The following is a 57671-nucleotide window of genomic DNA, read 5'->3' on the forward strand; positions in this document are numbered from 1 at the left end:
TGCCGGCGGCGATCAGGCTGAAGCCGTCGGCGGCAGGCAGGCCGGACAGGCGGAAGTCGCTGCCGTAACTGGCGGCGAGCGTGGCGGCGGGCCCGGACAAGGCGTGGACGCCGATGGTGACCAGCAGCCAGGCGAGGATGCCGCCGAACAGGCCGTGCCAGAAACCGGCGTAGAGAAACGGCCTGCGGATGAAGCTGTCCGGTGCGCCGATCAGTTTCATCACTTCGATTTCGTCGCGGCGTGCCTCGATGTCGAGACGCACGGTGTTGCCGATCACGACCATCACCGCGAGGCCGAGCAGCACGGCGATCATGCCGACCGCGCGGCGTGCGATATCGAGCAGGGCGTAGAGCCGCTCCAGCCATTTCTGGTCGAGTTTGGCGATGTCGACTTCCGGCAGGCGGCCGAGTTCGGCATCGAGTTCCTGCACGCCGGCCTTGCCCACGCTGCGTGCCGGCGTCACCGCGATCACGGCCGGCAGCGGGTTCTCGTCGAGGATGCCGAGCGCGTCGCCGAAGCCGGACTGCGCCTTGAAGTCGGTGAGCGATTGGTCGCGCGAGATGTACTGCGTTTTCGCTACGTCCTGACGCGCGCCGATTTCGTGCGCGAGCGCGGCGCCGCGTTCGGCACTGACGCTGTCCTTGAGAAACAGCGAGATCTGCAGCGACTCGCGCCAGCTATAGCCGACGGTTTCAACATTGCGCGTCAGTACGTAGAGCGCCGCCGGCAGGGCCAGGGCGATGCCGATGACCAGCGCGGTCAACGCCGCGGCGACCGGTGTCTGGCGCAGCTTGCCGAGCGAGAAGAAGAACACGCGAAGATGCTCTTGCGCGAAGCGGGCGAAAAAGCCCGGACGTTCGAGGCCGGCTTCAGCGAACGCCATGGGTCTCTCCAAGGCGCGATGCGGCGGTCGGCAGGCGGTCGCTGATGTGGCCGCGCTCGAGGTGGATGATGCGCTTTGGCACGGCTTCGATCAGGTCGATGGCGTGCGTGGCGATCATCACCGTGACGCCGGCTTCGTTGAAGCGCGCGAAGCCGCGCATGACGTCCATCGCCATTTTCGGATCGAGGTTGCCGGTCGGCTCATCGGCCAGGATCAGCGCCGGTTTGGTGACGATGGCGCGGGCGATGCCGACGCGCTGTTGCTCGCCGCCGGACAGCGTCAGCGGCAGCGATTTTTCGTAGCGCAGTAAACCCAGCGCATCGAGCGCGGCACGCGTGCGGCGCGCAATGTCGGCGTAAGCGTAGCCGCGCACGACCAGCGGCAGCGCGACGTTGTCGAACACCGTGCGGTCGGCGAGCAGGTTGAAGTTCTGGAAGACCAGCCCGATGTGCTGGCGAAACGCCGGCACGCGGCGCGGCTTGAGCACCGACAGGTTCTGGCCCATGACCACGATCTGTCCACGCTGCGCGCGGCACAGCGCAGCGATCAGGCGCAGCAGCGTGCTCTTGCCGGCGCCGCTGGGGCCGGTGACATAGACCATCTCGCCCTGCGCGATCGAGAAGCTGACGTCGCCGAGCACGTCCTGACCGCCGGGATAGCGGTAGGAAACCTGATCGAAGCGGATGAGCTCGGTCATGGGCGCGGGCGGAGGGAGGCGGGCGGCAGGAGGGGGGAAATGCGGAGCCGCAGCTGCGGATCGCCTGCCCCTGGCTCCGGCAACGCCTCTCGCCTCACGCCTTGCCCCTCACGTCGTTTCATTCCCCGATCAGTGCGTCGACATAGGCTTCGGCGTCGAACGGCTGCAGATCGTCGACGGCCTCGCCGAGCCCGATGAAGCGAACCGGCAGCGACAGCCGGCGGGCGATGGCCAGCAGGATACCGCCCTTGGCGGTGCCGTCCAACTTGGTGATGACCAAGCCGGTGAGACCGATCGCTTCGTGGAACTGCACGGCCTGGATCAGCGCGTTGCCGCCGGTGGTCGCATCGACCACCAGCAGCACCTCGTGCGGCGCGTACGGATCGTGCTTTTGCACCACGCGTTTGATCTTGCGCAGCTCTTCCATCAGATGGCCTTGCGTGTGCAGGCGGCCGGCGGTGTCGGCGATGACCAGATCGAAGTCACGCGCCTTGGCCGACTGCACGGCGTCGTAGATGACGCTGGCCGCGTCGGCGCCTTCGCCCTGCTCGAGCAGCGGTACGCCGGTGCGGTCGGCCCAGGTCTGCAACTGCTGCACGGCGGCGGCGCGGAAGGTATCGCCGGCCGCCAACAGCACGCGTTTGCCCTCACCCTTGTAGCGCGCGGCGAGCTTGCCGATCGTGGTGGTCTTGCCGACGCCGTTGACGCCGGCCACGAACAAGATGAACGGCTTGATGAAGGCCGGCATCTTCAACGGCTGTGCGATCGGCGCCAGCAGTTCGAGCAGCGCTGCCTTCAGCACTGCACGCAGCTGCTGCGGACTCTTGACGCGGCCGGCGTTGACTTCGTTGCGCAGCCGCTCCATCAGCCATTCGGTGGCGTCGACGCCGGCGTCGGCGAGCAGCAAGCGCGTCTCGATTTCGTCGAGCGCGTCCGGCGTCAGCTTGTCGGCGGTGAAGAAGGTCGAGATGTCGCGGGTCAGCCACGAGTCGCCCTTGTTCAGGCGCGCGCGCAGCTTGCTCATCATGCTCGGCGAGGAAGTGGGAGTGTCGGACATGTTCGGCATTACCAGAGCAGCCAGACCGGGCCGATGACCCGGTGCTGCGTATCGGGGAGGTCGGCCAGCAGCGGTTGCAGCGGCGGATTGAAGTCGGTGGCCACCGGGTAGCGCAGCACGCGGTGGAAGCTGCGCGCCTCCTGGCGCATGACGCTGCCGACCCAGATGGTGCGGCCGTCCATCAGGCGGAAGCTCGACGGCCAGAGGCGAAGATAATACTGATGGTCGTCATCGACCGGGCGGCGCAGTACCAGCGACGGATGCTTGCCGAAATTGACCTGTGGCATCACCGGCAACTGGTCGATCGGCGCGCTGCTGGTCAGCCAGTGCAGCATCTGCCGCGGCGTCAGCGGTGCCGGCTCTTGCCAGCCCGAGGCCAGCAGATGTGCGCGAATCGTCGGTAGTTCGCCGGCCCATTGCACGGTGAACGGCTGACGGGCGCGGCCGGTGGCGTCCTGGCGCTGCAGCGGCAGGCGCTGCACGGTGCGCGGCTGCTGCCAGTGCTGCAGGCTGATCGCCTGCTTGGCGACCGGCGGCTGTGCTTCCGGCGGCGGCATGCGATGCCATTGCAGGCTCAGGGCGATGAAGAACGTCAGCGCGATCGGCGTGATCAGCCGCACGGCGGGCAGGCGTTCGGGGTTGTGCCAGCGGTAGCCCAGGCCCAGCAGCGCCGTCCACGCCAGCCCGAACAACACCAGCAGCAGGGCGACGCTGAACCACAACACGCCGAGATAAAGCTGTGCGAAGACCACCAGCAGCAGGATCAGCGCGCTGGTGGCGTAGAGCGTGGTGCGCGCCCAGGACGCGGCGGCGGTGCTCAGCAGCACCGGCAGGAAGCTGTAGGTGACGGTGGCCAGGACCAGATCGCGACCATGTGCGGCGTCCGGCAAGGTCGTCGCGAAGTAGTGGAACGGCGGCGGCAACAGCGGGATCGCGTAGAGGCCCAGCGCGATTGCCCCGCCGAAGGCCAGCGCCGCCGCCCAATGCGCGGCCGCATGCGGTTTGCGCAGGATCACCAGCATCACGAAGGTGATGGCGCCGATCGGCATGTAGACCGGCCACTCGCCGATTTGCAGCAGGCGTTGTGCGAGTGTGAAGCCGACCGGTGTATGAACGTCGCGCAGCCATTGGAAGATGGCCGCGTCGAGCCGTGTCGGATAGTGATGCAGATGATGGCCGGCGACCAGGTAAAGCAGGACCGCGGCGATGATCAGCAGCAGCACCGCCAGCACCAGCAATGCCGGGGTCTCCGGCAGTTCGTCGTCGATCAGTGCCAGGCCATGGCGGCTGAAGTGCTGCTGGTCGCGGCTCCAGCCGAGCAGGCGCGGCAGCCACTGTGATGCCAGGCGGCCGACGACGCGCGTCACCGCCGTTGCCAGCCAGAACGTCAGCCACATCGCCACCATCAGGCCGAGCAGCAAACTCGCGAGGCGGCCGGCGACCTCGGCGGCCAGGCCCAGTGAGGCGCCGAACGCAACGCCCGGCATGATGAAGGCGCAGGCCCAGATGAAGGCGCCAACGACATCGGCGCACAAAAACAGCCAGAAGCGCATGCCGGAGGCCGCGGCCAGCGCCGGCGTGATCGCGCGCAGGGGGCCGAGAAAGCGCGCCAGCAGAATGCTGTACGGGCCGTGCTTCTGGAAGAAACGGCGGCCATTGGTGACGATGTCCGGATGGCGCTGGAAGAAGCGCGCATTGAACAGGCGGTCGCCGTAGCGTCGGCCCAGCCAGAAGCTGAAGATGTCGCCGATCAACGCGCCGGCGCAGGCGATCAGCAGCGTCGGCCACAGCTCCAGGGCGCCAAGGGCAACCAGTGCGCCGATCGCGAACAGCGGCAGCGCCGCCGGAATGAAGGCGCCGACGACGAACAGCGAGTCGAGCAGCGTGATCGCGAACAGCAGCCATAGTGCCCAGTTCGGGTGGGCATTGATCCACGTCAGAAGCGTGTGCAGCGCTTCCGTCATCGGCTTTCTGCGAAGGCCTCTGCCGCGGCGTCCAGGGTCTGTTCGATCTCGGCGGCGCCGTGCCGGGTCGAGACGAAGCCGGCTTCGAAGGCCGACGGCGCGAGATAGACGCCACGCTGCAGCATGGCGTGGAAGAAGCGCTTGAAGCGCTCCGCGTCACAGCGCATCACATCGGCGAAGCCGGTGATCTGCCGCGCGTCGGTGAAGAACAGGCCGAACATGCTGCCGACCTGCGTCGTCGTGAACGGCACGCTGGCGGCCGTGGCCCGTTCGCGCAGGCCGGTGAGCAGGGTCGTGGTCGCGCGTTCCAGTTCATCGTACAGCGCGGCATTGTCGAGCTTGCGCAGGATGGCCAGACCCGCGGCCATTGCCAGCGGATTGCCGGATAGCGTGCCGGCTTGGTAGACCGGGCCGATCGGCGCCAGTTTTTCCATCACTTCGCGCTTGCCGCCGAAGGCGCCGACCGGCAGGCCACCACCGATGATCTTGCCGAGCGTGACCAGATCGGCCTCGATGCCGTAGCGGCCGCAGGCGCCGGCCGGGCCGACGCGAAAGCCGGTCATCACCTCGTCGACCACCATCAGCGCGCCTTCGCGCGTGCACAGGCTGCGCAGGCCTTCGAGAAAGCCCGGCTGCGGCGGCACGCAGTTCATGTTGCCGGCCACCGGTTCGAGGATCACGGCGGCGATCGCGTCCGGGTGGTCGCGGAACAGCGCTTCGACCGAGGCCAGGTCGTTGTACTGCGCGGTCAGGGTGTACTTGGCCAGATCGGCCGGCACGCCCGGCGAGGTCGGCACGCCGAAGGTCAGCAGGCCGGAGCCGGCCTTGACCAGCAGCGCGTCGCCGTGGCCGTGATAGCAGCCTTCGAACTTGAGGATGTAGTCGCGGCCGGTGGCGCCGCGCGCCAGACGCAGCGCCGACATCGTCGCCTCGGTACCGCTGTTGCACATGCGCACCATGTCCAGGCCCGGCACGCGCGCGCAGAGCAGCTCGGCCATGTCGATCTCGGCCTCGGTCGGCGCACCGTAGGACACGCCGATCTCGAGCTGGGCGCGGATCGCGGCAAGCACGTCCGGGTCCTGGTGGCCGGTGATCATGGGGCCCCAGGAGCCGACGTAATCGATGTAGCGACGACCGTCCGCATCGACCATCCAGGCGCCTTCGGCGGCGCTGATGAAGCGTGGCGTGCCACCGACCGCGCGAAATGCGCGCACCGGCGAGTTGACGCCGCCAGGGATGGTCCTCTGCGCGCGCGCGAACAGCTCGTCCGAACGACTCATGAGTGTGCTCCGTCGCGGCGTGGGGCGGCGCCAACTGGGCGGCCTGTGCCGCCAGCGCAAATGCTGGCCGGGACACCGCCGGGGATCGTCTTCTGCGCGCGCTCGAACAGCTCGTCGGACCGACTCAAGATTCAGGCTCCTTCGGGGCGGAGCGGCCTGCGCGTGCCCCGGACAATATTCAGGTAGGCGATTCTAAGGGATGCGCGCTGTCTGTCCGCCGATCGCGGCGACATAGGCGCGTGCCGCCGCCTCGATGTCGGCGGCGCCGAACACGCCGTCGATCGCGGCGATCAGCGTGGCGCCCGACCTGGCGACCGGCCCGAGGTTGTCCGGCGTCAGGCCGCCGATCGCGCAGATCGGCGCGTCCAGTGCCGCGTGTGCGGCGGCCAGCGTCGCCAGCTCGGCCGGCGGTGCGTCGGGCTTGGTCTTCGACGCAAAGAAGCGGCCGAACGCAACATAGCTGGCGCCGGCCGCGACGGCGGCGCGTGCCCGCTCCAGCGAATTGCCGCAGGTGGCGCCGATCACCGCGTCGGGGCCGAGTTGTGCCCGCGCGGCCGCCAGCGAACCGTCGCTGGCGCCGAGATGGACGCCGGCGGCGCCGACCGCGGCGGCCAGCGCGGTGTCGTCGTTGATGACCAGCAGCGCGCCGGCCTCGCGGCACAGCGCATTGAGCGCGGCTGCGTTGGCGTGCCGCCGTGCGGCGTCGCTGCGCTTGTCGCGGTACTGGATCAGGCTTGCGCCGCCGCGCAGCGCGGCGGCGACGGCCGTCATCAAGCGCGCGTCGTCGTCGACCAGAGCGTCGGGGGTGATCGCGTAAAGACCGGAGGGAACTGTCATGTCAGGTGGCGCTTCGGAATCAGGCGGCCCTGGCCGGCCGCATAGGCAGCTGCAAGGGTGCCATGGGTGTAATCCTGCGCCCGCGCGATGGCCTGGCCCCAGTCGTCGCCGACGGCGATGCGGCCGGCGATCGCCGCCGCCAGGGTGCAGCCGGCGCCGTGAAAGCGCGCGTCGATGCGCGGGCTGCGCAGCGTGTGCAGCGTGCCGGCGCCGTCACGCCATAGATTTTGGATGTCGAGCCCCGGTTCGTCACCGCCGGTGATCAACACCTGACGGCAGCCGGCAGCGGCCAGCCGTGCGGCGGCGGCCGGCAGGTCGGGGGCGTCCGGCATCAGGCGCCGTGCTTCGGCGGCGTTCGGCGTCAGCAGCGCCAGTTGCGGCAGCAGTTGCTCGATGAGTCCGGCGCGCAGGTTGGCGTCGCTGAGATCAGTGCCGCCGCCGGCACGCAGCACCGGATCGCAGATCGCCGGCACGCCGGCGCGGCGAATGACGTCGACCAGTACCGGCAACAGCGCGGCGTCGCCGATCAGGCCGATCTTGACGGCGGCGACCGGGCCATCGGCGAGCAGCAGCTCGACCTGCTCGGCGACCTGTGCCGGTGGCTGCGGCAGGACGCGGCGGACGTTACCGCTGTCCTGCACCGTCAGCGCGGTGATGACCGTCAGTGCATGCGCGCCCTGTGCGGCGATCGCTTCAAGGTCGGCGTGGATGCCTGCGCCGCCCGACGGGTCATGGCCCGACAGACACAGGACCCGCGGCCGTGACGTCAGCATCGGTGGGGGGATCCCGCACTTGACAACCGCCGCACACCTTTGCCGCGCTGCAGCAGTTTATGCACAGTAACGGTGCCCGCACTGCGCATAGGCCCGTGCTTGCGACATTTTTTTGTCAAAATGCAGTAGAAAATATGCAAGTTCATGTTTTGAAATGGGAAAGTTCGATGAACAGAAACTATCCCCGAAGCAGAAATCAACGAAGTTACGGCCACTTAAGGACTTGGTCGACGCATTGTGCACAAAGATATCCACAGAGTTTGTGGGCAACTTCGAGTTTTTCCATTGATAGCTTACATTTATCGTAAAAACCTAAAGTTAATCTTGCTTATGGGCTATCGATATGCATGGGCCTTGGCGTGGGGCGGCGTCCTCTCATGCGGCACTGCGATGGGGGGCGCGACCGGACTGCCGGCGGTGCACGATCCGGCAATTCCCGAGCTGTCCGGCTGCGCCAGCGACGGCCGGCAACCCGAGCGACTGTGGGTGCACAACGACAGCAGCAATCCACCGCTGCTGTTCGCGATCAACCCGCAGGGCCAGGTCCTGCAGCGGGTGCGCGTCGACGGCGCCGACAATGTCGATTGGGAGGACATCGCCCACTTCGTCTGGCATGGGCAGTCCTATCTGGCGCTGGCCGATACCGGCGACAACTTCGCCTGGCGCGACGGCGTGGCGGTGCTGCTGATGCCGGAGCCGGTACCCGGCATGCGCGAGCTGCGCCCGGCGCGCACGATTCGTGTGCACTACCCGGACGGTGCACATGATGTCGAGGCGCTGGCGGTCGATGCTGCGGCTGGCGACATCCTGCTACTGACCAAGCGCCGGCCGCCGGCGCGCCTCTATCGGCTGCGGCTCGACGGCCCCGACGTCCAGCAGGCCGAGCCGATCGCGACGCTGCCGGACTGGTGGCCGGAACGACAGACGCCGGTCGAGACCATCAGCGAGTGGCATTACCGCGGCGCGGTCAGCGCCATGGACTTGTCGCCGGACGGCCGGCGTCTGGCGATGCTGACCGGTACGCACTGGATGGTCTTTGATCGTGATGGCGGCGAGCCCTGGGCGCAGGTGCTGCAGCGCCAGCCGCGCATCGCACGGATTCCGCGGCCGTCCGACGGGCCGGACACGATTTACGAGGCGCTATGCTGGGCCGCCGACGGCGGCTTGTGGATCAACGGCGAGCGTCTGCCGGCACCGCTGCTGCATCTTGCGCCGGGAGTGCCGTCAGGGCCCTGACGGCGGCGGCGCGGAGTCGCCGTTGGCGTCGTTGCTCGGTTCGGACGATGGCGGGCTGTCGGCATTCGGTGGCGGTTCGAACGCCGGCGGCGGGCTGTCACTGGCCGGTGGCGGTAGTTCGGTCGGCGGCGGCAGCGGCTCATCGTCGGGTTCCAGCTGCGCGGCTGGCGCCGGTGTCGGTGCGGCCGCCGGGGCGCTGGCCGTAGTGCCGTTTTCGTCGTCGTCGATCTGCTGCTGCAGGTCGTCCGGAATTTCCGGTTCCGGCTCGCTGTCCGGTTTGTGCCCGCCGTAGCCCATCTGGTCGAGGATCCAGTTCACCCGGCGCTGCACATAGCTGCCCGGATGCGTGACGCTCCAGTGCCGTGGGCTGGGCAGCACCGAGGTCAGGTGCGCGGCCTCGGTGGCGCTGAGCGTCGCCGCCGAATGATGGAAATAGTGCTGCGAGGCTGCCTCGACGCCGTAGATGCCGGGCCCGAACTCGGCAATGTTCAGATACATCTCAAGGATGCGCTGCTTGCTCCACAGCGCTTCAAGCAGCACGGTGTAGCCGGCCTCGACGCCCTTGCGGAAATACCCGCCGCCACCCCAAAGGAACAGATTCTTGGCGGTCTGCTGGCTGATCGTCGACGCGCCACGGATGTGCTTCGAGTGCTTGTTGTGCTCGCGCGCCTTCTCGATCGCGTCGATATCGAAGCCGTGGTGCTGGTAGAACTTCTGGTCCTCCGAGGCGACCACCGCCTTGCGCATGGTGCCGGCGATCTTGCTGCGCGGCACCCAGTGGTACTGCACCGGCTTGACCGGGCTGCGCAGCATGTAAGACGTGATCGGTGGCGGAATCCAGCGCAACAGGCCGACCGGCAGCACGGTCACGGCGAGGATCAGCACGACCAGCCACAGCAGAAGACGCGGGCCGCGGCGACGGCGCTTGCTCATGGGCGATTCCGATGGCGTTCGAGATCGAACACCGGCAGGGTGAGGTTCCAGTAGATCGCCGCGATACGCAGCGAAGCGACCACCGCCATGCCGCTGAACGAGGCGTAGATGCGCGGGATGCCGAGTCGCTGCAGGATCAGATAGCAGATCGAGCCGGCGATCACGGCAGTCGCGTAGAAATGACCGCGGCCGAGGATGAATGGCACCTCGTTGCACAACACATCGCGCAGCAGGCCGCCGAAGGTGCAAGTGATGACGGCGATGACCACCACCATCAGTGCCGGCAGCTGCGCGGTTTCGGCGATCTGCGAGCCGGTCATCGCGAACAGCGCCAAGCCCAGCGCGTCGGCGATTTCCAGCTCGCGTTCCGGCGGTCGGCGGTAGCGCACGTAAAGAATCGTCAGCGCCGAGGCGACGAAGATCGTGATCAGGTAGGCGGTGTCGGTCAGCCAGAAGATCGGCCGCCGCATCAGCAGGTCGCGGATCGTGCCACCGCCGAGCGCGGTGACGACGGCGATCACGCCGACGCCGACCGGATCGAGGCGTTTGCGGCCGGCGGCCAGCGTGCCGGACACGGCGAACACGCCGACACCGACCAGATCGAGAATGCGGACGAGCGTCATGCCCGCGATTGTACGGTGGCGCGCCCGGCCACCCGCAAACGCCGCGCCGAGCAAGCGCTCAGCGTGCGAGCAAACGCCGCGCGCCGAGTACCGCGAAGCCGACCACCAGTCCCCAGAAGGCCGAACCGATGCCGAGCAGGCTCAGGCCGGATGCCGTCGCCAGAAAGCACAGCACGGCGGCTTCGCGCTCGCGCGGCGCGGCGAGCATGCCGGCCATCGCGCCGCTCAGCGGTGCAATCAGTGCCAGGCCGGCGATGGTGGCGATGGCGTCGCCCGGCAGCTGCCTGAACAACTCGACCAATGGCGTCGAGAACAAGGCCAGCAGCAGATAGAAGCCGGAGTAAACGACGCCGGCGCGCCAGCGTCGCGCGCGGTCCGGATGGGTGTCGTCGCCGGTGCAGATCGCCGCGGTGATCGCCGCCAGATTGATGCTGAACGCGCCGAACGGTGCCAGCAGCAGGGTCGTCAGTCCGGTGTAGAGCAGCACCGGCCGCGGCGGCGTGTCGTAGCCGGCGCTGCGCATCACCGCGAGACCCGGCAGGTTCTGCGAAGCCAGCGTCACCAGGAACAGCGGAATGCCGAGGCTGACCAGCGCTTTGGCGTCGAGGACCGGCGCGGTGGCGCCGAGCGTGCCGAACAGGCCGCCGCCAACGTGGCCGATCTGTCCGCGCACCAGCACGGTGGCGATCACCAGCAGCAGCGCGGCGAGCAGGGCGTACGTCGGCCAGCGCTGACGGATGACGATGAACACGATCAGTGCCGGCAGCGCCATCAGCAGGCTGTGCTCGACGCTGCGAAACAGCGCAATGCAGAACGACAGCAGAATGCCGCCGAGCATGGCGCTGGCGATCGCCGGCGGAATCCGCGCCGCCAGCCGGCCGAGGGCCGGCACCAGTCCGAGCAGCATCATCAACGCCGCCGCGAACAGGAACGCGCCGACCGCCGGCCCATAGGCGACGCCGCTGGCGCCGGCGATCAACGCCGCGCCCGGCGTCGACCACGCCAGCACGATGGGCATGCGCAGCGCGATGCTCAGGGCCGCGCCGGCGATGCCGATGCCGAGGCACAAGGCGGTGACCGCCGAGCCGATCTGTGTGGCGCTGGCGCCGAGGTGCTGACCCATGCTGACGATCAGCGCGATCGTGCCGCCGAAGCCGACGACTGCGGCAATGAAGGCATTGGTGAAGACGGACAGCGGCCAGTTGCGGGCGGTGGGGCTGGGGATCATGGACGTGGGGCGAGACAGCGGGAACTAAGGCCTTAACGGATCGGCCCGGGCACCCGGAAATCATCGCCGATCCGCGCCCGTCGAAACGAAAGTGTCACCTGATCGCAACTCTAACGTTACGCCCCGGCCATACGGTGGACCGGGTTGGGAGGCATCGCGACCGTGCGAAACAGACAGAGCCGGGGGACGGCTCGGCACGGGACGCGATAGCGGACAGGCCGTTTCGAGACGCCTGAGCAGCGGCGCGAGGCGCCGGCATTTTCCGAATCTCCTCCAGCTACGGCGGGTGCCGACGCGCACAGTCGTGGTCTGTGGATCAGGTGCGATGAATCCGGTGGGTGCCGCGAGCCGGCACCGCCTGCCTGAACTCCCGACGCCATTCGATCGCGGTGGCGCGTCGCGCTGCCGCGGGTTCGCGCATGCAGCCGATAGGGGTTTCAATGAGAAGGTTCGCAGTTCAGCACATCGCGGCTGCCGCACTGTCGTGCTACGCCGTCGCGGCCCACGCCGACGACGAACTGGTGGTCTATGTCTTTCAGGACGGCGCGCCGGCGGCGGGCCTGACGGCCGCGCTCGACGGTGGTGCGCCGCAGATCGTCGGCAACGACGGTTCTGTGGTCTTCGACCTCGGCGAGGGCGCGCACCGTCTGGTGTTGTCGCGCGACGACGAAACGCTGCATGTGCTGCGCTTCAATGCAGCGAGTGGCCAGTACGTCGATGTCAACGTGGCGCTGAGCGCGCACGGTCAGCCACGTGATTCGATCGAGCGCTACTTCGATGCCGAGTCGGCGGTCGAACGCGCCGAGGCGCCGAAAGGCTCGGTCAGCGGTCTGGTCACGCAGGACGGCGCGCCGTTGGCTGGCGCCACGGTCGGCGTGCGCGGCGCAGCAGCCGCGGTGCAGACCGATGCCAGCGGTCGTTACGCACTACGGCTGCCGCGCGGTCACTACACGCTGGTGATCCAGCACGACGGCAACGGCGCCGCGGCGACCAGCGACGTGCGCATCGTCGGCAATATCGACAAGCACGAAAACTTCGCGATCGGCGGTAGCGCCGGCGACGACGGTATCGCCGAGATCGTCGTCAGCTCGTCGCTGCAGCCGCGCGCGTTCGAGGAAAACGAGCGCTTCGCGACCAATGTCATCGACACGCTCGGCATCGAGGAGCTGGCGCGCTACGGCGACAGCGAAGTCAGCGCCTCGGTGCTGCGCGTGCCCAGCGTCACCGTGCAAGACGATCGCTACGTCTTCATCCGCGGTCTCGGCGGCCGCTATGTGACGACCACGCTCAACGGCGCGACGCTGCCGAGCACCGATCCGTCGAAGCGCACGGTGCCGCTCGATCTGTTCCCGAGCAACATCGTCAGCCAGCTCGACGTGCGCAAGACCTTCATCGCCAGCATGCCGGGCGAGTCGACCGGCGGCAATCTGGTCATCAATACGCGCAGCTTTCCGCAGGCGGCGGCCGGCAAACTGTCGCTGACGCTCGGCTACATCCCCGGCCTGACCGGCGACGACGTGGCGTCCGATCCGAGCCGCAACTTCACCTCCGATCTGCTCGGTTGGGATCACGGCAATCGTGATGTGCCCGGCGGTGTCGAAGGCATCGCGGCGGCGCTCGAATACAGCGACGAATATTCGGACAACGTGCAGCAAGAATTGCGTCGCGTCGGTGGCATCCTGCTCAAGGATCATCTCGATCTCGATCGCACCACGGCGACGCCGAAGCTCTCGTTCGGCGCCAACTACGGCGACGTCTACGGCTTCGGCGGCGGCGAGTTCGGCTTCTTCGTCGCCGGCAACTACAAGAACGGCTGGTCGCAGCGCGACAAGGGCGTGGCACGCACGTACTCGGCGGGCGGCAGTGGCAATGCCTACGACGACTTCGACTTCGTCGAAAGCAGCAACGACATCGATGCCAGCGGTCTGCTGTCGCTGGGTCTCAACCTCGGCGCCAACACCTTCCAGGCCAACACCGTGGTGTCGCGCGTCACCGAGAACCGGGTGCGCGTCTCGCAGGGCCTGGACGGCGATTCGGCCTTCCAGTCGTACCGCTACACGATCGACTGGATAGAGCGCCAGTTCCTGTCGCAACAGCTGCTTGGCGAGCATGTGCTCGGCGCCGGTGGCCGCTTCACCGTCAACTGGCAGCTGACCGGCAGCCAGGCGCGGCGCTATGCGCCCGATCGTCGCGAGGTCCGTTTCGACCTGCGAGAAGGCGACGATGTCTACAACCTGCAGGTGCCGAATCTGCTGCGTCGCTATGACGATCTGACCGACAACAACGTCGACGGTGCGCTCGACTTCGCCTACAAGTTCGAGCCCACCGACTTCGGCGTGGCGACGCTGTCGTTCGGCGCGCAGGCCATCCATCGCAAGCGTGATGCCGACTCGCAGAGCTACGGCTACGACGGCGGCCTGCAATCCGGCGTCGACGACAACGCGCCGAACCGCCTGGTCAGCGACGTGCTCACCGTCGACAACATCACCGGCGATCCGGGCACCGGTTTCGCGTTCCAGGACAAGACCCAGCCCAGCGACAGCTACGAGGCCGAACTCGATCTCGACAGTGCCTGGCTGTCGTACGACCTGATGTTCCTCGAGCGTTACCAGATCGTGCTCGGCGGCCGCTATGAGCACTATCGGCAGACCACCGATACCTTTCAGTTGGCTGGCGACCAGAGCGCGGTGCGCTCGGTGATCGACGAGAACACGTTCCTGCCGACACTGAGCTTCAACTGGTTCATCGACGACGTTCAGCAGCTGCGCTTCGCAGCGACGCGCACGGTGTCCCGGCCGGACTTCAAGGAAACCTCGAACGCGGTCTTCTACGATCAGGAATTCAACTTCCGTGTTCGCGGCAATCCGAATCTGAAGATTTCCAAGGTGACCAACCTGGACCTGCGCTGGGAGCGCTACTGGTCGGAGAACGAAAGCCTCAGCGTCGCGCTGTTCTACAAGGACTTCACCGATCCGATCGAGCGCGTCGTGCAGGCGGCGTCCGGCACCGCCGGCAATTCACGCACGTTCCAGAACGCCGATTCGGCCTATCTGTACGGCGTCGAAGTCGATACGCGCCGCAACCTCGCGTTCGGCGACGCCGGCCGCAACGCCTTCGTCGCGTTCAACGGCAGCTATATCGATTCGAAGGTAAAGCTCGACGGCGGTGACGCGCGCAAGCTGCAGGGGCAACCGGACTACACCGTCAATCTGGTGCTCGGTTACGACGACGTGCCGACCGCGCAGCAGCTCACGCTGCTCCTTAACCAGAACGGCAAGAACATCGTCGATGTCGGCGTGTCCGGGCGTCCGGACGTGATCGAAGAGCCACGGCTCAAGCTCGACCTCAACTACAAGATCAACGTTGTCGAGAACTTCGCGTTCAAGGCGAAGGTGGGAAATCTGCTGAATTCGAAAATCGAGTTTACGCAGGGTGGCAAGGTGTTCCAGCGCTACGAGACGGGTGTCGAGCTGGAAGCCGGTATCGACTGGAAGTTCTGAAGCTTCGCTAACGCCTTTTCAGTCGCAGACGAATCCATGGACACACAGAACGGAGTGCTTATGACTTTCAAGAAACTGATGCTGGCGTCGGTGATGGCGGCGGCTTTCGGCGGGTTGTACGGTTGCACCGAGGGCGACAAGACCTCGGTGTTGATCGAAGGCGACACGACCACCAACAACGGCGGCAGCGGCAGCGACTCGGGCGGCACGACGACCGTGTCCGAAAACTGCCCGGACTGGGCGTCGGCCAAGAACAAGGATGCCAGCGGCAATGACGTTTGCGCGCTGCCGTCGACGATCATGGAAGATCGCACGCTGACCCGCGATATCGTCTGGTATCTGCAGGACCGCGTCACGGTCGGCAACGGCAACGGCGAGATGTCGGCGACCGAGGGCGAGCTGGCCAACGGCGGGGCGGTGCAGAACGTGACGCTGACGATCGAGTCGGGTACCCAGATCAAGGGCAAGAAAGGCACCTTCGCCAACCTGCTGATCACGCGCGGCTCGAAGATCACGGCGGTCGGCACGGCCGCTGCGCCGATCGTGTTCAGCTCCGACGACGACGACTACACCGGCTCGGGTGAGTGGGGTGGCCTGATCATCGGCGGCTACGGGCGGCACAACGAATGCGATGATGCGGCCACGGCCTGCAACGTCGACGGCGAAGGCGAATCGGGCTTTGCCGGCGGCTACAGCGCCGACGACAACAGCGGCTCGCTCGAATACGTGATCGTCACCGAAGGCGGCTACGAATTCGCGCCCGGCGACGAGATCAACGGCATCTCGCTGGTCGCCGTCGGCTCCGGCACGACCATGGATCACGTGCAAGTCAACGCCAACTCCGACGACGGTATCGAGTTCTTCGGCGGCGCGATTCACGCCAAGCATCTGGTACTGACCGGCAACCTCGACGACTCGCTGGACTGGGACGAAGGCTTCCAGGGCAATATCCAGTACGTCATCGTCAAGCAGTCGGCGGACACCTTCGGCACCACCATCGAGGCCGACACCTTCGGCACCGACGCGTTCCTGTCGAAGCCGGTCGTTGCCAACGCGACCTTCATCGGCGGCGCCGGCGCGTCGGACCCGAACTTCATTCACAACATGAAGGAAGGCACCGGCGGCTTCATCGTCAACTCCATCCTCAGCGTCGACAGCAGCAGCACGACCGACCCGGCCTGCATTCGCGTGTCGGACGACGCCAAGGCCAACATCAGCGCGCAGACGCTGGTCTACCACAACGTCATCCTCGACTGCAGCTATGACAGCACGCTGGGCTTCGACTCGAGCTCGCTGTTCATGGTGTCGGCCGATCTGAACGCCAGCTACGCCTCCGGCGCCGCCGAAGCGCAGCTGTCGTCGCCGATCGACTGGACGGCGTTCAACGGCACCTACCCGGAAAGCACCGCCGATGCGAGCTTCCTCGACGCGACCGACTACATCGGCGCCGTCGATCCGAACGCCAGCTCGGCCTGGTACTCGGGCTGGATCCTCGACGGCTCGCTGTAAGCGCCTACACGAGGCATCAAAAAAGGCGCGGCTGCGATGGCAGCCGCGCCTTTTTCCGTTTTGCCGTGTTCGACGAAGTTGCGAACGATCGCGCCGCGTCCGCGGCTACGGGCCGACGTCGTCGGCAGGCAGGCCCAGCGCTTTCCAGAGCCGCAGGGTCGGATCGGCCTGGTTGATCGTGTAGAAATGCAATCCGGGTGCGCCGCCCTTCATCAGCGTCTCGCCGAGCCGGGCGACGACGTCGGTGCCGAAGTCGAGCAGCGCCGGCTTGTCGTCCTGCAGCGCTTCGAGTTTGAGGCGGACCCAGCGCGGCAGGTCGGCGCCGCAGTTGCCGCAGAAGCGCACGACATTCTGAAAGCCGGTGATCGGCATGATGCCGGGCACGATCGGCAGCGTCATGCCGGCGGCCGCGCAGCGGTCGCGAAAATAGAAATAGGCATCCGGGTTGTAGAACAGCTGTGTCAGCGCGCTCGACGCGCCGGCATCCGCCTTGCGGCGGAAGTGCTCGAAGTCCTCGTCGATGCTGCGCGCCTGCGGATGCATTTCCGGATAGGCGGCGACCTCGATGCTGAAGTGCGTGCCATGCGTTTCGCGGATGAACGAAACCAGCTCGTTGGCAAAGCGGAACTCGCCCGGTGCTTCGGGCGACATGGCCGTCGCCGGCAGGTCGCCGCGCAGGGCGACGATGCGCGTCACGCCGGCCGCCTTGTAGCGTTCCAGCAGCGCCGCGACCTTGGCGCGGGTCGAGCCGATGCAGGTCAGATGCGGGGCGGTGGCGATGCCGGTCTGCGTGACCACGTCGACGACGGTGTCGTAGGTGCCGTCCTGGTCGGAGCCGCCGGCGCCGTAGGTGACCGAAAAGAACGCCGGGTTCAGCGCCGCAAGGCGCGCGACCGTAGTCGGCAGCTTGGCCTTGCCTTCGGACGTGCGCGGCGGGAACAGCTCGAACGAAAAGTGGATGCCGTCAGGCGGGAGGCGGGAGGCGGGAGGCGTCGAGGGCGTCATGGATGGGATGATTTGATCGCGTTCAGAAAGCCGCCGAGCTTTGCGAAGACACGATCGAGCTGCTCGTCGAGTGCTTCATCTTCGCCGAGCAGATCGAGTCGGCGGGCAATCTGAATTTGGGTTTCGATTTCGGCGAGCGAGCCGCGTGCAATGTGCAGAAAGTGCAATAGCTCCGCACGACCGCTGCGCGCCATGCCTTCGGCGATATTGGATGGAACGCTGACGGCGGCTCGGCGAAGCTGGGAAGTCAGTCCGAAACGTTCATCGGCAGGGAATGAGGCGGTGGCACGATAAACGGCAGCAACGAGATCGAGCGCATCGCGCCAGACCTCCAGATCGTGATGCCGCCGCTTTTCACGCCTCACGCCTCACTCCTCTCGCCTCACGGGATCAGTAGCGGTAATGCTCGGGCTTGTACGGGCCTTCGACCGGCACGCCGAGATATTCGGCCTGGTCGGCGGTGAGCTTGGTCAGCTTCACGCCGATCTGCTCGAGGTGCAGGCGCGCGACTTCCTCGTCGAGCTTCTTCGGCAGGCGGTAGACGTCCTTTGCGTAGGTCTCCTTGTGCGCCCACAGGTCGATCTGCGCCAGCGTCTGGTTCGAGAACGAGTTGCTCATGACGAAGCTCGGATGACCGTGCGCGCAGCCGAGATTGACCAGGCGACCTTCGGCGAGCACGTACAGCGAACGGCCGGTGTCGGGGAAGGTGTAGCGGTCGACCTGCGGCTTGATGGTGTCGCGCACCGCGTCCGACGCGTTGAGGCGATCCATCTGGATCTCGTTGTCGAAGTGGCCGATGTTGCAGACCAGCGCATTCGACTTCATCGCGCGCATGTGCTCGAAGGTGATGATGTCCTTGTTACCGGTGGTCGTGACGTAGATGTCGGCGATGCCCAGCGTGTCCTCGACGGTCTTGACCTCGAAGCCTTCCATCGCCGCCTGCAGGGCATTGATCGGGTCGATCTCGGTGACGATGACGCGCGCGCCGAGGCCGCGCAGCGAGTGCGCGCTGCCCTTGCCGACGTCACCGTAACCGCAGATGCAGGCGACCTTGCCGGCGACCATCAGGTCGGTGGCGCGCTTGATGCCGTCGGCCAGCGATTCGCGGCAGCCGTAGAGGTTGTCGAATTTGCTCTTGGTCACCGAGTCGTTGACGTTGATCGCCGGCACCAGCAGCTTGCCGGCTTCCTTCATCTGATAGAGGCGATGCACGCCGGTGGTGGTCTCTTCGGAGACGCCCTTCCAGTCGGCGACGACGCGGGTCCAGAAGCCCGGGCGCTCGGCGGCAGTGCGCTTGAGCAGGTCCTTGATGACCTTGACCTCATGGTTGTCGGACGGCGTGTCGACCCAGCGGTCGCCCTGCTCCATCTCGTAACCCTTGTGGATCAGCAGCGTCACGTCGCCGCCGTCGTCGACCACCAGCTCCGGGCCGGTCAGCGTGCCGTCGGCCAGCTTGTGGGTGACGGCGTCGAGCGTGCAGTCCCAATACTCTTCCAGGGTCTCGCCCTTCCACGCGAACACCGGCGTGCCGGCGGCGGCGACCGCGGCGGCGGCGTCGTCCTGCGTCGAGAAAATGTTGCAGGACGCCCAGCGGACCGTCGCGCCGAGCGCGCCCAGTGTCTCCAGCAGCACCGCGGTTTCCTTGGTCATGTGCAGCGAGCCGGTCAGGCGCACGCCGGCCAGCGGCTGCTGCGGCGCGTACTTGGCGCGGATCGACATCAGGCCGGGCATTTCCTCCTCGGCCATGCGGACACGCTTGCGGCCGAGTTCGGCCAGCGACAGGTCGCGGACCTTGAAGTCGCCGTCGGCCAGGGCGGCGGGTTTGAGTTGTGCGTTCATGCGTGCGCTCCTCGAAAGTTAGCGAAAGATCGGATCGGAACGGGCGCCGTTGCGTCGTCTCCGGGACGCAGGGCGCCCCGAGCCCGCCGAGCCTGGTCCGCCTCCTAAAAGGCGGATCGCAACGCCCCTCGGCGGGAACGCGGACGCCGATTGTATCCGCTTATGCGGATCAAGAGATATAGGATCGGTCGATCGGCTTTCGGAAGACCCGCACTGTCACGTTGTTTGCTAGCGTTAGTGGCATGGACACGCGTGAAATTACGATCCCGACCCTCGGCCAGCGCGACGTGCAGGCCAATGACGCGGCACTGCGCGAGGATGTGCGCCACCTTGGTGCCACCGTCGGCGAGATGCTCGCCGAGCAGGTCAGCGAGGCCTTTCTGACGCGCGTCGAGACCTTGCGCACGGCCGCCATTACCCGCCGCCAGCAGGGCCAGTCGGTCGAGGCGCTGGCCGGTCAGGTCGTCGACCTGCCGGTCGAGCTGGCGCTGGACCTGACGCGCGCGTTCTCGACGTACTTCCAGGCCGTCAACATCGGCGAACGTGTGCACCGCATCCGCCGTCGCCGCGAATACCAGCACGCCAGCGAGCAACCGCAGCCGGATGGCCTGCTCGACGTGCTGCGCAAGCTCAAGGCCAGCGGCGTGTCGGCCGACGAGCTGATCGGCTGGATCGAGCGCCTCAATGTCGAGCCGGTGTTCACCGCGCACCCGACCGAGGCGCAGCGCCGTGCGCTGCTCGAAAAAGAGCAGGAGATCGTGCGCTGCCTGATCAACGGCTTCGATGCGTCGCGCACGCCCTGGGAAATTCGCGGCGACTGGGAGCGCCTGCGCATGGCGCTGACCGCCGGCTGGCAGACCAGCGAGACGGCGCCGGTCAAACCCAGCGTGCAGGACGAATTCGAGCACGTCGGCTTCTATCTCGGCGGGCCGCTGTATCGGGTCGTGCCGGTGTTCTACGAGCAGTTCGAGGACGCGCTGCACGAGATCTACGGCGTGCCCTATCGCTTGCCGACGCTGCTGCACTTCGCCTCATGGGTCGGCGGCGACATGGACGGCAATCCGAATGTCGGCGCCGATACCATCCGCGCGACGCTGCGCGGCCAGCGCGAGATGATTCTCGACCGCTACGCGTCCGAAGTCAGCGCGCTGGCCAGCCTGCTCAGCCAGACGCGCAGCCGTACGACGGTCACTGCCGACCTCGACGCGCGCATCGAGCGCTATCAGGAACTGTTGCCGAAGGCCGCCGCGGCGATCCGCCCGCGCCATGCCGACATGCCCTACCGCGTGCTGCTGACGCTGATGCGGGCGCGGATTCGCGCCACGCAGCGCGACGACAGCGACGGCTATCCGGAGGTCGGCGAGCTTGAAGCCGACCTGCAGTCGATCATCGAATCACTGCGCGCCGCCAAGGGCGAGCACGCCGGCCTGTTCGCGGTGCGGCGCCTGATGTGGCGCGTCAAGACCTTCGGCTTTCATCTGGCACGGCTCGACGTGCGCCAGGATTCGCGTATTCATGCCGAGGCGGTCGGCGCGCTGCTGGCCGACCCGCAGTGGGCCACGCGTGCGCCCGAGCAGCAGCTCGACACCTTGCGCGCCTATGCCGGCCGCGAAAAAGTGTTCCCGGCGTCGAACGATGTCACCGCGCAGCGCACGCGAGCGGTATTCGTGGCGCTGGCCGACGCGCAGGAGACCTACGGGCCGAAGGCCACCGGCCTGTACATCATCAGCATGGCCAAGAGTGCGGCCGACGTGTTCGCGGTGCTGGCCTTGGCGCGCTACGGCGGCCTGGTCGATGCGCGGGGCAATGTGCCGCTCGACGTCGCACCGTTGTTCGAAACCGTCGACGACCTCAAGCGGGGGCCCGAAGTGTTGCAGACCCTGCTTGCCGATCCGGTCTACCGCCTGCACCTGGCGGCGCGCGGCAACCGGCAGATGGTCATGCTCGGCTATTCGGACAGCGGCAAGGACGGTGGCACGGTCGCGTCGCGGTGGGGCCTGCAGCGCGCCCAGGTCGAGCTGCTCGAAATCGCCCGCGAGCACAACGTCGCGCTGAGCTTCTTCCACGGTCGCGGCGGCTCGGCGAGCCGCGGCGGCGGGCGCGTGATGAACGCCTTGATGGCGAGTCCGCGCGGTTCGGTCGCCGGTCGCCTGCGTGTCACCGAGCAGGGCGAAGTCATTCACCGCAAATACGGCATACGCGCGCTGGCGCTGCGCGAGATCGAACAGAGCGTGGCGGCGACGCTGCGTGCGTCGCTGCGGCCGCGCATTCAAGAGCCGCGCGAGGCCGAATGGAAGGCGACGATGGCGGCGCTGTCGCAGACCTCGCGCGAGGCCTATCGCGGCTTTGTCGGCGACGAGCGCTTCGTCGAATATTTCCGCTTGGCGACACCGATCGACGTCATCGAACGCATGACGCTCGGTTCGCGGCCCTCGCGGCGCGGCACGATGAAGGGCGTCGAGAGCCTGCGTGCGATTCCGTGGGTGTTCGCGTGGACGCAGTGCCGCGCCATCATCACCGGTTGGTATGGCCTCGGCAGCGCGCTCGAACGTAGCGCCGCCGAATTCGGCGAATCGCGCCTGCACGAGATGGTCCGCGACTGGGCCTTCTTCCGCACCATGCTCGACGACATCGACATGGTGCTGGCCAAGTGCGATCTCGATGTCGCGCTGCAGTACTCGCGCCTGGCCGGCGAGCTGCATGAACCGTTCTTTTCGCGCATTCGCGATGAGTTCGAACGCACCGTGCACTGGGTGCTGCGCATCAAGCGCAGCGACCGCCTGCTCGCCGCCGATCCTCGCCTCGCCGAGTCCATCCGGCTGCGCAACCCGTACGTCGATCCGATCAATCTGTTGCAGGTTGATCTGCTGCAGCGCTGGCGTGCCGGTAGCAGCGAAGACGACGAACTGCTCGCCGCACTGGTCGCCACCGTCAACGGCATCGCCCAAGGCCTGCAGAACACGGGGTAAAAAAAGGGCGAAGCACTGCTTCGCCTTTTTTCCGGCCCGCCAGGGAGCGTTGCCCCGCCGAGGCGTGACGCAATGTCGCGCCAAAGTCAGCAAACGCGGGCCGGGGCTCAATCGAGCGATGCCCCCGCCATGGATGGCCATGGCGCGGCGTCTGCCGGCAACACGACGCGTTTGCGAATCCCAGCTTCGGGGCGTCGAAATTCATGCGTGTCGTGCGGTCCGGCGCCGCGTTCGTCGCCGGCTGTCGCGGCGCCGGTGCGCGGCGCTACAGAATCGCGCGCCGCTGCCGACACCATTTGGGTCATGTCCGAGTCCCCGACCTTTGCCGCCGCAGCGCTGCCGCCTGAGGATCTGCGCGCGCTCGAGGCATTTCGCCAGAGCGCGCAGATGACGGTGATGGTCGGTGCCGATGGCTCGGTGCTGGCCGTCAGCCCGGCGGCGCTCGCCGAGCTGCCGGCGCTCGAGCACAGCTCTGCGTGGACGGTGTTCGGCGCGACCGGCGCCGACCCGGCGCAGCTGTGCGTCGAGGCTGGGCGTCGCGGCTGGGCCGGCGGCGCAATGCAGCTGCAGACGGCGACCGGCCGAGCCTGGTTCTCGCTCGACGTGCGCGCGACGCATGATCCGCTCGGCGGCGCGCCGGCCTACGTCATCAATCTCAGCGACCTGTCGACGCATCGCGCGCTCGAGGCACGCGCCAGCCAGAGCGAGCGGACGCTGCAGCTGGTGCTGAAGGTAGCGCCGGTGGCGCTGCTGATCAGCGATCGGCAGGACGGCCGACTGCTGTTCGCGACGGCGGCGGCCAGCCGCCTGCTGGCCTTGCCCGAGGACGCGCACGGTGATGTCGTCGCGCGCCTTTACGCCGCGCACGCCGATCACGATGCGATGCGTTCGGCGATCGGCGCCGGCGACACGTACGGCCCGGTCGATGTCGAGGGCCGTGCATTCAACGGTGCGGCGCTGAGTCTGCGCATCTCCGCGGTACCCTGCGTCTACGAGGGGCGTCTGGCCATCGTCACGACGCTGCTCGACATCGACGAAGTGCGTCGCTCGGAGCGTGCGTTACAGGCGGCGCTTGAGCACGAGCGCGACCTCAATCAGTTGCAGCGCCGCTTCGTGTCGATGCTGTCGCACGAGTTTCGCGTGCCGCTGGCGGTGATCGACAGCAGCGCGCAGCGCATGATGCGCAAGGCGTACGACATGTCGGCCGACGATATTCGCAAACGCGGTGTCCGCATTCGCGCCGCCGTGGCGCGATTGACCGAGACCGTCGATACCCTGCTTGAAGACGCGCGCATGGCGGAAGGCTCGCTGGAGTTCTCGCCGCGGCGCATTGACCTGATTCCGTTGATGCGCGCCATCATCCAGCAGCAGGCGGAATTGCAGCTGCGTCCGCGCATCGAATTCGCACACGACGAATCGCTGAAAGTAGACGCCGATCCGTTCATGGTCGAACACATGTTCGCCAACTTGTTGTCGAACGCCGTCAAGTACGCGCCGGACAGCGATTGCGTCTGGGTCGGCGCCGGACAACAAGGCGATCGTGCCGAGATCGTGGTGCGCGATCAGGGCGTCGGCATTCCGGCCGGCGAGTTGCAGCAGATCTGCAATCGCTTTTTCCGTGCCAGTACGTCGGCGGGGATTCCGGGTACGGGCCTGGGTCTGCATCTGGTCCGCCAGCTGGCCGAGCGCCATGGCGGCGAACTGCGGCTCGATAGTGCGGCCGGCGCCGGTACCACGGCGACGCTGAGTCTGCCAATACATCAGGCGCCGCGCTGAGCGTAGACGAGGCGCTCAGGGCTGCAGGCGTTCGATCAGCGCGGACAGCGGCATCGGCCGAGCGGCGAGGTAGCCCTGAATCGCATCGCAGCCCAGGCTGCGTAGCAGGCTGCGCTGTGCTTCGCATTCGACGCCTTCGGCGACGGTTTCCAGGCCGAGCGAGCGGGCTAGGCCGAGGATGCTTTCGGTGATGCGGCGATCGGCTTCGTTGGTTTCCAGTTCGGCGACAAAACTTCGATCGAGCTTCAGCGCGTCGAGTGGCAGCTCGCGCAGATAGCCGAAGCCGGCGTGGCCGCTACCGAAATCGTCGACCGTCAATTTGATGCCGAGCGCACGCAGCCGCCGCGCAATCGCCGCGGCGTGCGGCAGGTCGCCAAGCAGCGCGGTTTCGGTGATCTCGATCTCCAGCCATTTCGGTTCGACGCTGGCTTCCTTCAGCAGCTGCTCGACGTGCGCGGGCAGTTCGTCGCGCAGCTGGATCGCCGAGATGTTGACGGCGATGCGCAGGTCGATGCCGTGTGAACGCAGCCGTGCAAGCGCCCAGATGGCGTGCCGCAGTACCCAGTCGCCGAGCTCGCCGATCAGGCCGCAGCGCTCGGCCGTCGGGACGAACAGGGCCGGCGAGATCGACCCCAGTGATGGGTCGGTCCAGCGCAGCAGCGCTTCGGCGCCGACGATACGCGGCTCGCTCAGCGCGTACTTGGGCTGGAAATACAGTTCCAGGGCATCGCGCGCGATCGCCGACGGCAGCTGCTTTTCGATGAAGCGCATCGCCCGCAGTTCCTTGCGCCGGACCGCGTCGACCGTCGTGCACTGCGGGCCGGCGCGGACCAGCGACAAGCTCAGCGCGTATTCGGCCTCAGCCAGCTCGTCGAGAACATTGCTGCCGGGTTCGTGCGCGGAGACGACCAGCACCGGCGGCAGCGACCATTCACCACGGCGCAGCGGCTGCGACAGCCATTCGCTGAGCAGTGGCTGCAGCTCCGGGTCCGGCCAGACCGCGGCGATGCAGCGACGATTGGTGCCGAACCACTCGGCTCCGGGCGCCAGGCTGTCGACCCATTCGCGGACGTGATGTAGCGAGGTGCTGCGCTCGGCGAGTCGCTGCGCGTCGTCAGCCATCGGGCGGTCTTGTGCGGCGCCGAGCAGCAGGGTGTATCCGCGTGCCTGCAGGGCCGGCAGCCGGGCGCGAAGATCGTCCGCGTCGGGGAGTTCCGGTAGCGGGCGCTGGGTGGTGTCGTGTGAGCCATTGCTGCGCAACTGCAGTTGCTGGCGGGTGCGCGAGACGCTGGCGAGCCGTGTGCGGATGGTGCTGATCAGCAGGTCGAAGTCGGCCGGCTTGACCACGTAGTCGTCGGCGCCGAGGGCGCGACCGCGCAGGATCTGGTGTTTTTCGCCGTAGGCGGTCAGCAGCACGAACGGCACGGCGGCGAGGCGGTCCCCGCGGGCGCGCACCGCTTCAAGTACGGCCAAGCCGTCCATGCGCGGCATGTTGATGTCGCACAACACGAGATCCGGCGCGAACTGCGGCAAGGCATCGAGAGCGGCGCGTCCGTCGGCGACTTCGAGGACTTCATAGCCGGCGTCGCGCAATTCGTCGGCGAGATCGGCGCGCAGATCCGCCTCGTCTTCGACGCAGAGGATGCGCGCGCTCATGGCCGGAAGGGGGCGGCTGACGCGGCGCCGCGTCCGGCTAGCGATGCGGCGAGCGGTGGGCGGGGTCGGGGCGGCATGGGCATGGCGGCAGTCGGTGATGTCCTGTTAGCGGGACGTGCGTCGGCTGCGACAGGGCCGTCCGGGCGAGCGGTGTGCGCCGGCAGCCCGGCGGTCGGCATGGTTTGCTTGGCGAGCGGCGCCCACGAAAAAGGCCGCCCGGAGGCGGCCTTTTTGCGAAGCAGTAGGGCTTACTTCAGCTTCTTGGCATCGGCTTTGAGCATGTCGGCCTTGTCGGTCTTTTCCCACGAGAACGCCGTGAAGGTGTTGCCGTCGGCACCCTTGACCTCGAACGGCTTGCGGCCGAAGTGACCGTAGGCCGCCGTGAACTGATACATCGGGTGCACCAGGTCGAGCATCTTGGTGATGCCGTACGGACGCAGGTCGAAGTGCTTGCGCACCAGCTTTTCCAGCGACGCGTCGCTGATGGTGCCGGTGCCGAAGGTGGTGACCATGATCGAGGTCGGTTCGGCGACGCCGATCGCGTAGCTGACCTGCACTTCGCAGCGCTTGGCCAGGCCCGCGGCGACGATGTTCTTGGCGACGTAGCGCGCCGCGTACGCGGCCGAACGGTCGACCTTGGACGGGTCCTTGCCGGAGAACGCGCCGCCGCCATGACGGGCCCAGCCGCCGTAGGTGTCGACGATGATCTTGCGGCCGGTCAGGCCGCAGTCGCCGACCGGGCCGCCGATGACGAAATTGCCGGTCGGGTTGATGTGGAACTTGGTCTTCTTGTCGATCCACTTGGCCGGCAGCACCGGCTTGAGGATTTCTTCCATCACCGCTTCGCGCAGATCCTTGAGCTTGATGCTCGGGTCATGCTGCGTCGACAGCACGACGGCGTCGATGCCGACCGCGACGTCGTCCTTGTAGCGCAGCGTGACCTGGCTCTTGGCGTCCGGACGCAGCCACGGCAGCGCCGACTTCTTGGCCTTGCGGATCTTCGCCTGGCGCTCGACGATGCGGTGCGAGTAGTAGATCGGCGCCGGCATCAGCTCCTTGGTTTCGTCGCAGGCATAGCCAAACATGAGGCCCTGGTCGCCGGCGCCCTGTTCTTCCGGCTTCTTGCGGTCGACGCCCATCGCAATGTCCGGCGACTGCTTGCCGATCAGGTTCATCACTGCGCAGGTGGCGCCGTCGAAGCCGACCGCCGACGAGGTATAGCCGATGTCGGTGATGACCTTGCGCGTCAGCGCTTCGAGGTCGACCCAGGCGCTGGTGCTGATTTCGCCGGCGACGATCGCCACGCCGGTCTTGACCATGGTCTCGCAGGCGACGCGGGCGCGCTTGTCCTGCATCAGGATCGCGTCGAGCACCGCATCCGAGATCTGGTCGGCAACCTTGTCGGGATGGCCTTCGGAAACGGATTCGGACGTGAACAGGTATTCGGACATCGGCGGGAACCCTCGGGGGAATCTGTCTATACGGATGAACGGATTATTGTAAGCCAGCTGCGGCGGCCGGCATAGAGGCGCAAAGGCCCGCCCAGCGTGCTCGGCGCCTGTTGCCGGCCGATGACAGGCGCCCCGGGGTCGTTGGCGCTTTCTTGCCCGACCGGGCCCAAATCCGGACAATACGCCCCCATTTTGCCTGCCCGCCGCGCCGCCCCATGCCGACTCGTTTTGAACTTGCCAACGCCATCCGCGCGCTGGCGATGGATGCCGTCCAGAAAGCCAATATTGGCCATCCGGGCATGCCGATGGGCATGGCCGACATCGCCGAAGTGCTGTGGAACGACTTTCTCGTCCACAACCCGGCCAACCCGAAGTGGGTCAATCGCGACCGCTTCGTGGTGTCCAACGGCCACGGCTCGATGCTGCTCTATTCGCTGCTGAACCTGACCGGCTACGACCTGCCGATGTCGGAGCTGCAGAACTTCCGTCAGCTGCATTCGAAGACGCCGGGCCATCCGGAAAACTTCGTGACGCCGGGTGTCGAAACCACCACCGGCCCGCTCGGCCAGGGCCTGGCCAACGCGGTTGGTATGGCGATCGCCGAGCGCGTGCTCGCTGCGCACTACAACCGCGACGGCCTCGACATCGTCGACCACTACACCTACGTCTTCACCGGCGACGGCTGTTTGATGGAAGGCATCTCGCACGAGGCCTGCTCGCTGGCCGGCACGCTGGCGCTGGACAAGCTGGTCGTGCTCTACGACGACAACAACATCTCGATCGACGGCGAAGTCGACGGCTGGTTCCGCGACGACACGCCGGCGCGCTTCGAGGCCTACGGCTGGAACGTGGTGCGCAACGTCGACGGCCACGATGCCGAGGCGATCAAGCAGGCCATCGACGTGGCCCGCGCCAGCCGCGGCAAGCCGACGCTGATCTGCTGCAAGACCGTGATCGGCTTCGGTTCGCCGAACAAGGGCGGCAAGGCGTCGTCGCACGGTTCGCCGCTGGGCGAGGCGGAAGTCTCGCTGGTGCGTGAAAAGCTGAACTGGCCGTACGCTCCGTTCGAGATTCCCGACGCGATCCGCGCCGGCTGGGACGCCAAGGCCAAGGGCGCCGCCGCCGAGCAGAACTGGAACGTGTTGTTCAAGGACTACGCCGCCAAATACCCGGCCGAAGCCGCCGAGTTCGAGCGCCGCATGCGCGGCGAACTGTCGGCCGGCTGGGATGCGGCGATCGCCAAGGCCCTGGCCGATGCGGCCAAGGCCGAAAAGCCGAACGCCACGCGCAAGGCCAGCAAGGCGGTGCTCGATACCGTCGCCGCGGTGATGCCGGAACTGATCGGCGGTTCGGCCGACCTCGGCGAATCCAACTGCACCGATTTCAAGGGCCACGTCGCCCTGCGCGCCGGCCAGTTCGACGGCAACTACATCAACTACGGCGTGCGCGAGTTCGGCATGATCGCGGCGATGAACGGCTTGGCGCTGCATGGCGGCTTCGTGCCGTTCGGCGGCACCTTCCTGGTGTTCTCCGACTACGCGCGCAACGCGATCCGCATGGCGGCGCTGATGAAGCAGCGCAGCGTCTATGTGCTGACGCACGACTCGATCGGCCTCGGCGAAGACGGCCCGACGCATCAGCCGGTCGAGCACGTCGCGTCGCTGCGCCTGATCCCGAACGTCCACGTCTGGCGGCCGGCTGACGGCTACGAAACGGCGGTGGCGTGGAAGGCCGGCGTCGAGCGCACGACCGGCCCGACGGCGCTGGCGCTGACTCGTCAGAACGTCGACGCGCAGACGCGCAGCGACGCGCAGCTGGCAGACGCTGCGCGCGGCGGCTATGTGCTGTGGGAGCCGAAATCGGCGCCGGAAGCGCTGATCATCGCCACCGGCTCGGAAGTGCAGCTGGCGGTCCAGGCCGCGATCCAGCTTGCCGAGCAGGGGCGCGCGGTGCGCGTCGTGTCGATGCCCTGCGTCGAAGTCTTCATGCAGCAAGATGCGGTCTACCGCGACACGGTGCTGCCGCCGGAGCTGCGCAAGCGCCTCGCCGTCGAAGCCGGTGTCAGCCACTACTGGCGCGCTTTCGTCGGCCTGGAGGGCGACGTGATCGGCCTCGACAGCTTCGGCGAATCGGCGCCGGCCGCCGTCGTATTCAAGCACTTCGGCTTCACCGCCGAGACCATTGTCGAGCGGACCGTCAAGCTTCTGGCAAGGTAAATCTGTAAAATAGGCGCCCCGTTTTCGGGGCGTCGTTGTTTCAGGCTCCATTTTCGGCAATTTCCGTCGTGGAGCCGAACCGGGGCGGCGCGCCGCTCACTCCTTAAGACACAGAGGAAGCAGATATGGCAGTCAAGGTAGGCATCAACGGCTTCGGCCGCATCGGCCGCAACGTCCTGCGCGCCGCGGTTCAGAACTTCAGCGACATCGAGATCGTCGGCATCAACGATCTGCTGGATCCGGATTACCTGGCCTACATGCTCCAGTACGACTCCGTGCATGGCCACTTCAAGGGCGACATTGCCGTCAAGGACGGCGCGCTGTTCGTCAACGGCAAGAAGATCCGCCTGACGCAGGAACGCGATCCGGCCGCGCTGAAGTGGGGCGATCTGGGCGTCGACGTCGTCATCGAATCGACCGGCCTGTTCCTCGACAAGACCTCGGCCCAGAAGCACATCGATGCCGGCGCGCCGAAGGTCATCATGTCGGCGCCGTCGAAGGACGATACGCCGATGTTCGTCTACGGCGTCAACGACAAGACCTACGCCGGTCAGGCGATCATCTCCAACGCCTCGTGCACGACCAACTGCCTGGCGCCGCTGGCCAAGGTGCTGCACGACAAGTGGGGCATCAAGCGTGGCCTGATGACCACCGTGCACGCCACGACCGCAACGCAGAAGACCGTCGACGGCCCGAGCGCGAAGGACTGGCGCGGTGGCCGCGGCATCCTCGAAAACATCATCCCGTCGTCGACCGGCGCGGCCAAGGCCGTCGGCGTCGTCATCCCGTCGCTGAACAAGAAGCTGACCGGCATGTCGATGCGCGTGCCGACGTCGGACGTGTCGGTGGTCGACCTCACGGTCGAGCTCGACAAGCCGGCCAGCTATGACGAGATCAAGGCCGAGATGAAGGCGCAGTCGGAAGGCGCGCTGAAGGGCATCCTCGGCTATACCGAGGACAAGGTCGTCGCCACCGACTTCCGTGGTGATGCGCGCACGTCGATCTTCGACGCTGACGCCGGCATCGCGCTCGACTCGACTTTCGTCAAGCTCGTCAGCTGGTACGACAACGAGTGGGGCTACTCGAACAAGTGCCTGGAAATGGCACGCGTCGTCGCCGCCAAGTAAGACCTGAAAAGGGCGGCCTAGGCCGCCCTTTTCATTTGTACCGCCGAACTCTTTCACCCTCATTCATAAGGAAGCCATGTCCGTCCTTCGCATGTCCGACCTCGATCTGACCGGCAAGCGCGTGCTGATCCGCCAGGATCTGAACGTGCCGGTCACCCACGGCAAGATCACGTCCGATGCGCGCCTGCGTGCGTCGCTGCCGACGCTGAAGCTCGCGCTCGAGAAGGGCGCGTCGGTGCTCGTCATCTCCCACCTCGGCCGTCCCAAGGCCGGCAAGGTCGATCCGGACGCATCGTTGACGCCGGTCGCGGCGTGGCTGTCGAGCGCACTGGGGCGCACCGTGCCGCTGATCACCAACTGGATCGACGGCGTGGCGCTGGAGCCGGGCCAGATCGCGCTCGGCGAGAACACGCGCTTTCTCGAAGGCGAAAAGAAGGACGACGAGGCGCTGTCCAGGAAAATGGCGTCGCTGTGCGACGTCTATGTGATGGATGCGTTCGGTACCGCGCATCGCGCCGAGGCCTCGACGCACGGCGTCGCCAGGTTCGCGCCGGTGGCCTGTGCCGGTCCGCTGCTCGCCGCCGAGCTCGATGCGCTGGGCCAGGCGCTGGCGCAGCCCAAGCGCCCGCTGGCGGTGATCGTCGGTGGCAGCAAGGTCTCGACCAAGCTCGATCTGCTCAACAACCTGGCCGACGTTGCCGATCAGCTCATCATCGGCGGCGGCATCGCCAACACCTTCCTCGCCGCGGCCGGCTACAAGGTCGGCAAGTCGCTGTGCGAGATGGACATGCTCGACACCGCCAAGGAAATTCGCGCCAAGATCCAGGCCCGCGGCGGTGACATCCCGCTGCCGGAAGACGTGGTCTGCGCGACCGAATTCTCGGCCGAGGCGCATGCCGTGGTGCGCAAGATCGATGAGGTCGAAGCCGACGAGATGATTCTCGACATCGGTCCGAAGTCGGCAGCCAAGCTCGCCGCGCAGCTCAAGAGCGCCGGCACCGTGGTCTGGAACGGTCCGGTCGGCGTCTTCGAGTTCGACGCGTTCGCCGGCGGCACCAAGGCGCTGGCCGATGCGATCGCGGCCAGTGATGCGTTCTCGCTGGCTGGTGGCGGCGACACGCTGGCGGCCATCGACAAGTTCAGTGTTGCCGACAAGATCGGCTACATCTCGACCGGCGGCGGCGCCTTCCTCGAGTTCCTCGAAGGCAAGACGTTGCCGGCGGTGGCGATGCTCGAATCGCGCGCCAAGGGGTAAAACCCATTCGCGCCGCACGGCGCGTGTCGTTACAGTGCGGGCGGGTCCGGTGACGGGCTCGCCCGTTTTTCGTGGTGGGGGAACCATGCAGATTGGGGTATTGGGGTCCGGTCCTGTGGCGCGCGCGCTGGCCGCGGGCTTCGCGGCGCGGGGGCATGAAGTGGTGCTCGGCACGCGTGACGCGTCGCGGCTGGTGGCGTGGAGCCGCACGCAGCGCGGTGTCGGCGTCGCCAGTTTTGCCGAGGCAGCGGCATTCGGCGAACTGTTGGTGCTGGCGGTGCGCGGCTCGGTCGCGAATCGTGCCTTGCGCCTGGCCGGCACGCCGAATCTGGCCGGCAAGACCATCATCGACGTCTGCAATCCGGTGGCCGACGGCGCCTCGTCGGCTGGCAGCCTGCGCCTGTTCACATCGTTCGACGAGTCCTTGATGGAGCGTCTGCAACGCGAATTCTCGACCGCACGCTTCGTCAAGGCGTTCAACGCCGTTGGCGCCGCGATGGTCGCCGATCCGCAATTGCCGGGCGGTCCGCCGACCATGTTCATCTGTGGCAACGACGCCACCGCCAAGGCGCAGGTGACGCCATTGTTGGCCGCGTTCGGTTGGGAGCCGGCCGATCTCGGCGGCGCCGAGGCGGCGCGCGTCATCGAGCCGATGTGCCTGCTGTGGGCGATGCCGGCGATGAAGCGTGGTGGTGTTGCGCACGCGTTCAAACTGCTGCGCGCAGCGCCCGGCGAAACCCATCCAGCTTGAACCCCGGGGATTCACCCCCATGCCTTTGACGTGCCGCGGATTTCGCGACTAGGAGTGCACCGAATGAAAAAGCTGCTGATGATCTTCTCGCTGCTGGCCGCCACGACGCTGCTCGGCGGTTGTGGCTACAACACGTTGCAGAGCCAGGACGAGCAGGTCAAATCGACCTGGGCCGAGGTCCTCAACCAGTATCAGCGGCGTGCCGATCTGGTGCCGAATCTGGTCAATACGGTGAAGGGTTATGCGCAGCACGAGGAAAGCGTGCTGACCGAGGTGACCAATGCACGCGCCAAGGTCGGACAGGTCAACATCAGCAACGACAGCTACAACAACGCCGACCAGCTCAAGCAGTTCGCCGCCGCGCAGGGTCAGCTGAGTTCGGCCCTGTCGCGCTTGCTGGTGGTGTCGGAGAACTATCCGCAGCTGAAGGCCGACGGCCTGTTCCAGACCTTGATGGCGCAGCTCGAAGGCACCGAGAACCGTATCACCGTCGCGCGCAACCGCTATATCCAGGCGGTGCAGGATTACAACACGACGGTGCGCTCGTTCCCGTCCAATCTGACCGCCAAGTTCACTGGCGCGCAGGTCAAGCCGAGCTTCACCGTTGAAGACGAAAAGGCGATTTCCAAGGCGCCGACCGTCGACTTCGGCAAGTGATCGGCGCCACCCACACGGCGATGCGGCGCCCGCTGGGCAGGCGCCGCGTCACGATGTCGGGTCTGGCGCGGCTGTGTGCGGTGCTGATGCTGGGCCTGATGGCGCTGGCGCGCGCCGAGGTTGCGGTGCCGCCGCTGAAGTCGCGCGTCACCGATCTGACCGGCACACTCGACGTCGCGCAGCAGGCGGCGCTGGAGCAGAAGCTGGCGGCTTTCGAGAAGGCCAAGGGCAGCCAGATCGCGGTGCTGATCGTGCCGACCACCGCGCCGGAGGCGATCGAGCAGTATTCGATTCGCGTCACCGACCAGTGGAAGCTCGGCCGCAAGGGGGTCGACGACGGCATTCTGTTGCTCGTCGCGCGTAACGACCACAAGGTCCGCATCGAGGTCGGCTACGGCCTCGAAGGCGCGGTGCCGGACGCCACCGCGCATCGCATCATCGACGAGACGCTGTTGCCGCACTTTCGCAAGGGCGATTACTACGGCGGCATCGATACGGCGGTCGACCAGTTGATCCAGGTCGTCAACGGCGAGCCGCTGCCGCCGCCACCGAAGCACAGCGAGGGGCGCGACAGCCGTGGCGGCAACCTCATTGGCCTGCTGATCTTCACCTTCGTCGGCGCGCAGTTCCTGCGTCGCATTTTCGGCACCGGGCTGGGCTCAATCGGCGCCGGCGGCGCGGTCTTCGTCATTGCCTGGCTGCTCAGCGGTGCGTTTCTCATTGCACTGTTCTTCGGCGTCGTCGCGCTGGTGATGACGCTGTTCGGCGGCCTGCCGCTGGGCGGCTGGAATTCGCGCGGCGGCGGCTTCGGCGGCGGTGGCTTTGGTGGCGGCGGTTTCGGTGGTGGCGGTGGCTTTGGTGGGGGTGGCGGTGGCTTTGGCGGCGGTGGTGCGTCGGGAGGATGGTGAGATGAGTCTGTCGCGCATGTTCCGTCATTTGCTGACCACGCCCTGGCAGGTCCGCCGCGCGTTCGGCGTCACTGCGCTTGACGCCATCCAGGACGCGGTGCGTGCCTGCGAGGCGCGTCACCCCGGCGAAATCCGCTTCGCGGTCGAAGGCGCCTTGCCGCTGCCGGCGCTGTGGGCCGGGCTGACGCCGCGTGCCCGAGCGGTGAAGGTGTTTTCCGACCTCGGCGTCTGGGATACCGAGCACAACAACGGTGTGCTGATCTACGTGCTGTTCGCCGACCGCGGCGTCGAAATCGTCGCCGATCGCGGGGTCGGCGATGCGCGGGTGCCGCCGTCCGAGTGGCAGGCCTGCTGCCGGCTGATGGAGGCGCAGTTCCGCGAGGGGCGTTTCGCCGAGGGTGCGATCGCCGGCATCGAGGCCGTGGCCGGGGTGCTGGCGCGCTACCCGCCGGCGCGTCCTGACGTTGGCAACGAGCTGCCGGATGCGCCGGTGATGCTCTAACTGCCGGTCGAAATCCGGTCGGGCGATGCAGCACATCGCCGCAGGCTCTACACTGACAGTCTTTTGACTGCCGGAATGCCTGATGCGCGAGATGCGCGCGCACCTCAAAACGTTTGCCGCTAGGCCGCTTCGCGCGGCGGGTTCGCGCTGATGGCGGGCCGGACTGCGGCTGACGACCTGCAACGCTGGCTCGCCGATGTCGAGTCCGGCGGTACGGCCGCGCCGATCGGCGAGGGGGCCGTCTGCCTGCTCTACCTGCTTGATCTGGAGCCTGACGGCGCACACCTGCCGTCGCTCAACGTCGTCAGTGCAAGGCGTCGCGCCGACGGCGGCTACGGCAGCGTGCAGGCGCAGCCGAAGGCGGCGCACAGCCACGCGCGTCAGGTCGGCGAGTTCGATCGCCGCCTGCTGCAGTTCATTGAGGCGCGCCAGGGCGCGCATGTCGGCCCGCCGTGGCGGCTTGAGGGCGAATGGGGCGTGGCGGTGTTGCGCGAGCTGCTCGGTAGCGGGCGCTGCCACTGGCAGAGCGAACAGGCGCCGCCGCTGAGTCTGGGCGACTCGCGGCCCGGCCAATTCCGCTGGCAGCTCGACACCCGGGGGCGTAGTCGTCTGCAACTCGATGTGGAGCCGGCGGCGACCGCGCTGCCGCTGCAGCCGCCGTGGTATGTCGACCCCGGGCACACGATGGCCGGACCCATCGACAGCGGCGTGCCGGCGGCGCTGGCCGGCAGCCTGCTGTGCGCGGCGCCCGCGGCGCCGGATGAGGTGGCGACGCTGGCCGCGCGCTGGCCGGAGGCCTTGGGCGAATATGCCGAGCGCGTGCCGCCACCGCCGCCGGTGCGTTTCCGGCGCCGCCGCGATGTGCAGCCGGTGCCGGTGCTGGCACTGCGGCAGAGCTGGCTGTCGCAGTCCTGGGCGCGCGAGGAGGCGATCGATGCGGCGACGTTGAGCTTCGACTACGCCGGCCTGCGCTGCGCGCCGGATACGCCGCCCGGCCCGCTGACGCGCGTGCAGGGCAATCAGGTCACACAGATCGAACGCCAGTTGCGTCGCGAGCAGGAACTGCTGGCGCGCCTGCACCGTGCAAGACTGACGACGGTGCACGACTACTACCACAAGCCGACGCCGCTGCTGGCGCCGCCGCCGAGCATCGGTCGCGTCGGCTGGGTCGACTTTCTCGCCGGCGAGGCGCCCAAGCTGCGCGCCGACGGCTGGCGCCTGGAGATCGACCCCGACTTCCCGTGGCGCTTGCACGAGCCGGACGAGGAATGGTCATTGCGGATCGACAGCAGCGGCGGCTGGTTCGACGTCGGCCTGCAGATTTCGATCGACGGCCGCGAGATGCCGCTGTTGCCGCTGCTGGTGTCGTTGCTGCGGCAAAACGGGGACAAGCTGACGCCTGCCAAGCTGCGGGCATTGCCGGACGATGCGCCGTTGATCGTGCGTGACGACGCGGGCCGCCTGATCCGCCTGCCGGCGGCCCGCGTGCGGCCGATCCTCAGCACCTTGATCGAGCTTTACGACGAACAACCGCTGGAAGCCGATGGCCGCCTGCGTCTGCCGCGCTGGGCCGGTGTGCTGCTCGACGATCTCGGCAGCGGTGCCAAGCTGCAGCGCGATGGTGGCGGCCCGCTGCATGACTGGGGCGCACGCGTGCGCGCCGCCGGCGCGACGATGGCGCCGCCGGCCGGCTTGCAGGCGGATCTGCGGGATTACCAGCGCGAAGGCCTGGCCTGGCTGCAGATGCTGCGCGAATACGGCTTCGGCGGCGTGCTGGCCGACGACATGGGCCTCGGCAAGACGCTGCAGACGCTGGCGCACATCCTCACCGAGAAGGTCGCCGGCCGACTCGACCGCCCGGTGCTGATCGTCGCGCCGACCAGCCTGGTCTTCAATTGGCGCCGCGAGGCCGCGCGCTTCACGCCGGATCTGCAGGTGCTGGTGTTGCATGGCAGCGACCGGCGCCGGCGCTTCGCCGCGATCGAACATGCCGACGTGGTGCTGACGACTTACGCGCTGCTGCCGCGCGATCTCGAACACCTGCGTCGCCAGCGCTGGCATCTGCTGGTGCTCGACGAGGCGCAGAACATCAAGAATGCGCGCTCGAAGGCGGCGCAGAGCGTCGGCAAGCTCGATGCTCGCCATCGTCTGTGCCTGTCCGGCACGCCGCTCGAAAATCATCTCGGCGAGCTGTGGTCGTTGTTCCACTTCCTGATGCCGGGCTATCTCGGCGACGACGCGCAGTTCCGGCGCCGTTTCCGCACGCCGATCGAGAAGAACGACGATGCCGAGATCCGCACGCAACTGGCGCGGCGCATCGCGCCGTTCCTGCTGCGCCGCACGAAGAACGAGGTCGCCAGCGAACTGCCGCCGCGCACCGAAATCATTCGCAGCGTGCCGCTCGAAGGCGGGCAGCGCGACCTCTACGAAACCGTGCGCGCGGCGATGCAGGAAGAAGTGCAGGCCGAGATCGAGCGGCGTGGCATCGCACAGTCGCGCATCGCCCTGCTCGCGGCGCTGCTGCGGCTTCGTCAGATCTGCTGCGATCCGCGCCTGCTGAAGACCGACGAGGCGCAGGCGGTACGCGAGTCGGCCAAGCTTGACCTGCTGATGACCTTGCTGCCGGAGCTGCTGCGCGGTGGACGTCGCGTGTTGCTGTTCTCGCAGTTCACGTCGATGCTGGAGTTGATCGAAGAAGCCTTGCGTGAGCGCGGCATCGACTATCTGCTGCTGACCGGTGCGACGCAGGACCGCGAGTCCTTGGTCGACCGCTTCCAGGATGGCGAAGTGCCGCTGTTCCTGATCAGCCTCAAGGCCGGTGGCGTCGGTCTCAACCTGACCGCCGCCGACACCGTCATCCACTACGACCCGTGGTGGAACCCGGCGGTCGAAAACCAGGCGACCGATCGCGCACATCGCATCGGCCAGGACAAGCCGGTGTTCGTCTACAAGCTGCTCAGCGAAGGCACGGTCGAAGAAAAGATCGCCGAACTGCAGTCGCGCAAGCGCGCGCTCGCCGAGGCGCTGTTCGCCGAGTCGGCGGAGAGCTTGCAGCTCGACGACGAGTCGCTCTCCGACCTGTTCGCACCGCTCGGCTGAAACGCGAAGATGAACCACAGATCACACAGACTCCACAGATTTATAGAGCCTTAGGCGGCGCAACTTCTGAAAATTTAAGTCTGTGAAATCTGTGTAATCTGTGGTTAAAAGTCTTTCTGAAACTGGGATTCGCAACATGCGCTTTGAAGGTACCGATACCTACGTCGCGACCGACGATCTGATGATGGCGGTCAATGCTGCGGTGACGCTGCAGCGGCCGCTGCTGGTCAAGGGTGAACCCGGCACCGGCAAGACCCAGCTGGCGCGCGAGATCGCCCGCGGCCTCGGTCGGCCGATGCTCGATTGGGCGATCAAGTCGACCACCAAGGCCCAGCACGGCCTCTACGAGTACGACGCGGTGTCGCGCCTGCGCGACTCGCAGCTCGGCGACGAAAAGGTCAAGGACATCGGCAACTACATCGTCCGCGGCAAGCTCTGGGAAGCCTTCGAATCGACCGACCAGCCGGTACTGCTGATCGACGAAATCGATAAGGCCGACATCGAGTTTCCGAACGACTTGCTGCGCGAACTCGACCAGATGGAGTTCTACGTCCACGAGACGCGGCAGACGGTGAAGGCCAAGAACCGGCCGATCATCATCATCACGTCGAACAACGAAAAGGAGCTGCCGGACGCTTTCCTGCGCCGCTGCTTCTTCCACTACATCCGCTTCCCGGAGAAGGAGACGATGCAGAAGATCGTCGACGTGCACTTCCCGGACCTGAAGAAAAATCTGACCAAGGAAGCGATGGAAGTGTTCTTCGGCCTGCGTGAGCTGCCGGGCCTGAAGAAGAAGCCGTCGACGTCGGAGCTGCTCGACTGGCTGAAGCTGCTGATGGCCGAGGACATCGACCCGACCGTGCTGCGCGACGCCAGCACCAAGAAGACCCTGCCGCCGCTGTACGGCGCGCTGCTCAAGAACGAAGCCGACGTCCACCTGTTCGAGCGCGTCGCGTTCATGGCGCGACGTTCGAGCTGAGCGCCATCGCCGTGCGCGTGCGCGTGCGCTTTCGCTGCGATGCGCGGCGGGCAATGGTTAGTGATCGCGTCGATCGTTTTTATGGAAATTAATCATTTTTAAACATCGATGACTCGCTCTATCTTCTGACTCACGACATCAGTCGTGCGCCAAGACGCGAGGAGATCATTGGATGGAGCGGCACACGCTTACGAGCGACCTGGACCCGGCGAAGGCTGGCAGCGGCTTGAATGCGGTGCCTGCGCTGCTGATGCTGCCGGGCATGCTCTGCAACGAGCAATCGTGGCTTGCACAGCAGCAGGCGCTGGCGCCATTGCTGCATAGCGAGGTTGTCCGCTACCCACTGTCGCGCTGCCGTTCGCTGACTGATATGGCAGCGCATGTGCTCGAAGCCGCGCCGTCTTCATTTCTGCTGGCCGGGCATTCCATGGGTGGACGCGTCGCACTCGAAATCCTGCGCTTGGCGCCCGAGCGGGTCGCGGGACTGTGTCTGATCGGCACCGAGCATCTGCCAAACCCTGGCGGCGAGCGTGGCCAGCAAGAGACCGCGGGGCGACTAGCACTGCTGGAGACAGCGCGCAGGGCTGGCATGCGCGCGATGGCTGAAGCCTGGTTGCCGAATCTACTGCCAGAAGCGCGTCGCCAAGATGCATCGCTCGTCGAGGCGATCACGCAGATGATGGCCGATCACTCGGCTGAGCAGCTGCAGGCCTACATCGAAGCCGGTGCCAGCCGCCCCGATTCGACCACACTGCTTTCGGCGATCACGGTGCCGACCCTGCTGATCGGCGGCAAGCAGGACCGTATTCGTCCGCTGGCGATCCTCGAAGACCTGCATCGGCTGGTATCCGGCAGCACCTTGCTCGCCATCGACGGCTGCGGGCACATGCCGATGATGGAATACCCCGAACCCGTCAATGCCGCCATGCGCGAGTGGGTCTTGCGCTGTCTGGCGGACAACCCTTCGGATCCGCCGGCCGCTTCCGGGCGGCCGATCCGCAATGCATCGTCAACATTATCGTCGTGAGGAGCCAAGCCATGGAAAGCACCGCCACAGCCGTGCGCGATTCGTCCGGAATCGAAAAAATTCGACTGCTGCGTCAGAACAATCGGGTCGGAAAGCTGCACCACCACGCCTATATGGCGCGCGACATGGAAGCGACGCGGCATTTCTACGAAGACATTCTCGGCTTGCCGCTGATCGGCACCTGGGTCGAGCGGACCAATCCGGTGACCGGCCAGCCGGACAACTACGTCCACACGTTCTTCGAACTGGCCGACGGAAGCTGCATCGCGTTTTTTCAGTTCAAGTCGGCGGACTCCAGCCTCGCGCAATCCGTCAACAAGTTCGATGACGTCAATCCGTTCGCCCACCACATCGCGTTGACGGTGCAGGGCAAGGATACGGTGCGCTATTTCAAGGATCGTCTGGCGAAGGCCGGTGTCCAGGCGTTCGAAACCGATCACGGTTATTGCTATTCGATCTATTTCCACGACCCGAACGGCATGCAGGTCGAACTGACCACCCTCGTTCCGGAGACGGATGAAATGATGGGCGCTGCCGGTTCAACGGCGCACGAGACACTTCGTCGCTGGTTGGAAGAAGACGATCTGGCGACCAACAACACGCATCGCGGCGCCGGTTGGGTCGAGGCCTGAACGGCGGCTGTCACGGCCTGCGGGAGTGGGCCGGCCAGTGGGGCGATAGCAAGCGCCGACGACCGAGTTCGTAATCGCCGGCCGATGATGCAGAAACGCGGAGGAGAATCCATGTATCCCTATGCAGATGGCCTGTGGGCCCCGAGAAACCAGTGGTACGTTGCCGGCTGGAGCAATGAAATCACACGGCAGCCGCTTGAGCGTTGGCTGCTTGACGAGCCGGTCGTGTTCTATCGCACCGAGGCTGGCCAGATTGTGGCGATGCACGGGCGTTGTCCGCACCGGCAGTTCCCCCTTGCAAAAGGTAATGTGGTAGGCGATCGCCTCGAATGCAGCTATCACGGGTTCACGTTTGACAAGACCGGCGCCTGTGTACGCATTCCGACGCAGACCAAGGTGCCATCGTCGTGCCGAATTGCGTCATACCCGGTGGTCGAGCGCTGGCAATGGTTCTGGATATGGATGGGTGACCCCGCGCTGGCTGACGAGTCGCTGATTCCCGATCACGACACTGTGAAGCTGACGGCTCCCGGCTGGCATGCCGTGCCGGCCGCGACACATTTGCTCAAAGCGCGTCATCAACTCATGCACGAAAACCTTTGCGATCTTTCGCATCTGACCTTCCTGCATCCCGGCATCATCGGCGTTGACGATGTTGCGGCAACCGAGTTCGAGGTGCAGGGCGCAAGGGACTGGTTTCGTGACGAACGCACCATGCTCAATCAGGAGCCGACGGGCTTCTTCTCCGACATCCTCGGTTATCACAAGCCGATCGACCGGCTGATGTCGATGGAATTCTTCCTGCCATGTCTGCATCTGGCTGCAGAAATTTTCCTCGCGCACGATAAGAAGGAAGGGGAGCCAGGAAGAGAACTCGGCGCTTACAAGGTTCACCATGCGGTTACGCCATCTCGTGCGCATGAAACCCATTACTTCGTAGCGTATTCACGGAACTTCGCCGTTGATGACCAGCGCGTGACGGACATCATCAACGCGGCATTTGCGGCCGTGCTTCAGCAGGACGTCGATGCCGTCGAGGCGCTTGAGGCCATGCTGCAGCGCAGCGGCGAACGCCAGTTCAAAGATTTTCTCGCGCGTGGTGATGCCACTTCCGTGCAGGTCCGTCGCGCGATGGAGGCGCTGATTCGCTCCGAGCAGAAGGGGGCGGCCAGCGCGGCTGCCTGACGTCCCATGTTCGGTATTCATCAGACGGAGTTGACTCGTGAGTCATAGCTGGACGACGGTGACGGTGGCCGCTCGTCGAGACGAAGCGGAGGCTGTGATTAGCCTTGAGCTAGTGCCTGAGCACGGAGAGGCGCTGCCGGAATTTACGGCGGGGGCACATATCGACGTGGAAGTAGCGCCCGGGATGATCCGCCAGTATTCGTTATGCGGATTCCCGGGCGATACATCGAGCTATCGGATTGCCGTGCTGCGCGAACCTTCATCTCGCGGTGGATCGCAGGCGATACACGACGGGGTGAGCCCCGGCAGCAAGGTGCGCATCAGCGTGCCGCGCAATCACTTTGCGCTCGCCGATAACGCGCCACATAGCATTCTGTTGGCTGGTGGAATCGGAATCACGCCGATCCTCAGTATGGTCGAAGCGCTGAATGATGCCGGGCAATCGTTCGAGCTTCACTATTGCGCGCGCAGCCGGGACCGCTGCGCCTTCTTCGATTTACTGCAAGCTGCCCCCTATTGTGACCGCGTGCGGTTTTACTTCAACGACGATGTGTCTCAGGCGCGGCTCGATGTCGACGATTTGTTGGCGGCGCGTCGCGACGATGCACACGTGTATGTCTGCGGACCCGCTGGATTCATCGAACATGTAGTCGCCGCTGGCCGGCGGAGAGGATTTTCCGACGCCCAGCTGCATCGAGAATTCTTCGCTGCGCAGCCAGTTGCCACACGATCCGCCGATGATGCGTTCGAAATTCGTCTGCAGCACAGTGGCCGCACGCTGCAGGTCCCGGCAGACATGACGATCGCGCAAGTTCTGTCGGCACACGGCGTGGACGTCGAATTGTCCTGTGAGCAGGGCGTATGCGGTACCTGTCTGACATCGCTGCTCGATGGCGAGGCTGACCATCGCGACTTTTTCCAGACCGAGGAGGAACGGGCGGAGCACAAGCAGATCGCGATCTGCTGTTCCCGCGCGCGGTCGCCGCTCTTGACGCTCGATCTCTAGATATCGCCGGCGTGCCCGGCGATGACTGCCTTTCCCAATGAAGTTTGCTTGTGCCTTGACGGGTGCAACGGCGACTTGCGGCTTGCGATCGCGCAGCCGGAAATGACAACAACAATATGGAGGAGACGCGATGCTAAAAATCAAAAGCCTTGTTCTGCTGAGCGGGATGCTCGCCTGCGGCAGCGCCGCAGCCGCAGAAAACGGCAATATTTCGTGGCCGATCGGTGTCAATACCGTGCTCAACGGCGTTGCAACGCAGGCGGGTGAGACGCGGCTCTACAACTACAGTCTCTATTACAAATCGGACAGGCTTGCCGACTCGGATGGTCACCGATTGCCGGTGTCGACCGACGTCGACATCTTTGTCGACGCCATTCGCATGGATCATGGCTGGGCCAGGACGTGGGGAAGCGTACATTTTGCTACCGGCTTCGTCCTGCCGATTGCGAATGTCTCTCTCGACATCGCCGGAAGCAAGAGTTCCAGCTTGGGTATTGGAAATCTAAGCCTCAAACCACTCATCATCGGCACGCACAACGCGTCGATGACGTTCTTCCAGCAAATCGCACTGCTTGATCTGGATGTGCCGAGCGGTTCGTACAACAGCGACCGCTCCGCGAATGTAGCGTTGCACTTCTATTCGTGGCAGCCGAACTACGGATGGACCTGGTTCGTGAACCCGAAAGTGGAGATTGGCGGAACGCTGTCGGCTGCCATCAACACAAAGAATCACGATACCGACTATCACGCTGGCTGGATGCTGCATTACGAGCAACTGGTGGCGTACGCGCTGAGCGAAAGTGTGCAACTTGGCATTCAGGGCTTTTATTTCCGACAGATGTCGGATGACAAGCAAGACGGGAAAGTCTATGACGGTGGCTATCGGACTCGCGGTGCGGCTCTGGGGCCGCAGCTGCGTTACACGATTCGCCCGGGTGTCGCTGTCGTGGCCAAGTATCAGCACGAGTTCGCCTCGGAAAACCGCGCGCTGGGCGATCGCTTCTGGTTGCAGTTCACGCTACCGCTCTAAGTGGCCTCGCAATTTCAGCTGATGTGTGATTCCGGTTGATTCAAGAGCTTGCGCACGACCTGTGCGAATTCGCGGCCGCCGGTGGCGCCGCTGCCGCCACGCCGCCATAGCAGGCCGGGTGTTCGTATCGGCGTCGGGTTTTCGAGCGGCACGATGCGCAGCCCGTCGCTTTCTGCGACTGCCGTGGCGCCGACGATGCCGGCTAGATCAGTGCGGCGTATCAATTCGATCATCGGCGCGATCGAGTTGAGTTCGACGACCACTTGCGGTTCGGCACCGGCGGCACGGAAGTACTCGTCCAGCAACTGCCGTGTCGAGAACATCGGCGGCAGCAGTGTCATGCGCAGGTTGTGCAGTTCCACCATGCGCAGTCGTTTGCGCGCTGCCAGTGGGTGGTGTTTTGCGATCACCAGGACGAGCTCTTCGTTGTACAGCGGCTCGAACCACAGTTCGTGTTCTTCGAGCGGGCGATAGGCGACGCCGAGATCGAGAGTGTCCGACATCAGACTCTCGACGATGCGTTGCTGCGAGAGCTCCTCCACGGTGATTTTCAGCGCGGGATAGCGCTCGAGGAACGTGGCGATGCATTGAGGTACCAAGCGCGTGTTGAAGCTGTGCGTGGCGCCGATGCGCAGATGTCCCTGCAACACGTCCGGCGCGGTCTGCAGGGCGTTGAGCGTGCTGTCGATGCGCGCCAGCGCCGGAAGAATGCCGTTCAGTAGCGCGCCGCCGGCTTCGGTCATGACGACGCGCTTGCCTATCCGCTCGAACAACGGGGTGTTCAGTTCATCTTCGAGCTGTTTGATCTGATGCGACAGCGTCGATTGTGTGACGTGGCATTTGTCGGCGGCGCGCGTGAAGTTGAGCGTTTCGGACAGTGCGGCGAAGTAGCGAAGGTGGCGGAGTTCCATCGGAAATAATCAGTGATGACGTCGATTGTTCTTATGGAAATTTATCACTTTTGTATTTGGTTTCCAGCCTCTAGTCTGGGCACCACAAAGTCCATCGCGCTGCCGCGGATATGCGGTCATGCGCTGCAGGCGTGCGTCCCCGCGGACTCGCCTGGTGAAGTCCCCCGAACAAAAGGATTACGTCATGAAAATCGGTAAGGAGACCATCCCGCGTACCGCGATCTGTACGTCGAATGAGGAGACGATCGTCGTGCGCGGTCTCGACTTGTGCGGCGACGTCATCGGCAAATTGTCTTTCAGCGAGTACTTCTATTTGTTGTTGACCGGACAGCGGCCGCAGCCGGCGGCGCAGGCGGTTCTCGACGCGACGCTCGTGGCGATCACCGAGCACGGCTTGGTGCCGAGCGTGCAGGCGGCGCGGATGACGTATGCGGCGGCGCCGGAAGCCGTGCAGGGCGCGGTGGCAGCCGGACTGCTGGGCTGCGGTTCAGTGATCCTGGGGGCCGCTGAGCAGGCCGGCGAAATGTTCGAACGGATCGAAACCACTCGTGCGGAGAGCGGAATCTCGCTGGACGATGCCGCCGCAGTGGTGGTCCGCGACTACCGTGCTGCGCGGCGCCCCGTTCCTGGCTACGGGCACCCGTTACACAAAGCGCGTGACCCGCGCGTGGCAGCGCTGTTCGATGTCTCGCGATGTGCCGGTGCCTCCCAGCGCTTCGTCGAAGTGGCCGAGGCGGTCGAGCGGGTGATTCCGGACATCGTCGGCAAGGATTTGCGGCTCAATGTCTCCGCCGCGATTCCGGCGGTACTGCTGGGCGTCGGCTTTCCGCGCCGCGCGTTGCGAGGCATTCCCATCCTTGCGCGCAGCGCCGGATTGATCGCCCATCTGTTTGAGGAAATGAATCATTCGATCGGTTTCGCGCTGTCCTATCAGGCGACGCGTGAAGTGCAGTACGACGGTGAAGTGCCCACCGGCTTCGCCGCGGACGCCTGATCCGGAACCCATTCACGAGGAGCGTTACATGGCCAAGGTTCTCGCCGGCGTTCGCGTCATCGAGCAAGGCACTTTCATCACTGGACCGAATGCCGGCATGTTGCTCGCCGACCTCGGCGCCGAAGTCATCAAGGTCGAGCAGCCCGGCAGCGGCGATCCGTTCCGGGCCTTTCAAGGCGGGCTCTACAGCCCGCATTTCCAAACGTACAACCGCAACAAGCGCAGCATTACGCTGAACACCAAGACGGCCGAGGACCGCGAGCTGTTGGACGCGCTGATCGGTGAAGCGGACGTTTACATCCAGAATTTTCGCCCTGGCGCCGCGCAGCGCTTGGGCGTCGACGCAGCGCGCTTGCGCACGCTCAATCCAAAGCTGATCTACTGTGCGATCAGCGGCTTTGGACAGGACGGCCCGGCGTCGACGCGGCCTGCCTATGACACCGTCGCGCAGGCTGCGAGCGGCTTTCTCGGACTGTTGATCAATCCGGCGAACCCGCGTGTCGTCGGTCCGGCGCTGGCCGATGCGCTGACTGGCTTTTACGCGGCCTACGGCATTCTTGGCGCCTTGTACGAGCGCCAGCGTACGGGTGTCGGACGCCTGGTCGAAGTGTCGATGCTCGAATCGATGTGCCACTTCAATCTCGACGCATTTACCCACTTCTTCTCGGAAGGTGAGGTGATGACGCCCTACAGTCGGCCGAGCGTGTCGCAGTCTTACGTCCTGAAATGCGCGGACGGCAAATGGATCGCGCTGCACATGTCGTCACCGGAAAAGTTCTGGCAGGGTCTGGCCGATGCGATCGAAATGCCGGACCTCTTCAATGATCCGCGCTTTGCCAAGCGCGAGGGCCGCATCGAGCATCAGGAGCGTCTGATCGAGTTGCTCGGTGAGCGCTTCGCGCGGCACAAGCGTGCAGAGTGGTGCCGTCGCCTGGAGGCCGAGGATGTGCCGCATGCGCCAATGTATGACAGCAGCGAGGCGCTACAGGATCCCCAGGCCCGGCATCTACAGCTGGAGGTCAGCGCGCCGCATCCTGAAGGCGGCGTGTGGCGAACGGTGCGCTCGCCAGTGAGCTTCGATCACGAGCGCGCGCTTGACGTCACAGCGCCGCCGCTACTCGGTGAATCTGACGAGTCGATTCGGCGTGAGCTGAGCAAGAAGCTGCGAAAAAAAGTCGAGGCAGCATGAAATCCCGAATAGTAGGGTGCGCTGCATGGAGCAGCGCCCAGGTGCAGTCGCCGTGATCCTTCTCGTGCGCGGTATTCCTCGGGGATGGATCTGAATATCAGCTGAACCTATTGAAAACAAAAGATTTGTCCTGAAGTCGGCGATGGTCCACACTTGGGCGAATGCACACTTCTGGTAAGACCTCGCCCGACCTGTCCGCGCCGCCGTTGCTCGATGCGCGCGATGCACTGTTTCTCGATTTCGACGGGACGCTGACGGAAATCGCGCCGCGACCCGAGCTGGTCTACATCGAGCCGACACTCACTGATTTGATCGAGGGCGCACAGCGTCTGGTCGGGGGGGCGGTTGCGGTTGTCAGCGGCCGGCCACTCAAGGAGATCGACCATTTCCTGATGCCCTTGCAGTTGCCCGGTGCCGGTCAGCACGGCGCGGAGCTGCGTATGCACGGCAACGCCACGCCGCAGCGCCGCGTGTGGCCAGGCGTCGCCGCGGCGGCGTTCGATTTGCGCGGTCGTTTCGGCGGTGATGGCGCGCTGATCGTCGAGCAAAAGGGCGCGGCGGTTGCCGTGCATTATCGTGCGGCGCCGGAGCGGGCGGACGAATGCATTGCGGTGGCGCGAGCGGTGGCCGAGGCTCACGGTCTCGATGTACTGGTCGGCAAGATGGTGGTCGAGACGCGACCGCGCGGCTTGCACAAGGGCCTGGCGGTTGATGCGCTGCTGTCGCGACCGCTGTTCCGCGGCCGGCGGCCGGTGTTCATTGGCGATGATACGACCGACGAAGATGGCTTCGACGAGGCCGCGTCGCGTGGTGGCTATGGCATCAAGGTCGGCGACGGCGAGACGCGCGCACGCTATCGGCTGGAGAGCGTGGCGGCCGTTCACGAATGGTTGCAGGACAGCGTACGCGCCGGCGTTCGCGAGCGGGCGTAACGCCATGAGTCGGCTGGTCGTCGTTTCCAATCGTGTCGGACCCTTACGGGGGGCGACCAAGGCCGGTGGCCTGGCGGTGGCGCTGGCCGATGCGCTGCGAACGCGGCGCGGGTTGTGGTTCGGCTGGAGTGGCGAGGTCCGCGACGGGCCGCAAGGCCACGAGGTGCAGGCGCAGAGCCTGGGCGGTGTGACCCGCGCTGTGATCGATCTGACTTCGACGGAGCACGACGATTACTACAACGGGTTTGCGAACCGTTGCCTGTGGCCGCTCTTTCATTTCCGCCTGGATCTGGCGACTTTCGACCGCCGCTATTACGAAGGCTACCAGCGTGCCAATCAACGCTTCGCGCAGGCGCTGACGCCGTTGCTGCGAGACGACGATCTGATCTGGGTGCACGACTACCACTTGCTGCCGTTTGGCGAGACCTTGCGCGACATGGGCGCGCGGCAACGGCTGGGGTTCTTCCTGCACATCCCGTGGCCGGTTCGCGAGATTCTCACGGCGTTGCCGCATCACGAGCATCTCGTGCGGGCCTTGTTCTCGTACGATCTGGTCGGGTTCCAGACCGAGGCCGATCTGCTGCGCTTCCAGGACTATGTGCTGCGTGAAGCAGGCGGCTCGCAGCGCGGCAATCGTCTGTACGCCTACGGCCGCTCGGTGATTGCGCAGGCTTATCCGATCGGCATCGACACGGATCAGTTCGCCACACTGGCAGCGAGTGATGAAGCCGGGCACGAAGCGGCCAAGCTCAAGGCGGCGATCTTCGACCGCACGCAGATCGTCGGCGTCGATCGGCTCGATTACACCAAGGGGCTGCCGGAGCGCTTCCAGGCCTACGAGAAGTTGCTCGAGCTTTATCCCGAGGCGCACGGCCAGGTCAGTTTTCTGCAAATCGCACCGACCTCGCGTGGCGAAGTGCAGGAATACATCGACATTCGCCATCAGCTCGATGCGCTGGCCGGACACATCAACGGCCGCTTCGCGCAGCTCGACTGGACGCCGTTGCGCTACATCAACCGTGCGATCACGCGGCGGCAGCTGGCGGGTATTTATCGTGCGAGCCGCATCGGACTGGTCACGCCGCTGCGTGACGGCATGAACCTGGTTGCCAAGGAATATGTCGCGGCCCAGGACCCGGACAATCCGGGCGTGCTGGTGCTGTCGCGCTTTGCGGGTAGTGCCAAGCAGATGGCGGCGGCATTGATCGTCAACCCGTACGACCCGGTCGGCGTCGCCGAAGCGATCGAGACGGCGCGGCACATGCCGCTGGCGCAGCGCCGCGATCGCCACCGGGCCTTGATGCACGAGTTGCGTCGCAGCGATGTCGCGAGCTGGAGTCAGAACTTCCTGACCGCACTCGACCACGCTGTTGCCGCGGTGCCGCCCGGAGTGCCGGCGATCGAGGAAGCCGCCGGCTGATTCGGACTTGATCCGGACTCAGGTGGCGTCGGCGAGTACCGACGGCGTGCGCTTTTCGAGTTGCTGACTGATCAGGACCAGAACGATGCCGATCGCCGCGATGGTCGAGGCGGCGTAGCACAGCGCCGGATAATCGAAGCCGCGCGCCAATACGGCGGAGCCGATGAACGCACCGCCGGCGTTGCCGAGATTGAACGCGCTCTGGTTGAGTGTCGATGCCAGTAAGGGGGCGTCGCCGGCCTGTTGCATCGCGCGGCCCTGAAGCCCGGCGTTGGGCAGAAAGCAGGTAATGCCGAGCGCGAACACGCCGACGATTGCGATCCCCGCGTGGTGCAGGCCGGCGGCGAACAGCAGATAGCTGACGATCGAGATCGCGAGCAGCACGATCAAACCCGGCATCAGCTTCCAGTCGGCAACACGACCGCCGACCAACATGCCGATCGTGGCGCCGGCGCCGAACAACACCAGTACCGCGCTGACGGCGTCGGCCGACAGGCCGGCATCGCGCAGGATCGGCGCGATGTACGTGAACAGCGTGAAGACGCCGCCGAAGCCGAAGATCGTGATCAGCAGCGCGAGAAGGACCTGGGTCTTGCCGAGCACACGGATCTCGTCACCGAGATGACTGGCGGGCATCGAGTCGAGCGTCGGCACGAAGCGCTGGATGCCGGCCAGTGCCAGCACGCCGAGCGCCGTCACGATCCAGAACGTCGTGCGCCAGCCGAAGCTGTCGCCGATCATCGCCCCGAGCGGGACGCCGACCACGTTGGCGACGGTCAGTCCGGCAAACATCAGGGCGATGGCACGTACGCGCTGCGCCGGTGGTGCGATGAAGCCGGCGACCACGGCGGCGGTGCCGAAGAACGAACCGTGCGAGAACGCGGCGACGAAGCGCGCCACCATCAGCACCTCATAACTCGGCGAGATGGCGCAAAGCAGATTGCCGACGATGAAGATGGTCATCAACAGCAGCAGTGCCGGCTTGCGCGGCAGGCGCACGGTGGCGACGGCGAGTATCGGGCCGCCGATGACGACGCCCATGGCGTAGCCCGACACCAGCAGGCCGGCGCGCGGAATCGATACGTGCAGGTCTCCGGCGATCTGCGGCAGCAGACCCATGACGACGAACTCGGTGGTGCCGATCGCAAATGCGGCGATCGCCAGCGCCAGGATCGGCAGGCGGTTATAGGAAGCGGAAGGTGCGGCGGGCATGAGGCTCGGCGACTGGGCGGTACGCCGGGCATCAGCGCAGCGCACCGCGAGTGGGGGATATGGCAGAGTCTACGGGCGGCCACATCACGTCCCGGTGTCGGCTGCATGAAAAAAATTTCAGTATGTGCGCAGACGCCTGGGCCTGTTCGCGATTCGCGTTCACCGGCCTTGGCAGGCCCGCACGCGGTCGGCGCGTGCGGGCCTTCGGCGATGTGCCTTATTCCTTGCCGGCGAGCTGCGCGACGATGCCGGGGTTTTCCAGCGTCGAAATGTCCTGCGTGATCTCCTCGCCCTTGGCGATCGAGCGCAGCAGACGGCGCATGATCTTGCCGGAGCGGGTCTTTGGCAGGTTGTCGGCGAAGCGGATTTCGTCGGGCTTGGCGAGTGCACCGATCTCGCGGCCGACGTGTTCGCGCAATTCCTTCGTCAGCTTCTCGGCGGCGGCACCGATCGGCCGATCGCCACGGCAGATCACGAACGCGAAGACGCTCTCGCCCTTGACCTCGTGCGGGCGGCCGACCACGGCGGCTTCGGCGACCTGCGGATGGCTGACCAGCGCGCTTTCGATTTCCATCGTGCCCAGGCGGTGGCCGGAGACATTGAGCACGTCATCAACGCGGCCGAGGATCCAGTAGTAACCGTCCGCGTCGCGGTGCGTCGAGTCGCCCGCCACGTAGTACTTGTTGTTGAACTGGCCCCAGTAGGTCTTGATGTAGCGCTCGTTGTCGCCCCACACCGTGCGCAGCATCGACGGCCACGGCTTGGTCACGACCAGATAGCCGCCGGCATCCGGGCTGGTCAGGATCTCGCCGGCTTCGTCGACGACCTCGACGGCGATACCCGGCAAGGGCTTGGTGCACGAGCCCGGCTTGGCCGGCACCGCGCCCGGAATCGGCGCGATCATGATGGCGCCGGTTTCGGTCTGCCACCAGGTGTCGACGATCGGCAGCTTCTCCTTGCCGATCACCGTGTGGAACCACATCCACGCTTCCGGGTTGATCGGTTCACCGACGCTGCCGAGCAGGCGCAGCTTCGACAGGTCGTACTGCTTCGGCCAGTCGTCGCCGAGCTTCATCAGCGCGCGAATCGCGGTCGGCGCGGTGTAGAAGATCGTCACGCCGTGCTCCTGGCAGATCTTCCAGAAGCGGCCGGCGTCCGGCACCGTCGGCGCGCCTTCGTACATCAGGATCGTCGCGCCGTTGGCGAGCGGTCCGTAGGCGACGTAGCTGTGGCCGGTGATCCAGCCGACGTCGGCGGTGCACCAGAACACGTCATCGTCGCGCAGGTCGAAAACCCACTGGCAGCTCATCGTCGCGCCGAGCAGGTAGCCGCCCGTCGAATGCTGGATGCCCTTCGGTTTGCCGGTCGAACCGGAGGTGTAGAGCAGGAACAGCGGATGCTCGGATTCGACCCATTCCGGCTCGCAACGCGCCGGCTGCGCCGCCACCGCCTCATGCCACCAGACGTCGCGTGTGGCGTCGAAGCCGACATCGTGGCCGGTGCGCTTGAGCACCAGCACCTTCTCGATGGTGTCGCAGCCCTGGGCCAGCGCTTCGTCGGCGGCCTTCTTCAGCTCGACGATGTGGCCAGCGCGATGCCCGCCGTCGGCGGTAATCAGCAGCTTGGCGCCAGCACCTTCGATGCGGTCCTTGAGCGACGATGACGAGAAGCCGCCGAACACGATGCTGTGGATCGCGCCGATGCGCGCGCAGGCCTGCATCGCGATCACCGCTTCCGGCACCATCGGCATGTAGATGACGACGCGATCGCCCTTGCCGACGCCGAACGACTTCAGCGCGTTGGCGGTGCGGCAGACTTCGGCGTGCAGCTCGCGATACGTGTAATTTTTCAGGTCGCCGGGCTCGCCCTCGAAGCGGATCGCGATCTTGTCGCCGCGCGCGTCGAGATGGCGGTCGAGACAGTTCGCCGACGCATTGAGCTTGCCGTCGGTGAACCAGGCGTAGTTCGGCGCCTGCGAATCGTCGAGCGCGGTCGTGAACGGTGTTTGCCAACCAAGCTCTTTCTTCGCCAGGTCCGCCCAGAAACCGACATGGTCGGCGGCGGCTGCGGCATGCAGCGCGGCGAGTCGGTCGCTATTGAGCCTGGCCTTTTCGATGAAGCCCGGCTGCGGGGGGAATACACGGGTCTCCGTCAGTACCGATTGCAGATTCTTGTTGTCAGCCATCCATCGTCTCCTGTGCCTCGGCGGCCGCAGCCGCCATCTTGTTCTGCGCTGGAGGTTCATTGTGCACCGACGCGCGTTTCGTTGCGGAAAAGGCCCGCGCGCGGCGCGGCGCCGCATCATTGCCCCGATGTGGTGGTGGCCGTGAAGCGTGTGGATTCGGCCCATCAGACTAAAAGCACATACCGCCGAGGACGTGTTCGCGGTACTTATTGCATCAGCATCGATGACTGCGATGCGATGCGCGGCGACCCCGGCCGGCATCTCATCCGTGGCCCGCCATTGCGGCGGTGCCGTCATTCAGTCTCTTTGCGCTTGTCCTGGTCGTCCCCAGGCTTGCGCCGCCGCCGAATCCGTCCCGGCGGCGGCGTATTTTTACGTCGTTGTCCGTCTACATCCTCAGGGCATCGGGTGTGCGGAGAAGAAGCTCCAGATTTCGCTGTTGGCGCTGAAGTCCTGGCTGGTCTTGCCGATCAGCGACTCGGACAGATACTGGCTGCCGCCCGGCCAGGTATGGCCGCCATTGTTGACGGTGTAGAGCCGTACCTCGCCGCCGCTGCCGCAACCCGTGTTGTCGCTGAGCGTCGTGGTCGTGCCGTCGTCGGCCGTATCCGGCAGGTCCGTGGTCGTCGTCGCGGACGCCGTGCAGTTATGCAGGGTTTCCCACAGCGCGTAGGCACTCGGCGCCGATTCGACACCGATGCGGCTGCCGTCGTACGGCACGATCGGATCGGCGGTGCCGGCGATGAACAGGATCGGGCGTGGCGACGCCGGGCTGCAAACCTTCGCGAGATTCGACGACACGGTGCCGGCGACGACTGCCGTGGCCGCGATGCGGTCAGACAGCTCGCAGGCCACGCGCTCGGCCATGAAGCCGCCGTTCGACATGCCGCTGATGTAGACGCGCTTGGCGTCGAGGTTCAGATAGCCGGTCAGGATGTCGACGACCTTGGCCAGGAAGCCGACGTCGTCGATGCCGTTCGAGTAGCCCGGATCATCGTTCCAGTCGCTGCCATCGGCTTCCGGCACGATCGCCCAGAAGCCGCTCGTCGCGACGTTGGCGCTGATCGACGTCATGTTGGCCTGTCCCTCCGACGTGGCGCCGGTGCCCGGCAGCATCATGAATGCGGCAGCGCCGCTGCTGCTCGTTTGCGGACGGATCACCAGGAAGTGTCGGGTGGTGTCGTCATGCGAGAAGCTGATGTCGAACGCGGCGGTCCCGCGCGCCAGCGTCAGCCAGTGGCTGTTGATGTAGACCAGCGAATTGGCCGTCCACTTCGAAGCGGTCTTGGTATCGGAGACCGTGAGGTCGCCGATCGAGCCCGTGTACTCGCCGACGAATCCGGAGACGGTCGTGGCGGCGCGAGCCGGCAGCGACATGAAGAGCGACGCACACAGTACGACGCAAGAAACAATGGACAGGCGCATGGATAAATCCTCCTAGTGCATTGAGCGTATCGACAGCGGCCGGGGTCGTGTTCACCGTTCATCTGCCCCGCATGGCGTTTCAGCCGCCCGCCGCCGCGTGCGAAAATCGACGCCCCGTTCCGCTGCCATCGAAGGACCGTTCATCATGAAAATGCGCACGCTTGGCCGTTCACCTCTCAAGGTTGCGCCGCTGGCATTCGGTGGCAACGTGTTCGGCTGGACGGCCGACGAGGCGACGTCGTTTGCTTTGCTCGATGCTTTCGTCGATGCCGGCTTCAATCTGGTCGACACGGCCGACGTCTATTCGTACTGGGTGCCCGGACATCGCGGTGGCGAATCTGAAACGGTGCTCGGCAAATGGCTCAAGCGCAGCGGCAACCGCGAGCGCGTCGTGCTCGCGACCAAGCTCGGCAAGCCGATGGGGCCGGATCTCCAGGGACTGTCGCCGGTTTATATCGCGCGTGCCGTCGAGGCGTCGTTGCAACGCCTGCAGACCGATTACATCGATCTGTATCAAGCGCACGACGATGATGCGCAGACGCCGTTGGCCGATACGCTAGGCGCGTTTTCGCGGCTGATCGAGCAGGGCAAGGTCCGGGTGATCGGGGCGTCGAACTACTCGGCGGCGCGGTTCGGTGAGGCCCTGGCCGTGGCCCAGCGTCACCTGCTGCCGCGCTACGAAACGCTGCAACCCGAGTACAATCTCTACGAGCGCTTCGCGTACGAGCGTGACTATGCGCCGCTGCTGGCCAGCGAGCAGGTCGGCGTCATTCCCTATTTCGCGCTGGCCAGCGGCTTTCTGACCGGCAAGTACCGCAGCGCCGCCGACTTTGCCGGCCGTGCGCGCGCCGGCATGCTGTCGCGCTACGACCAGCCGCGCGGCTGGCGCATCGTCGAGGCTCTGCACGATGTCGCAGCGCGCAGCGGCGCGACGCCGACGCAGTTGGCGATTGCCTGGCAGCTGGCGCGCCCGGAAATGACCGCGCCGATCGCCAGTGCCACGACGCTGACGCAACTCGGTGAGCTGTTGAAGGCGGCGACGCTGGAGCTGTCGGCGGCCGATCGCGCCGCGCTCGACGACGCCAGTCGCGAGGACTGAGTCAGCCTCAGAGCGGTGCGGTGGTGGCCACCGGTGTCGTGCCGTCGGCGCTGGGCAGCGCCGCAATCAGCTCGGCGCTGGCGCGCGTCATGCTGTAGCCGCTGCCGAAGTTTTCGCGGAACAGGTCTTCGGCCTGCTGCAGATAGTTCGTGGCTTCGACGCTGCGTTGCTCGCGTGCCAGCAGTCGGCCGAGCCCGAAATAAGTCCACGCCGTCCGGTTGTTGTTGGCCGGCATCCGCTGCGGGGCGAGTTCCAGCACGCGGCGAAAGCGCGTCTCGGCCGCTTGCGTGGCGCCATCGGCAGCTTCGGCCTCGGCGAGCAGGCGGGCGATGTCCAGCGAATGCGGGTGATCTTCGCCCAGCGCCGAAGTCGAGCGTTCGAGTGCGCCTTCGAGCATGTGTCGCGCCCGGGCGGCGTGGCCTTCCTCGATGTCGAGTTCGGCGATGCGCGTCAGCATCCGGCGCGTCCGGTAGTTTTCCTCGCCGAAGATCGAGCGGTATTGCGCCAGCGCGTGATCGAAATACCGGCGGGCCTCGGTGTCGCGGTGCTGCTTCAGACGAATGCTGCCCAGATGGTTGTAGCAGGAGATCGTCAATGGATGATTTTCGCCGAGCTTGTCGCGCGCGGTCTGCAGCGTCTGCTGGGCCAGCGACTCGGCCGCGTCGAAGCGCTCCTGCATGCGCAACATGTAGACCTTGCTCAGCGTCGGCCACAGTGCGTTGACGCTGTTCTCGCCATAGCGCTGGCGGGTGCGCTCGAGCACGCTGTCGACCAGCGATTCGGCTTCCTTCCAGTCGTGCGTTTCCGAGTCGACCTCGACGAGATTGGCGTCGATCTCGAGGCGTAGCGCGGCATCGTCCGCACGCAGCCGCGCGACATCGTCGCGCAGGGTGTGGAAGGCCTGACGCGCATCGCCGAAGTAGCCGTCTTCGAACAGCTCCCAGGCCAGCGCGCGGCGCAATTGCAGGCGCTCCGGATCATCGGCCGGCAGGGCGTCGCGGGTCCAGCGATCAAGGCGCGCGTACAGCTCGTGCGCGGCGCGCGGCTCGGCCAGGCGCAGCTCCAGCGCCGCCAGCCGACTCATCAGCGCGCGTCCGCTGGCGGTGGCCTCCGGATGCGCCGTCGACTGCACGGCGACGATGGTACTGCGCAGCACGTCACGCGCCTGATCCTCGAGTCCGAGCTGCGCATAGGCACGCGACAGGGTCAGTGCCAACTGCGTGCGCACCTCGGGTTGTTCGGCGAAGCGTTCGTTGAGACTTTCGGCGGCGGTGTCGAGCACCGACGCGACGGTGACGCGGGCGCCGCCGCCAGGGACGTAAGGATCGGCCGCGCCGAGCAGGTCGTCATTGACGAACAGGTTGACTGCACGCAGCGCGGCAGCTTCGGTCGTTGCACGATGTTCGAGCGCACGGGCGCGAACAAACAGGCCGGTGCTGAGCGCCAAGCCGGCACACAACGACGCGACCACCGCCAACTGCCAGCGGCGTCGGACGCGCAGCCGCTCGACCGCGGCGCGCGCGGCTTGCCCGGCGCGCAACGCGGCGGCCTGTTCAGCCTGTTCGCGTCGCTGCTGCTCGCGTTCGGCGCGCCGTGCCGGCAGCCGGCGCAGGCGGTCGGCAAGCCCGATCGCGTCACCGAGGCGGTGTTCGGGGTGGACGTCGGCGGCCAGGGCGATGTCCTCGCGCAGCAGCGGATCGTCGATGTCGCGTTCCCAGCCGGGCGCCAGCGGCCGGCGCAGATCGCCGATCACCAGCTGATACGTCATGACGCCCAGTGCGTAGATGTCGGAGCGTAGGGTCGGCGGTGCGCCGCCGAGCAGCTCGGGGGCGATGTAAAGCGCGGTGCCGGTGTCACCGCCACCGATTTCGATCTGCGAGAAGCCGATTTGTGTGAGCTTGAGGCGCTCGAGCAGTTCGCCGTCGACGCCGCCGTTGCCGAAGTCGCAGAGCACGACGTCGGGCAGCGGCGTACCGTTGTCGCGCAGCAACACATTCGACGGTTTCAGGTCCTTGTGCAGGATGCCGAGCAGGTGCGCCGCGGCAACCGCCTCGGCGATGCGCGCCGCCAGCTCGATGCGCTGCGCGGCGTCCAGCGCCTGGCTGCCGGTTTGTGCCGCCGGCCAGTGCTGCAGGCTGCCCAGGGGTTCGTCGCGTAGTTCAAGGAACCAGGGGCGATCCTCGAGGTTCCAGTCGAGAATTTCGGCGACTCGCAGGGACGCATCGGCGTGTTCGCCGAGGATGCGGAAGATCGTGATCTCGCGCTTCAGGGCAGCCAGGGCGTTACTGTCGTGCGCAAACTTGAAGACCCGGGTCTGGCCGGTCTTGCGGTGCCGGGCGCGCCAGACGTCGCGTTCCTCGAGGCGCGTCATCAATTCCCAGTTCGGCCGTCCGGGCGGGCTGTCTCCGGCTTGCAGCACGGTCGGCTCGACCGCCGCCGCCTGCACCTCGTCATGCCGGCACGGGCCTTCGAAACGGTAGCCGTAGCCGTGCACGGTGACGATCCGCTCGGCGCCATCCTCGCCAAGCGCTTCACGCAGCTTGGTGACGCACCGGGCGATGACGTTTTCCGTAACGATGCGGCCGGCCCAGATCGTTTCGATCAGCTCGTTTTTCGTCACCAGCTCACCGGCGCGCTGCAGCAGCACGATCAGCAAATCGAGTGGTTTGGGCTCGAGTTTGATCAGATTTTCGTCATGACGCAGTTCGCGGCGG

At 65.9% G+C, this 57671-nt stretch carries 44 protein-coding genes and 1 riboswitch (2 of these 45 cut by a window edge); of the genes, 24 read left to right on the forward strand and 20 right to left on the reverse strand.

What is annotated here, in order from left to right:
- The 7 genes from ftsX to thiD form a co-directional block, all read right to left on the reverse strand.
- Positions 1 to 883: the 5' portion of a permease-like cell division protein FtsX gene (ftsX, locus tag G7Y82_RS07805; protein ID WP_168147457.1), read on the reverse strand. 68 nt of this gene lie to the left of the window's left edge; only the first 883 of its 951 coding nucleotides appear in the window; it begins with the start codon at positions 881 to 883; the stop codon falls past the left edge of the window.
- The gene (ftsE, locus tag G7Y82_RS07810) at positions 870 to 1580 is read right to left on the reverse strand and encodes a cell division ATP-binding protein FtsE (RefSeq protein WP_168147458.1); all 711 of its coding nucleotides are present in this window, start codon (positions 1578 to 1580) and stop codon (positions 870 to 872) included. Before ftsE ends, ftsX begins: the two co-directional genes overlap by 14 nt.
- Before the next feature lie 118 nt (positions 1581 to 1698).
- Positions 1699 to 2646, reverse strand: a complete 948-nt coding sequence (gene ftsY, locus G7Y82_RS07815; RefSeq protein ID WP_436286663.1) for a signal recognition particle-docking protein FtsY — start codon at positions 2644 to 2646, stop codon at positions 1699 to 1701.
- On the reverse strand, positions 2646 to 4601 hold the full coding sequence (locus G7Y82_RS07820; protein ID WP_168147460.1) for a VTT domain-containing protein: 1956 nt from the start codon (positions 4599 to 4601) through the stop codon (positions 2646 to 2648). Before G7Y82_RS07820 ends, ftsY begins: the two co-directional genes overlap by 1 nt.
- A complete protein-coding gene (hemL, locus tag G7Y82_RS07825) occupies positions 4598 to 5881 on the reverse strand; it encodes a glutamate-1-semialdehyde 2,1-aminomutase (protein WP_168147461.1) in 1284 nt (427 codons plus the stop codon). Before hemL ends, G7Y82_RS07820 begins: the two co-directional genes overlap by 4 nt.
- 192 nt (positions 5882 to 6073) lie before the next feature.
- Entirely contained in the window at positions 6074 to 6718 is a 645-nt protein-coding gene (thiE, locus tag G7Y82_RS07830; RefSeq protein WP_168147462.1) for a thiamine phosphate synthase, read from the reverse strand.
- On the reverse strand, positions 6715 to 7491 hold the full coding sequence (gene thiD / locus G7Y82_RS07835) for a bifunctional hydroxymethylpyrimidine kinase/phosphomethylpyrimidine kinase (RefSeq protein WP_168147463.1): 777 nt from the start codon (positions 7489 to 7491) through the stop codon (positions 6715 to 6717). The genes thiE and thiD overlap by 4 nt, the downstream gene beginning before the upstream one ends.
- Before the next feature lie 390 nt (positions 7492 to 7881).
- Between thiD and G7Y82_RS07840 the strand changes: the two genes are divergently transcribed.
- Positions 7882 to 8727 (forward strand): hypothetical protein, encoded by an 846-nt coding sequence (locus tag G7Y82_RS07840; RefSeq protein WP_168147464.1) that lies wholly within the window; start codon positions 7882 to 7884, stop codon positions 8725 to 8727.
- Here G7Y82_RS07840 and mtgA read toward each other — a convergent pair.
- From mtgA to G7Y82_RS07855, 3 genes are read right to left on the reverse strand one after another with little or no spacing between them, the layout of a single operon-like run.
- Entirely contained in the window at positions 8716 to 9660 is a 945-nt protein-coding gene (gene mtgA, locus G7Y82_RS07845) for a monofunctional biosynthetic peptidoglycan transglycosylase (protein WP_168147465.1), read from the reverse strand. The genes G7Y82_RS07840 and mtgA overlap by 12 nt on opposite strands.
- Positions 9657 to 10283 (reverse strand): trimeric intracellular cation channel family protein, encoded by a 627-nt coding sequence (locus G7Y82_RS07850; protein WP_168147466.1) that lies wholly within the window; start codon positions 10281 to 10283, stop codon positions 9657 to 9659. The genes mtgA and G7Y82_RS07850 overlap by 4 nt, the downstream gene beginning before the upstream one ends.
- Positions 10284 to 10341: 58 nt before the next feature.
- Entirely contained in the window at positions 10342 to 11511 is a 1170-nt protein-coding gene (locus tag G7Y82_RS07855) for a benzoate/H(+) symporter BenE family transporter (protein WP_168147467.1), read from the reverse strand.
- A gap of 440 nt (positions 11512 to 11951) precedes the next feature.
- Here G7Y82_RS07855 and G7Y82_RS07860 point away from each other — a divergent pair, with 440 nt between their 5' ends.
- Complete coding sequence (locus tag G7Y82_RS07860; RefSeq protein ID WP_168147468.1) at positions 11952 to 15011, forward strand: TonB-dependent receptor; 3060 nt, start codon at positions 11952 to 11954, stop codon at positions 15009 to 15011.
- Positions 15012 to 15071: 60 nt separating this feature from the next.
- The gene (locus G7Y82_RS07865; RefSeq protein ID WP_168147469.1) at positions 15072 to 16520 is read left to right on the forward strand and encodes a beta-helix domain-containing protein; all 1449 of its coding nucleotides are present in this window, start codon (positions 15072 to 15074) and stop codon (positions 16518 to 16520) included.
- A gap of 105 nt (positions 16521 to 16625) precedes the next feature.
- On the opposite strand, the gene metF is transcribed toward G7Y82_RS07865, so the two are convergent.
- The 3 genes from metF to ahcY are packed head-to-tail and all read right to left on the reverse strand — an operon-like array spanning position 16626 to position 19364.
- Entirely contained in the window at positions 16626 to 17525 is a 900-nt protein-coding gene (gene metF, locus G7Y82_RS07870; RefSeq protein ID WP_168147470.1) for a methylenetetrahydrofolate reductase [NAD(P)H], read from the reverse strand.
- Positions 17522 to 17890, reverse strand: a complete 369-nt coding sequence (locus tag G7Y82_RS07875; RefSeq protein ID WP_366515635.1) for a four helix bundle protein — start codon at positions 17888 to 17890, stop codon at positions 17522 to 17524. Before G7Y82_RS07875 ends, metF begins: the two co-directional genes overlap by 4 nt.
- Before the next feature lie 25 nt (positions 17891 to 17915).
- Positions 17916 to 19364 carry an adenosylhomocysteinase gene (gene ahcY, locus G7Y82_RS07880; protein WP_168147471.1) on the reverse strand — a complete coding sequence of 483 codons (1449 nt, stop codon included), beginning with the start codon at positions 19362 to 19364 and terminating at the stop codon, positions 17916 to 17918.
- Positions 19365 to 19398: 34 nt separating this feature from the next.
- Positions 19399 to 19500: riboswitch (S-adenosyl-L-homocysteine riboswitch) on the reverse strand.
- A gap of 106 nt (positions 19501 to 19606) precedes the next feature.
- Between ahcY and ppc the strand changes: the two genes are divergently transcribed.
- Positions 19607 to 22333 carry a phosphoenolpyruvate carboxylase gene (gene ppc, locus G7Y82_RS07885; RefSeq protein ID WP_168147472.1) on the forward strand — a complete coding sequence of 909 codons (2727 nt, stop codon included), beginning with the start codon at positions 19607 to 19609 and terminating at the stop codon, positions 22331 to 22333.
- A gap of 303 nt (positions 22334 to 22636) precedes the next feature.
- Entirely contained in the window at positions 22637 to 24109 is a 1473-nt protein-coding gene (locus tag G7Y82_RS07890) for a sensor histidine kinase (RefSeq protein ID WP_168147473.1), read from the forward strand.
- A gap of 15 nt (positions 24110 to 24124) precedes the next feature.
- Here G7Y82_RS07890 and G7Y82_RS07895 read toward each other — a convergent pair whose 3' ends face one another.
- Positions 24125 to 25765: an EAL domain-containing protein gene (locus G7Y82_RS07895; RefSeq protein ID WP_168147474.1), complete on the reverse strand. Its 1641-nt coding sequence runs from the start codon at positions 25763 to 25765 to the stop codon at positions 24125 to 24127.
- A gap of 248 nt (positions 25766 to 26013) precedes the next feature.
- Positions 26014 to 27216 (reverse strand): methionine adenosyltransferase, encoded by a 1203-nt coding sequence (gene metK, locus G7Y82_RS07900; RefSeq protein WP_168147475.1) that lies wholly within the window; start codon positions 27214 to 27216, stop codon positions 26014 to 26016.
- Positions 27217 to 27431: 215 nt separating this feature from the next.
- Here metK and tkt point away from each other — a divergent pair, with 215 nt between their 5' ends.
- The 14 genes from tkt to G7Y82_RS07970 all read left to right on the forward strand — a co-directional run bounded on the left by tkt (position 27432) and on the right by G7Y82_RS07970 (position 43590).
- Complete coding sequence (gene tkt, locus G7Y82_RS07905) at positions 27432 to 29432, forward strand: transketolase (RefSeq protein WP_168147476.1); 2001 nt, start codon at positions 27432 to 27434, stop codon at positions 29430 to 29432.
- A gap of 125 nt (positions 29433 to 29557) precedes the next feature.
- The gene (gene gap / locus G7Y82_RS07910) at positions 29558 to 30559 is read left to right on the forward strand and encodes a type I glyceraldehyde-3-phosphate dehydrogenase (RefSeq protein ID WP_168147477.1); all 1002 of its coding nucleotides are present in this window, start codon (positions 29558 to 29560) and stop codon (positions 30557 to 30559) included.
- A 76-nt stretch (positions 30560 to 30635) separates the two neighbouring features.
- Entirely contained in the window at positions 30636 to 31814 is a 1179-nt protein-coding gene (locus G7Y82_RS07915) for a phosphoglycerate kinase (RefSeq protein ID WP_168147478.1), read from the forward strand.
- Positions 31815 to 31899: 85 nt separating this feature from the next.
- Positions 31900 to 32565 carry an NADPH-dependent F420 reductase gene (locus G7Y82_RS07920; RefSeq protein WP_168147479.1) on the forward strand — a complete coding sequence of 222 codons (666 nt, stop codon included), beginning with the start codon at positions 31900 to 31902 and terminating at the stop codon, positions 32563 to 32565.
- A gap of 63 nt (positions 32566 to 32628) precedes the next feature.
- Positions 32629 to 33222, forward strand: a complete 594-nt coding sequence (locus G7Y82_RS07925) for a LemA family protein (RefSeq protein ID WP_168147480.1) — start codon at positions 32629 to 32631, stop codon at positions 33220 to 33222.
- 53 nt (positions 33223 to 33275) lie between these two features.
- The gene (locus G7Y82_RS07930; protein ID WP_206370484.1) at positions 33276 to 34130 is read left to right on the forward strand and encodes a TPM domain-containing protein; all 855 of its coding nucleotides are present in this window, start codon (positions 33276 to 33278) and stop codon (positions 34128 to 34130) included.
- Position 34131: 1 nt separating this feature from the next.
- Complete coding sequence (locus G7Y82_RS07935) at positions 34132 to 34632, forward strand: TPM domain-containing protein (protein ID WP_168147481.1); 501 nt, start codon at positions 34132 to 34134, stop codon at positions 34630 to 34632.
- 150 nt (positions 34633 to 34782) lie between these two features.
- Positions 34783 to 37731, forward strand: coding sequence for a DEAD/DEAH box helicase (locus tag G7Y82_RS07940; protein ID WP_168147482.1), 2949 nt, complete (start codon positions 34783 to 34785; stop codon positions 37729 to 37731).
- A gap of 136 nt (positions 37732 to 37867) precedes the next feature.
- Complete coding sequence (locus tag G7Y82_RS07945) at positions 37868 to 38710, forward strand: AAA family ATPase (protein WP_168147483.1); 843 nt, start codon at positions 37868 to 37870, stop codon at positions 38708 to 38710.
- A gap of 172 nt (positions 38711 to 38882) precedes the next feature.
- On the forward strand, positions 38883 to 39737 hold the full coding sequence (locus G7Y82_RS07950; protein ID WP_168147484.1) for an alpha/beta fold hydrolase: 855 nt from the start codon (positions 38883 to 38885) through the stop codon (positions 39735 to 39737).
- An 11-nt stretch (positions 39738 to 39748) separates the two neighbouring features.
- Positions 39749 to 40369, forward strand: a complete 621-nt coding sequence (locus tag G7Y82_RS07955) for a VOC family protein (protein ID WP_168147485.1) — start codon at positions 39749 to 39751, stop codon at positions 40367 to 40369.
- Positions 40370 to 40480: 111 nt separating this feature from the next.
- The gene (locus G7Y82_RS07960) at positions 40481 to 41554 is read left to right on the forward strand and encodes a Rieske 2Fe-2S domain-containing protein (protein WP_168147486.1); all 1074 of its coding nucleotides are present in this window, start codon (positions 40481 to 40483) and stop codon (positions 41552 to 41554) included.
- Positions 41555 to 41591: 37 nt separating this feature from the next.
- Entirely contained in the window at positions 41592 to 42560 is a 969-nt protein-coding gene (locus G7Y82_RS21405) for a PDR/VanB family oxidoreductase (RefSeq protein WP_168147487.1), read from the forward strand.
- A gap of 130 nt (positions 42561 to 42690) precedes the next feature.
- Positions 42691 to 43590 (forward strand): SphA family protein, encoded by a 900-nt coding sequence (locus tag G7Y82_RS07970; RefSeq protein ID WP_168147488.1) that lies wholly within the window; start codon positions 42691 to 42693, stop codon positions 43588 to 43590.
- Between the two features lie 14 nt (positions 43591 to 43604).
- Here G7Y82_RS07970 and G7Y82_RS07975 read toward each other — a convergent pair whose 3' ends face one another.
- A complete protein-coding gene (locus G7Y82_RS07975; RefSeq protein ID WP_168147489.1) occupies positions 43605 to 44501 on the reverse strand; it encodes a LysR substrate-binding domain-containing protein in 897 nt (298 codons plus the stop codon).
- Positions 44502 to 44685: 184 nt separating this feature from the next.
- Between G7Y82_RS07975 and G7Y82_RS07980 the strand changes: the two genes are divergently transcribed.
- The 4 genes from G7Y82_RS07980 (at position 44686) to otsA (ending at position 49036) form a co-directional block, all read left to right on the forward strand.
- Entirely contained in the window at positions 44686 to 45495 is an 810-nt protein-coding gene (locus tag G7Y82_RS07980) for a citryl-CoA lyase (RefSeq protein WP_168147597.1), read from the forward strand.
- Positions 45496 to 45523: 28 nt separating this feature from the next.
- Positions 45524 to 46684, forward strand: a complete 1161-nt coding sequence (locus tag G7Y82_RS07985; protein ID WP_168147490.1) for a CaiB/BaiF CoA transferase family protein — start codon at positions 45524 to 45526, stop codon at positions 46682 to 46684.
- 161 nt (positions 46685 to 46845) lie between these two features.
- Positions 46846 to 47616, forward strand: a complete 771-nt coding sequence (gene otsB, locus G7Y82_RS07990) for a trehalose-phosphatase (RefSeq protein WP_168147491.1) — start codon at positions 46846 to 46848, stop codon at positions 47614 to 47616.
- Positions 47617 to 47620: 4 nt separating this feature from the next.
- Positions 47621 to 49036, forward strand: a complete 1416-nt coding sequence (gene otsA, locus G7Y82_RS07995; RefSeq protein WP_168147492.1) for an alpha,alpha-trehalose-phosphate synthase (UDP-forming) — start codon at positions 47621 to 47623, stop codon at positions 49034 to 49036.
- A gap of 18 nt (positions 49037 to 49054) precedes the next feature.
- On the opposite strand, the gene G7Y82_RS08000 is transcribed toward otsA, so the two are convergent.
- From G7Y82_RS08000 to G7Y82_RS08010, 3 genes are all read right to left on the reverse strand, one after another.
- Entirely contained in the window at positions 49055 to 50248 is a 1194-nt protein-coding gene (locus G7Y82_RS08000; RefSeq protein WP_168147493.1) for an MFS transporter, read from the reverse strand.
- A 217-nt stretch (positions 50249 to 50465) separates the two neighbouring features.
- Entirely contained in the window at positions 50466 to 52433 is a 1968-nt protein-coding gene (gene acs / locus G7Y82_RS08005; RefSeq protein WP_168147494.1) for an acetate--CoA ligase, read from the reverse strand.
- Positions 52434 to 52829: 396 nt separating this feature from the next.
- Positions 52830 to 53858: a CE1 family esterase gene (locus G7Y82_RS08010; protein ID WP_168147495.1), complete on the reverse strand. Its 1029-nt coding sequence runs from the start codon at positions 53856 to 53858 to the stop codon at positions 52830 to 52832.
- Positions 53859 to 54003: 145 nt separating this feature from the next.
- On the opposite strand from G7Y82_RS08010, the gene G7Y82_RS08015 reads away from it, so the two are divergent.
- Entirely contained in the window at positions 54004 to 54957 is a 954-nt protein-coding gene (locus G7Y82_RS08015; RefSeq protein WP_168147496.1) for an aldo/keto reductase, read from the forward strand.
- 7 nt (positions 54958 to 54964) lie between these two features.
- Here the strand turns inward: G7Y82_RS08015 and G7Y82_RS08020 are convergent, their stop codons facing one another.
- On the reverse strand, positions 54965 to 57671 hold the 3' portion of the coding sequence (locus G7Y82_RS08020; RefSeq protein ID WP_168147497.1) for a tetratricopeptide repeat protein. It continues 95 nt past the right edge of the window; 2707 of the gene's 2802 nt are visible here — the last part of the coding sequence; its start codon lies beyond the right edge, outside the window; the stop codon is at positions 54965 to 54967.

The organism is Solimonas marina, from assembly GCF_012241385.1.
Lineage (GTDB): Bacteria > Pseudomonadota > Gammaproteobacteria > Nevskiales > Nevskiaceae > Solimonas > Solimonas marina.

What these genes read in the sequence shown, in the direction of transcription:
- mtgA (WP_168147465.1), bottom strand. Translation starts at nt 9,660, where the DNA reads ATGAGCAAGCGCCGTCGCCGCGGCCCGCGTCTTCTGCTGTGGCTGGTC.
- G7Y82_RS07945 (WP_168147483.1), top strand. Translation starts at nt 37,868, where the DNA reads ATGCGCTTTGAAGGTACCGATACCTACGTCGCGACCGACGATCTGATG.
- G7Y82_RS07930 (WP_206370484.1), top strand. Translation starts at nt 33,276, where the DNA reads ATGTCGGGTCTGGCGCGGCTGTGTGCGGTGCTGATGCTGGGCCTGATG.
- metK (WP_168147475.1), bottom strand. Translation starts at nt 27,216, where the DNA reads ATGTCCGAATACCTGTTCACGTCCGAATCCGTTTCCGAAGGCCATCCC.
- G7Y82_RS07960 (WP_168147486.1), top strand. Translation starts at nt 40,481, where the DNA reads ATGTATCCCTATGCAGATGGCCTGTGGGCCCCGAGAAACCAGTGGTAC.
- G7Y82_RS07970 (WP_168147488.1), top strand. Translation starts at nt 42,691, where the DNA reads ATGCTAAAAATCAAAAGCCTTGTTCTGCTGAGCGGGATGCTCGCCTGC.
- gap (WP_168147477.1), top strand. Translation starts at nt 29,558, where the DNA reads ATGGCAGTCAAGGTAGGCATCAACGGCTTCGGCCGCATCGGCCGCAAC.
- tkt (WP_168147476.1), top strand. Translation starts at nt 27,432, where the DNA reads ATGCCGACTCGTTTTGAACTTGCCAACGCCATCCGCGCGCTGGCGATG.
- G7Y82_RS07855 (WP_168147467.1), bottom strand. Translation starts at nt 11,511, where the DNA reads ATGATCCCCAGCCCCACCGCCCGCAACTGGCCGCTGTCCGTCTTCACC.
- metF (WP_168147470.1), bottom strand. Translation starts at nt 17,525, where the DNA reads ATGACGCCCTCGACGCCTCCCGCCTCCCGCCTCCCGCCTGACGGCATC.
- otsA (WP_168147492.1), top strand. Translation starts at nt 47,621, where the DNA reads ATGAGTCGGCTGGTCGTCGTTTCCAATCGTGTCGGACCCTTACGGGGG.
- ftsY (WP_436286663.1), bottom strand. Translation starts at nt 2,646, where the DNA reads ATGCCGAACATGTCCGACACTCCCACTTCCTCGCCGAGCATGATGAGC.
- G7Y82_RS08015 (WP_168147496.1), top strand. Translation starts at nt 54,004, where the DNA reads ATGAAAATGCGCACGCTTGGCCGTTCACCTCTCAAGGTTGCGCCGCTG.
- otsB (WP_168147491.1), top strand. Translation starts at nt 46,846, where the DNA reads ATGCACACTTCTGGTAAGACCTCGCCCGACCTGTCCGCGCCGCCGTTG.
- ftsE (WP_168147458.1), bottom strand. Translation starts at nt 1,580, where the DNA reads ATGACCGAGCTCATCCGCTTCGATCAGGTTTCCTACCGCTATCCCGGC.
- G7Y82_RS07955 (WP_168147485.1), top strand. Translation starts at nt 39,749, where the DNA reads ATGGAAAGCACCGCCACAGCCGTGCGCGATTCGTCCGGAATCGAAAAA.
- thiD (WP_168147463.1), bottom strand. Translation starts at nt 7,491, where the DNA reads ATGCTGACGTCACGGCCGCGGGTCCTGTGTCTGTCGGGCCATGACCCG.
- G7Y82_RS07895 (WP_168147474.1), bottom strand. Translation starts at nt 25,765, where the DNA reads ATGAGCGCGCGCATCCTCTGCGTCGAAGACGAGGCGGATCTGCGCGCC.
- G7Y82_RS07915 (WP_168147478.1), top strand. Translation starts at nt 30,636, where the DNA reads ATGTCCGTCCTTCGCATGTCCGACCTCGATCTGACCGGCAAGCGCGTG.
- G7Y82_RS07940 (WP_168147482.1), top strand. Translation starts at nt 34,783, where the DNA reads ATGGCGGGCCGGACTGCGGCTGACGACCTGCAACGCTGGCTCGCCGAT.
- G7Y82_RS07890 (WP_168147473.1), top strand. Translation starts at nt 22,637, where the DNA reads ATGTCCGAGTCCCCGACCTTTGCCGCCGCAGCGCTGCCGCCTGAGGAT.
- thiE (WP_168147462.1), bottom strand. Translation starts at nt 6,718, where the DNA reads ATGACAGTTCCCTCCGGTCTTTACGCGATCACCCCCGACGCTCTGGTC.
- G7Y82_RS07865 (WP_168147469.1), top strand. Translation starts at nt 15,072, where the DNA reads ATGACTTTCAAGAAACTGATGCTGGCGTCGGTGATGGCGGCGGCTTTC.
- G7Y82_RS08000 (WP_168147493.1), bottom strand. Translation starts at nt 50,248, where the DNA reads ATGCCCGCCGCACCTTCCGCTTCCTATAACCGCCTGCCGATCCTGGCG.
- acs (WP_168147494.1), bottom strand. Translation starts at nt 52,433, where the DNA reads ATGGCTGACAACAAGAATCTGCAATCGGTACTGACGGAGACCCGTGTA.
- G7Y82_RS07985 (WP_168147490.1), top strand. Translation starts at nt 45,524, where the DNA reads ATGGCCAAGGTTCTCGCCGGCGTTCGCGTCATCGAGCAAGGCACTTTC.
- G7Y82_RS07860 (WP_168147468.1), top strand. Translation starts at nt 11,952, where the DNA reads ATGAGAAGGTTCGCAGTTCAGCACATCGCGGCTGCCGCACTGTCGTGC.
- G7Y82_RS08010 (WP_168147495.1), bottom strand. Translation starts at nt 53,858, where the DNA reads ATGCGCCTGTCCATTGTTTCTTGCGTCGTACTGTGTGCGTCGCTCTTC.
- G7Y82_RS07925 (WP_168147480.1), top strand. Translation starts at nt 32,629, where the DNA reads ATGAAAAAGCTGCTGATGATCTTCTCGCTGCTGGCCGCCACGACGCTG.
- G7Y82_RS07850 (WP_168147466.1), bottom strand. Translation starts at nt 10,283, where the DNA reads ATGACGCTCGTCCGCATTCTCGATCTGGTCGGTGTCGGCGTGTTCGCC.
- hemL (WP_168147461.1), bottom strand. Translation starts at nt 5,881, where the DNA reads ATGAGTCGTTCGGACGAGCTGTTCGCGCGCGCGCAGAGGACCATCCCT.
- G7Y82_RS07840 (WP_168147464.1), top strand. Translation starts at nt 7,882, where the DNA reads ATGGGGGGCGCGACCGGACTGCCGGCGGTGCACGATCCGGCAATTCCC.
- G7Y82_RS07920 (WP_168147479.1), top strand. Translation starts at nt 31,900, where the DNA reads ATGCAGATTGGGGTATTGGGGTCCGGTCCTGTGGCGCGCGCGCTGGCC.
- G7Y82_RS07980 (WP_168147597.1), top strand. Translation starts at nt 44,686, where the DNA reads ATGAAAATCGGTAAGGAGACCATCCCGCGTACCGCGATCTGTACGTCG.
- G7Y82_RS07975 (WP_168147489.1), bottom strand. Translation starts at nt 44,501, where the DNA reads ATGGAACTCCGCCACCTTCGCTACTTCGCCGCACTGTCCGAAACGCTC.
- ahcY (WP_168147471.1), bottom strand. Translation starts at nt 19,364, where the DNA reads ATGAACGCACAACTCAAACCCGCCGCCCTGGCCGACGGCGACTTCAAG.
- G7Y82_RS07935 (WP_168147481.1), top strand. Translation starts at nt 34,132, where the DNA reads ATGAGTCTGTCGCGCATGTTCCGTCATTTGCTGACCACGCCCTGGCAG.
- G7Y82_RS07820 (WP_168147460.1), bottom strand. Translation starts at nt 4,601, where the DNA reads ATGACGGAAGCGCTGCACACGCTTCTGACGTGGATCAATGCCCACCCG.
- G7Y82_RS07950 (WP_168147484.1), top strand. Translation starts at nt 38,883, where the DNA reads ATGGAGCGGCACACGCTTACGAGCGACCTGGACCCGGCGAAGGCTGGC.
- ppc (WP_168147472.1), top strand. Translation starts at nt 19,607, where the DNA reads ATGGACACGCGTGAAATTACGATCCCGACCCTCGGCCAGCGCGACGTG.